48 protein-coding genes (2 of these 48 running past the window's edge) are annotated in these 57671 nt (G+C 60.9%); 23 read left to right on the top strand and 25 right to left on the bottom strand.

Annotated elements, in window-relative coordinates; genetic code table 11:
- The 5 genes from J2Y41_RS01300 to J2Y41_RS01320 form a co-directional block, all read left to right on the top strand.
- Positions 1-1037 carry the 3' portion of a glycosyltransferase gene (locus J2Y41_RS01300; protein ID WP_309925477.1) on the top strand. The gene continues 856 nt to the left of window position 1, outside the view, so the window shows 1037 of its 1893 coding nt (coding positions 857-1893); the start codon falls outside the window, past its left edge; the stop codon is at positions 1035-1037.
- A gap of 15 nt (positions 1038-1052) precedes the next feature.
- Positions 1053-2342 carry a UDP-N-acetyl-D-mannosamine dehydrogenase gene (gene wecC, locus J2Y41_RS01305; RefSeq protein WP_309925479.1) on the top strand — a complete coding sequence of 430 codons (1290 nt, stop codon included), beginning with the start codon at positions 1053-1055 and terminating at the stop codon, positions 2340-2342.
- A 97-nt stretch (positions 2343-2439) separates the two neighbouring features.
- Positions 2440-4059 carry a heparinase II/III family protein gene (locus J2Y41_RS01310; RefSeq protein WP_309925481.1) on the top strand — a complete coding sequence of 540 codons (1620 nt, stop codon included), beginning with the start codon at positions 2440-2442 and terminating at the stop codon, positions 4057-4059.
- Positions 4060-4118: 59 nt separating this feature from the next.
- The gene (locus J2Y41_RS01315; protein WP_309925484.1) at positions 4119-5066 is read left to right on the top strand and encodes an FkbM family methyltransferase; all 948 of its coding nucleotides are present in this window, start codon (positions 4119-4121) and stop codon (positions 5064-5066) included.
- A gap of 18 nt (positions 5067-5084) precedes the next feature.
- Positions 5085-6407, top strand: a complete 1323-nt coding sequence (locus tag J2Y41_RS01320) for a hypothetical protein (protein ID WP_309925486.1) — start codon at positions 5085-5087, stop codon at positions 6405-6407.
- 162 nt (positions 6408-6569) lie between these two features.
- On the opposite strand, the gene J2Y41_RS01325 is transcribed toward J2Y41_RS01320, so the two are convergent.
- The 7 genes from J2Y41_RS01325 to J2Y41_RS01355 form a co-directional block, all read right to left on the bottom strand.
- Entirely contained in the window at positions 6570-8504 is a 1935-nt protein-coding gene (locus J2Y41_RS01325) for a glycosyltransferase (RefSeq protein ID WP_309925489.1), read from the bottom strand.
- Positions 8505-8546: 42 nt separating this feature from the next.
- A complete protein-coding gene (locus tag J2Y41_RS01330) occupies positions 8547-11468 on the bottom strand; it encodes a glycosyltransferase (protein WP_309925491.1) in 2922 nt (973 codons plus the stop codon).
- 68 nt (positions 11469-11536) lie between these two features.
- Positions 11537-12697 (bottom strand): non-hydrolyzing UDP-N-acetylglucosamine 2-epimerase, encoded by a 1161-nt coding sequence (gene wecB, locus J2Y41_RS01335; protein WP_309925494.1) that lies wholly within the window; start codon positions 12695-12697, stop codon positions 11537-11539.
- Between the two features lie 88 nt (positions 12698-12785).
- A complete protein-coding gene (locus J2Y41_RS01340) occupies positions 12786-13070 on the bottom strand; it encodes a hypothetical protein (protein ID WP_309925496.1) in 285 nt (94 codons plus the stop codon).
- A gap of 250 nt (positions 13071-13320) precedes the next feature.
- A complete protein-coding gene (locus tag J2Y41_RS01345) occupies positions 13321-14967 on the bottom strand; it encodes a hypothetical protein (RefSeq protein WP_309925498.1) in 1647 nt (548 codons plus the stop codon).
- Between the two features lie 236 nt (positions 14968-15203).
- Complete coding sequence (locus J2Y41_RS01350) at positions 15204-15773, bottom strand: YdcF family protein (protein ID WP_309925501.1); 570 nt, start codon at positions 15771-15773, stop codon at positions 15204-15206.
- A gap of 59 nt (positions 15774-15832) precedes the next feature.
- Positions 15833-16297, bottom strand: coding sequence for an Lrp/AsnC family transcriptional regulator (locus tag J2Y41_RS01355; protein ID WP_224165120.1), 465 nt, complete (start codon positions 16295-16297; stop codon positions 15833-15835).
- Between the two features lie 171 nt (positions 16298-16468).
- Between J2Y41_RS01355 and pdhA the strand changes: the two genes are divergently transcribed.
- Genes pdhA through J2Y41_RS01370 form a run of 3 tightly spaced genes read left to right on the top strand, consistent with a single transcriptional unit; the run spans position 16469 to position 20225 of the window.
- Positions 16469-17683 carry a pyruvate dehydrogenase (acetyl-transferring) E1 component subunit alpha gene (gene pdhA / locus J2Y41_RS01360; protein WP_309925505.1) on the top strand — a complete coding sequence of 405 codons (1215 nt, stop codon included), beginning with the start codon at positions 16469-16471 and terminating at the stop codon, positions 17681-17683.
- Positions 17680-18780 carry an alpha-ketoacid dehydrogenase subunit beta gene (locus J2Y41_RS01365; RefSeq protein WP_224088528.1) on the top strand — a complete coding sequence of 367 codons (1101 nt, stop codon included), beginning with the start codon at positions 17680-17682 and terminating at the stop codon, positions 18778-18780. The genes pdhA and J2Y41_RS01365 overlap by 4 nt, the downstream gene beginning before the upstream one ends.
- Positions 18781-18782: 2 nt before the next feature.
- Positions 18783-20225, top strand: coding sequence for a dihydrolipoamide acetyltransferase family protein (locus J2Y41_RS01370; RefSeq protein ID WP_309925510.1), 1443 nt, complete (start codon positions 18783-18785; stop codon positions 20223-20225).
- Between the two features lie 48 nt (positions 20226-20273).
- On the opposite strand, the gene J2Y41_RS01375 is transcribed toward J2Y41_RS01370, so the two are convergent.
- A complete protein-coding gene (locus tag J2Y41_RS01375; protein ID WP_309925512.1) occupies positions 20274-20912 on the bottom strand; it encodes a hypothetical protein in 639 nt (212 codons plus the stop codon).
- A gap of 311 nt (positions 20913-21223) precedes the next feature.
- Between J2Y41_RS01375 and J2Y41_RS01380 the strand changes: the two genes are divergently transcribed.
- The 3 genes from J2Y41_RS01380 (at position 21224) to J2Y41_RS01390 (ending at position 25913) form a co-directional block, all read left to right on the top strand.
- A complete protein-coding gene (locus J2Y41_RS01380; RefSeq protein ID WP_309925515.1) occupies positions 21224-23635 on the top strand; it encodes a S8 family serine peptidase in 2412 nt (803 codons plus the stop codon).
- A 107-nt stretch (positions 23636-23742) separates the two neighbouring features.
- Entirely contained in the window at positions 23743-24630 is an 888-nt protein-coding gene (locus J2Y41_RS01385) for an MBL fold metallo-hydrolase (RefSeq protein WP_223946688.1), read from the top strand.
- Between the two features lie 116 nt (positions 24631-24746).
- Complete coding sequence (locus J2Y41_RS01390; RefSeq protein ID WP_309925520.1) at positions 24747-25913, top strand: hypothetical protein; 1167 nt, start codon at positions 24747-24749, stop codon at positions 25911-25913.
- A gap of 82 nt (positions 25914-25995) precedes the next feature.
- On the opposite strand, the gene J2Y41_RS01395 is transcribed toward J2Y41_RS01390, so the two are convergent.
- Together J2Y41_RS01395 and J2Y41_RS01400 are read right to left on the bottom strand one after the other, a co-directional pair.
- The gene (locus J2Y41_RS01395) at positions 25996-26622 is read right to left on the bottom strand and encodes a hypothetical protein (protein WP_309925521.1); all 627 of its coding nucleotides are present in this window, start codon (positions 26620-26622) and stop codon (positions 25996-25998) included.
- 12 nt (positions 26623-26634) lie between these two features.
- The gene (locus tag J2Y41_RS01400) at positions 26635-27267 is read right to left on the bottom strand and encodes a hypothetical protein (protein WP_309925524.1); all 633 of its coding nucleotides are present in this window, start codon (positions 27265-27267) and stop codon (positions 26635-26637) included.
- 166 nt (positions 27268-27433) lie between these two features.
- Here J2Y41_RS01400 and J2Y41_RS01405 point away from each other — a divergent pair, with 166 nt between their 5' ends.
- Together J2Y41_RS01405 and J2Y41_RS01410 are read left to right on the top strand one after the other, a co-directional pair.
- Positions 27434-27835: a hypothetical protein gene (locus J2Y41_RS01405; protein WP_224088518.1), complete on the top strand. Its 402-nt coding sequence runs from the start codon at positions 27434-27436 to the stop codon at positions 27833-27835.
- A gap of 103 nt (positions 27836-27938) precedes the next feature.
- Positions 27939-29156: an MFS transporter gene (locus tag J2Y41_RS01410; protein ID WP_309925529.1), complete on the top strand. Its 1218-nt coding sequence runs from the start codon at positions 27939-27941 to the stop codon at positions 29154-29156.
- A 39-nt stretch (positions 29157-29195) separates the two neighbouring features.
- On the opposite strand, the gene J2Y41_RS01415 is transcribed toward J2Y41_RS01410, so the two are convergent.
- From J2Y41_RS01415 to J2Y41_RS01435, 5 genes are all read right to left on the bottom strand, one after another.
- Positions 29196-30563 (bottom strand): acyltransferase, encoded by a 1368-nt coding sequence (locus J2Y41_RS01415; RefSeq protein ID WP_309925531.1) that lies wholly within the window; start codon positions 30561-30563, stop codon positions 29196-29198.
- Positions 30564-30683: 120 nt separating this feature from the next.
- Positions 30684-31199, bottom strand: coding sequence for a hypothetical protein (locus tag J2Y41_RS01420; protein WP_309925534.1), 516 nt, complete (start codon positions 31197-31199; stop codon positions 30684-30686).
- On the bottom strand, positions 31196-31894 hold the full coding sequence (locus tag J2Y41_RS01425) for a signal peptidase I (RefSeq protein WP_309925536.1): 699 nt from the start codon (positions 31892-31894) through the stop codon (positions 31196-31198). The genes J2Y41_RS01420 and J2Y41_RS01425 overlap by 4 nt, the downstream gene beginning before the upstream one ends.
- A complete protein-coding gene (locus J2Y41_RS01430; RefSeq protein WP_224088514.1) occupies positions 31878-32501 on the bottom strand; it encodes a hypothetical protein in 624 nt (207 codons plus the stop codon). The genes J2Y41_RS01425 and J2Y41_RS01430 overlap by 17 nt, the downstream gene beginning before the upstream one ends.
- A 33-nt stretch (positions 32502-32534) precedes the next feature.
- A complete protein-coding gene (locus J2Y41_RS01435) occupies positions 32535-33065 on the bottom strand; it encodes an alternate-type signal peptide domain-containing protein (RefSeq protein ID WP_309925538.1) in 531 nt (176 codons plus the stop codon).
- 246 nt (positions 33066-33311) lie between these two features.
- Here J2Y41_RS01435 and J2Y41_RS01440 point away from each other — a divergent pair, with 246 nt between their 5' ends.
- Positions 33312-33527, top strand: coding sequence for a hypothetical protein (locus tag J2Y41_RS01440; protein ID WP_224167558.1), 216 nt, complete (start codon positions 33312-33314; stop codon positions 33525-33527).
- 32 nt (positions 33528-33559) lie between these two features.
- On the opposite strand, the gene J2Y41_RS01445 is transcribed toward J2Y41_RS01440, so the two are convergent.
- A complete protein-coding gene (locus tag J2Y41_RS01445) occupies positions 33560-34471 on the bottom strand; it encodes a phosphatase PAP2 family protein (RefSeq protein WP_309925541.1) in 912 nt (303 codons plus the stop codon).
- A 297-nt stretch (positions 34472-34768) separates the two neighbouring features.
- Positions 34769-37537, bottom strand: coding sequence for an AMP-binding protein (locus tag J2Y41_RS01450; RefSeq protein ID WP_309925544.1), 2769 nt, complete (start codon positions 37535-37537; stop codon positions 34769-34771).
- A gap of 187 nt (positions 37538-37724) precedes the next feature.
- On the opposite strand from J2Y41_RS01450, the gene J2Y41_RS01455 reads away from it, so the two are divergent.
- From J2Y41_RS01455 to J2Y41_RS01470, 4 genes are read left to right on the top strand one after another with little or no spacing between them, the layout of a single operon-like run.
- The gene (locus tag J2Y41_RS01455; RefSeq protein ID WP_224088509.1) at positions 37725-39143 is read left to right on the top strand and encodes an extracellular solute-binding protein; all 1419 of its coding nucleotides are present in this window, start codon (positions 37725-37727) and stop codon (positions 39141-39143) included.
- Positions 39140-40105: a sugar ABC transporter permease gene (locus J2Y41_RS01460; protein WP_309925546.1), complete on the top strand. Its 966-nt coding sequence runs from the start codon at positions 39140-39142 to the stop codon at positions 40103-40105. Before J2Y41_RS01455 ends, J2Y41_RS01460 begins: the two co-directional genes overlap by 4 nt.
- 8 nt (positions 40106-40113) lie before the next feature.
- On the top strand, positions 40114-40986 hold the full coding sequence (locus J2Y41_RS01465; RefSeq protein ID WP_224088505.1) for a carbohydrate ABC transporter permease: 873 nt from the start codon (positions 40114-40116) through the stop codon (positions 40984-40986).
- 23 nt (positions 40987-41009) lie between these two features.
- Positions 41010-42440, top strand: a complete 1431-nt coding sequence (locus tag J2Y41_RS01470; protein WP_309925548.1) for a glycoside hydrolase family 32 protein — start codon at positions 41010-41012, stop codon at positions 42438-42440.
- A 151-nt stretch (positions 42441-42591) separates the two neighbouring features.
- Here the strand turns inward: J2Y41_RS01470 and J2Y41_RS01475 are convergent, their stop codons facing one another.
- Positions 42592-43653 (bottom strand): LacI family DNA-binding transcriptional regulator, encoded by a 1062-nt coding sequence (locus J2Y41_RS01475; RefSeq protein ID WP_309925550.1) that lies wholly within the window; start codon positions 43651-43653, stop codon positions 42592-42594.
- A 68-nt stretch (positions 43654-43721) separates the two neighbouring features.
- Complete coding sequence (locus J2Y41_RS01480; RefSeq protein WP_309925552.1) at positions 43722-44342, bottom strand: DUF2510 domain-containing protein; 621 nt, start codon at positions 44340-44342, stop codon at positions 43722-43724.
- Positions 44343-44444: 102 nt separating this feature from the next.
- On the opposite strand from J2Y41_RS01480, the gene J2Y41_RS01485 reads away from it, so the two are divergent.
- The gene (locus tag J2Y41_RS01485; RefSeq protein ID WP_309925555.1) at positions 44445-45053 is read left to right on the top strand and encodes a hypothetical protein; all 609 of its coding nucleotides are present in this window, start codon (positions 44445-44447) and stop codon (positions 45051-45053) included.
- 18 nt (positions 45054-45071) lie between these two features.
- Here J2Y41_RS01485 and J2Y41_RS01490 read toward each other — a convergent pair whose 3' ends face one another.
- The gene (locus tag J2Y41_RS01490; RefSeq protein WP_224088498.1) at positions 45072-45449 is read right to left on the bottom strand and encodes a VOC family protein; all 378 of its coding nucleotides are present in this window, start codon (positions 45447-45449) and stop codon (positions 45072-45074) included.
- Positions 45450-45543: 94 nt separating this feature from the next.
- Between J2Y41_RS01490 and J2Y41_RS01495 the strand changes: the two genes are divergently transcribed.
- From J2Y41_RS01495 to menD, 3 genes are all read left to right on the top strand, one after another.
- Positions 45544-46572, top strand: a complete 1029-nt coding sequence (locus tag J2Y41_RS01495) for an o-succinylbenzoate synthase (RefSeq protein ID WP_309925558.1) — start codon at positions 45544-45546, stop codon at positions 46570-46572.
- Positions 46573-46647: 75 nt separating this feature from the next.
- Positions 46648-48738, top strand: coding sequence for a PhoX family phosphatase (locus tag J2Y41_RS01500; RefSeq protein ID WP_309925560.1), 2091 nt, complete (start codon positions 46648-46650; stop codon positions 48736-48738).
- A 512-nt stretch (positions 48739-49250) separates the two neighbouring features.
- Positions 49251-50960: a 2-succinyl-5-enolpyruvyl-6-hydroxy-3-cyclohexene-1-carboxylic-acid synthase gene (gene menD, locus J2Y41_RS01505; protein WP_309925562.1), complete on the top strand. Its 1710-nt coding sequence runs from the start codon at positions 49251-49253 to the stop codon at positions 50958-50960.
- Positions 50961-51124: 164 nt separating this feature from the next.
- Here menD and J2Y41_RS01510 read toward each other — a convergent pair whose 3' ends face one another.
- The 4 genes from J2Y41_RS01510 to J2Y41_RS01525 all read right to left on the bottom strand — a co-directional run bounded on the left by J2Y41_RS01510 (position 51125) and on the right by J2Y41_RS01525 (position 55895).
- Positions 51125-52162: a 2-keto-3-deoxygluconate permease gene (locus tag J2Y41_RS01510; protein ID WP_224088492.1), complete on the bottom strand. Its 1038-nt coding sequence runs from the start codon at positions 52160-52162 to the stop codon at positions 51125-51127.
- Positions 52163-52233: 71 nt separating this feature from the next.
- Positions 52234-53277 carry an alcohol dehydrogenase catalytic domain-containing protein gene (locus J2Y41_RS01515; protein ID WP_309925564.1) on the bottom strand — a complete coding sequence of 348 codons (1044 nt, stop codon included), beginning with the start codon at positions 53275-53277 and terminating at the stop codon, positions 52234-52236.
- Positions 53278-53329: 52 nt separating this feature from the next.
- Complete coding sequence (locus tag J2Y41_RS01520; protein WP_309925566.1) at positions 53330-54628, bottom strand: four-carbon acid sugar kinase family protein; 1299 nt, start codon at positions 54626-54628, stop codon at positions 53330-53332.
- A gap of 1 nt (position 54629) precedes the next feature.
- Positions 54630-55895, bottom strand: a complete 1266-nt coding sequence (locus J2Y41_RS01525) for a RuBisCO large subunit C-terminal-like domain-containing protein (RefSeq protein ID WP_309925568.1) — start codon at positions 55893-55895, stop codon at positions 54630-54632.
- Between the two features lie 268 nt (positions 55896-56163).
- Between J2Y41_RS01525 and J2Y41_RS01530 the strand changes: the two genes are divergently transcribed.
- Positions 56164-57030 carry a GntR family transcriptional regulator gene (locus J2Y41_RS01530; RefSeq protein WP_309925570.1) on the top strand — a complete coding sequence of 289 codons (867 nt, stop codon included), beginning with the start codon at positions 56164-56166 and terminating at the stop codon, positions 57028-57030.
- A gap of 218 nt (positions 57031-57248) precedes the next feature.
- Here the strand turns inward: J2Y41_RS01530 and J2Y41_RS01535 are convergent, their stop codons facing one another.
- Positions 57249-57671, bottom strand: the 3' portion of a protein-coding gene (locus J2Y41_RS01535; protein ID WP_224165090.1) for an amino acid ABC transporter ATP-binding protein. It continues 372 nt past the right edge of the window; the window shows 423 of its 795 coding nt (coding positions 373-795); its start codon lies off the right edge, out of view; its stop codon occupies positions 57249-57251.

Raw genomic sequence — 57671 nt, forward strand, 5'->3', positions numbered from 1 at the left:
GACGGATGTTGACCGCCTACAGGGCTTACAAGGTCTTCCTGAACGTGAACTCTGTGGTCGATTCGCCCAGCATGTGCGCCCGGCGGATTTTTGAGATCACCGCATCCGGGACGCCGGTAGTGTCTACTCCCAGCGCGGCTATCGGACGCTTCTTCGCTCCGGATGAGGTGTTGGTTGCTGAGACCCGAGTGCAGGGAGCCCACCAGATACGGATGCTCGCACGTAGCCCTGAGCTCAATGATCGTGTAGTTCACAGGGGACAGCGTCGGATTTGGTCCGAAAATACCTATGCGCACAGGGCTGAGGCCATAGTGTCCTCCGCGCTGCCGAACAGCAGCCAAACCGTCGCGCTTCCAACAGTTAGCGCGTTGGTGCCCACGATTCGGCCCCATCAGTTGGAGCAAGTTTTTGCAACGGTGGGTAGCCAGCTCGGCGTGGAAATCGAACTGGTGTTGCTGACTCATGGATTTGAGGTCACGCCCAGTCGAGCGAAGGCACTAGCGAAAAAGTATGGCGTTCGCCAGTACAAAGTGCTGACGCAGACTCGCGATGTTTCGCTGGGACAATGTCTGAATCTGTGCGTTGAGGCTGCCTCAGGAGCAGTCCTGACCAAAATGGACGACGACGACTACTACGGTCCGAATTACATGGCAGATCTGCTGTACGCACTCGACTATTCCAAGGCTGATGTTGTTGGAAAGCATGCGCATCACATGCACTTTGTATCAAGCAAGGCGACGGTGCTGCGTATGCCTCACAAGGAACACAAGTACAGCCGTTTCGTGATGGGACCGACCATCACGGCCCGCCGGGAGGTCTTTGAAGCGCATCCCTTCGAAGCCCTCAACAGGGGCGAGGACACTGCCTTCCTGAAAGCAGTCACTACGGCAGGCGGCTCCATATATGCCGCCGACAGATTCAACTTCTGCCAGATGCGTCAGGCAGAAGGGCACACTTGGGACGTCTCTGCCGAAGAGTTGGCGGCGTCCGGCGAAATCAAGTTCTTTGGAGACCCCAAAGAACACATCACCGTTTAAAAATAGGGGACAAAATTGACAACCATTAACACTGTTGCAGTAATCGGCCTGGGCTACATCGGGTTGCCTACCGCCGCCATCCTGGCCACTAACGGCGTCACGGTCATTGGTGTCGACGTGAACCAGAACACTGTGGACGCCGTAAACCGCGGAGAAGTCCCGTTCGTGGAACCGGATCTTGGTGTTCACGTTGCAGGTGCCGTCAGCCAAGGGAATCTGCGAGCTACAGTAGAGACTCCGGCGGCCCAAGCATACATCGTTGCCGTCCCCACTCCCTTCCGCGAGGACCGATCTGCGGATCTTAGCTATATCGAAGCCGCCGCACGCGGAATCGCCCCCCAGCTGAAGGGAGACGAACTCGTCATCCTCGAGTCGACATCCCCTCCTCGTGCGACGCGCCATCTAGCGGACTACATTCTGGCACTGCGCCCGGACCTCTCCTTGGACGGCGCTGGCGGAGCGCCTGTCATCCATTTCGCTCACTGCCCGGAGCGGGTGCTTCCAGGCCGTGTCATGATCGAACTTGTCACCAATGACCGGATCGTTGGCGGCATCACATCCGAGGCCGCCGACCTGGCCAAGGACCTTTACGCAGTTTTCTGCCAAGGCGAAATTCTGATCACCGATGACATCACTGCAGAGATGGCCAAGCTTGTAGAGAACTCGTACCGCGACGTAAACATTGCCTTCGCCAACGAGCTCTCAGTCATCAGCGACAAGCTAGGAATTGATGTTTGGGAGCTGATTCGGTTGGCCAACCACCACCCGAGGGTCAACATCCTCCAGCCCGGGCCCGGAGTCGGCGGCCACTGCATTGCGGTTGATCCGTGGTTTATCGTGGCCGCTGCGCCGGCTGAGTCGCAACTGATCAGGACGGCCCGCGAAGTGAACGATTCCAAGCCGGAATGGGTAGTTGAACAGGTCCGCAAGGCTGCCGAATCCTTGGGTACGGCACCAAAGATCGCCACGCTCGGTTTGGCCTTCAAGGCCAACATTGACGATCTTCGGGAATCACCGGCTATCGGGATCACGGCGGCCTTGGCCGATGAACTGCCCAGCGCCAAGCTGCTGGTTGCTGAGCCGCATATTGAGAGGCTGCCGAGGGCTCTTGTTGGCCGGAACAACGTTCAGCTCACAAGCACCGACGACGCAATCGCTCAGGCCGACGTTGTAGTAGTCCTGGTAGACCATGACGAATTCAAGACCGTCCCTCCGGCGGCTCTTGCCGACAAAGCGATCATCGATACGCGAGGAATCTGGCGCGACTCAGTCATCGAAGCGCAGAAGCCAGCCGTTCTGAGCTGAACCCATGCGCCGCTGCAGGTAGAGAAACTTCCAAGCACGGACCGGCTCGGGCGGGAAGCCGGGGAAAATACGACCAATAGCTATGAACGGAACACAAATGGAACTGACCACGGTGGGCATGTCCCTAGAGGACTATGCTGCGAGCTACACTGGCCCGTTGTCAGATATATGGTCGATCCAGCCAGATAATGGCGGATACCAAGTGACCTTTCCAAATGGAGCCACAGCTGCAATACGGGGCGCAGACACTGATTGGGCGTTTCAGTTTCCCACTGACCTGGCTACGTCGAGGCTTTGGCTGCACAGCCTTACATACGCTCCCTACTTGTATTGGGACCACGGTGATTGGGCTACTACCGCCGCTATTTTTGCCAGCTACGAGGCGTATTTCACTCGTGAGCAGTCAAGGCCTGACTACGTGCCCATGAATAGCCTCGATCACGCCCATGCCGCGCAGTTGCTCGCTGTCTCTGCGGTCTACGCGTCTCTCGTTGCGCGAGGTGAACTTTATCCAGAGAGACAGGAAGTGCTTGTCCGATTCGTCGAAGTCGTGGGTCGTTCGGCTTTGTCGGAAGGCATGATCAAGTTCAACAATCACGGCATGATGTTGACTCGAGCGCTGGCTCACGTTGCCTTCGTGTTCCAAGGTGTCAGTGACATTGCCTCCGACTGTGGGCGGTCCGGGGTTGAAGAGTTCGACAGAATAATTCAGGCGGCATTCGACGACAACGGCATCGTCAATGAGAACACCCCGGCTTATCAGATTCTCTACATGCGCGTCGTGGACACGATGATCACATTTCTGCGCAGGACGGCTTTGCAGCCGGAGTACGTTCAGATCTGGGAGTCGCTTATGTCACGGGCAAAAGACTCCCTCGCCCTGCAACTCTTTTCCGATGGAAAAGTGCCGCCTATAGGTGACGATGCGGGAGGCGTGTCCCCATACCCGTCGACACTTGGAGAGTTGTATTCTCCCAGCAATGGACTGTTTGTTCGAAAGACGGAAACTTCCTATGTATCCATAATCTCTGGATATCGTGGTGTCGTCCATAAACATCTGGATGACACGTCCGTGCGTCTGCAGCATAAGAATGTTGATCTAGTGATAGACGCCGGGCTCCTGACCTATGACGCATCGGATAAGGTTGGCGTGGCGATAGTCTCACAGCGGGGCCACTCGGGGCTGTACTTCCCTCGCTTTGACCATGTGCGACCTATCGACGCGTTCTTGGTCAAACCGCCCAGGCAATACAGCTGGATAGATAGGCGAGTGGATCTCCTAGGCCATGAAGAAGTCGCTTGTGGTTATGTTGTGGATGGGGCGTACCAGGCAGAACGCCTCTATACATTTCTGAATGATTCAACAATCTTCATCACCGATTCCTTTTCTGCTCCAGATGAAGAACAAGCTATTCAAAGGTTCCTGTTCCCTGGAAATGCGGAAATAGCCCAGCGTAACGGTTCGCTGGAGGTTGTGGTTGGCGACGCAAAACTTGTTCTGTGGACGGAACCAACTAGTACCATCCGTTTCCATTTAGGATCAGGCGGTGACATGCCCAAAGGTTGGCGGGCCGTGAAGTTCTACGAGTCGGAACCGTGCTGGTCGGTCGAGATTTCGGCTGCTGCTGCACGATCCTCCATTAGGAGCGCCATCGCTTTTGGGGATGCAGATCAAGATATCACCCTGCCGGTGGAGGCACGTTCTTATTGGTCGTAGGTTTTCGAGAGTTGGTCGAGTTGGTGCCGGCCGATGCATGACTTAGACTAAGCCGTAAATTGAGCGCCACCCGCAGCAAGGGCAAGCTCCATAGCGAGGGCAATATGAGAAATACCGACGACACCATTGCAGGATCACGCACTTCCATTGAAATACATGGAAAGCGAGTGTGGATTAGTGGTCTTGAGGGCGATCATATCGCGTCAACAATAGCCAATTCCAAGATGTTCTACGAATGGCAACTCCTTGGCGCTCTGAGTGATTATCTCCAGCCTGGCGACTATGTCGTTGATGTTGGCGCAAACATCGGGAACCACACACTGTACTTTGCTGCAATATGCGAAGCAGAGGTGCTTGCGTTTGAGCCACTTGCTTTAGCCGCTGAGGTCCTCCAATTGAATGTGGAGCAGAATTTTCTCGATGATCGCGTTGAGATTAGACGGAAGGCTCTGGGCCAGTTCACTGCTCGCGCAAAACTCTCCCGGTTCGATCCTGAGAATGTGGGGGCGAGTGCGTTTTCGCTGTCGCCCGAAGGAGAATATAGGGTAAGTGCACTTGACCTTGAGCAGATCGAACGAAAAGTCTCTCTGATCAAAGTTGATGCCGAAGGCATGGACGTGGCGGTGCTCAGGGGTGCGGCTGACCTAATCGCGCGAGATCGCCCCATCCTCGTTTGCGAAGCGGCCACGGCTACCGAACAATCTTCTCTTGAGCAGTTTGCTTCTGAAATCGGATATTCATTTGTGGCACAGTTTAATGCCACGCCCACATACATCATGGCTCCTGCGAGGAATCCGCGCGAGCGTGCCGCGATGGAGCGCCGGAATGCGGTCCTCAGGACACGTACAAATCTCGCAACAAGAGACTTGTACTACCGCATTGCGTTGATAAATGACGATCTGAAGGCTCAACAAGGCGACGAGAGTAAGAAGCTTGCTGAAATGAGTCAGCGTGTAGAGCAACTCGAGGCATTAGTCGGAAAGCTCATGGAGCGGTTGAGCGAATGAAAGCATTCTTCACCCTGAATGAGCGTTGTCACTTTCACCGGAAAGAAGTTTGAAATGTCTGTTTTGGCCCCTTCGGACTATCAGCGGTGGGAGTCGACGGTAGTTAACTGGAACGACATTAGTGAATTCCTAGCCGCTGCGGATCTGGCGGACGGTTTGCACGTCATTGCTGATCCGTCTGGTCTCCCCATAGAAATCCTGATTCACGGCGTCCGAGCAGAATCGAAGAGTATCGCTCTCCCTGTATTCTTTACCGGAGCGGTTGACAAACGCTCGGAAAAGGTCGGACCCTTCTTTTCTGGACGCTCTTTAGCACAAACCGCTGGATGTGGCTTCGTGGCCATCTCTGACCCAACCCTTAATATCGACAGGTCATTGGGTCTTGCCTGGTACGCGGGAAGCGGGAATCAGGACGTACAAGGGAAGATAACGACGCTTCTAGTCAAGATTGCCGAGTTCTACAGCAGGGAACTCCTGCTTATAGGTGGATCTGGTGGTGGTTTTGCCGCGCTCTACTTTGGCTACCAGCTAGGGGACAAGTGCTCAGTGCTCGCATGGAACCCTCAAACAGACATCTTCAAGTACAGCCCGTCAGCATCCAAAGCTTACTTCGAATCTGCATTTGGACCCCAAATACTTTCGGCTCTTCAGGCGCCTCGATGGGAGGATCCTACGAAGGAGTTCTTGGATGAATTCCAGATCACCTACGACTTGATGGGTTTGGCTGAGGCTGGATCTCCGCCGAGGAGGATCCTGGTCTTCCAAAATGCGTCTGACTGGCACGTCGGTCATCACTTTGCACCGTTCATCAGTGCGGCAGGGTTCAGGCATGTGGGTCGGGGCGTGCACGAAAAAGACACGCTAAGGCTAGCCATCCTGCGCGACTTTGGGGTCGATCACGCTCCCTTGCCGAGCACAGCTGTCTTGGCTGCCATGGGATCCCTCATGACACTTGAAAACGATGCTCACTCGGTCCTTCGAAAGGTGGATGCAGCCCTGCCGGTAAGTGCACGGCCCTTCTCAACTTTGCCGCGGGATCTGAGTGTGCTAACTCCACGTATCACGGAGGAGCTGACACTCGATGTTTCCCAAACGGCCGGGGTTTGGACAGCACGTGTGGAGCTAGGCGAAATGCCTTGGGGGTACGGAGGGACTACCTACTCGTTCTTCCATAGCACGGGAGCCTCGACGCACCTTTACCCGGCACAATCAGAGCCGAGCTTCGAGTTCGAAGCAGCTCAGGAGTCTTGGGATCGAGTTGGGGTCGTCGTCAAGGATGGCTTCTTGAACGAGATATTGGTCCTTCGTCGTGCACTGTCGGCAGAATCCGCGACAGCATAGGCTGTCGCGGATCATAGGCACGCCGGGCCTGTGTGGCCGCCTCCGCCCGCAGAGAGTTGCAAGCCGAGTCTCTGTGCCTGTCGTCCGCCCACAGGTGGCTGACAGGAGGCTGCAGGGTAAACGGACGGAGGCGGGCCCAGACGCTGGACCAGCGACTGGGTCCTAGACCTCTTCGAGTGCTTCCTGGACGAGTGAGATAAAGGCCTCGAGTGAGTACCGTTGGCGGACAAATTCCTGACCCCGCTCGGCATTCTTGTTGAAGGCGTCAAGCTCCTGGTTCGCAAGAATGTAGTCGCGTATTCCGAAGACGTCCTCGAAAATGTAGTCTTCGGGATAGATGTAATCCACACCGTGCCAAGGGAGGAAAACGCCTTGGTTGCCCGACGCGAAGCCCTCGCCGGGTGCGACGTGGAAGCTCTCCAGGTCACTGAGCGAAAGGACAAAGCCAAAGTCAGCCAATGCTGTTTTGGTGTCGACCCAACCCGAAAAAGTGACCTTCTCCGCGAGGTTGTTGTCCACGATGTACCGCTCGCACGTCTCGTAGTAGTCGCGCTCCACTGGATTCTTGTACACCCACGGGAGATCCTGCGGGCCCTTCCCAAATACTGTGAGTGAATAGTCACCATGTGCATTGAGGTAGTGGAGAAGCTCCAGTGCGCGGTGGTATCCCTTCAATTTTGGCAACATCCCGACCATCGCCAGCCTTCGGGTCTTGGCTGGATCGTCACTGGTCTGGTATGCGTTTACATCTAGATAGTTGGGGATGATACGCACGCGTGTCCGGTCCATGCCAAATGTGCGGATCATGTCCTCGCTTGTGTGGAGCGACACCGAAATGAAGCAGTCAACCTTGGACTGGTCGACCTCATGACCAAATCTGGCGTTGAGTTCAAACCTGTGGAGTCGGACCACAAGGCGTTGGTGGGCAAGCTTGTGATTTGCATACCAAACTGCGTTGCCCAGAAGCCATTCACAGAAAATTACATCGGCCCATTCCAGAAGCTCCCGGCTTTGGTTCTCGTCGTGTGAGTCATGACCCGTCCACTCATCCAGCTTCACCTCGTAATGCTCACGCAGCGACGGAATGGCTGGAGAAATGAACTTCAGATCCATGCCGGCGATGAGAAGACGTTGCTTGATATTCTGCTGGAACTGCTCGTAGTCGCCACTGTTGATAATTTCAAGAGTTTCGCGGATCCGCGACCTGAACGGCCGATCTTTGATGGAGCACCAGTTGTTTTGAACGAGACGCGACAGCTTCGAGAAGAGCCCGGCGTCTATGTCACCCCGATTGAATCTGTAGATCGATTCTAGGGCCATCCTCAACGCCACGTGACCTCTAATCTCCATATAGCTGAGGCCAACCTGAGCCAGCGTCGATTCCGCGCTTTCCCAAACCTCCAGGTGTGATGCAAGTTCACGGGCGCCGTACTGCTGTGTCGTGGACCGAACAAACCCGATGGTCTTGTGGTAGACGATGGCTGGCTCATCAAGGTACGAGATGTTCTGAGCGACCGCCAGAACACTGTTGAGAAAGACCGTGTCTTCTCCCATGTGAAGGTGCTCGGGCCAGATGATGCCGTTGTCGATGAGCAGGCTGCGGCGGATCAGCGACGAATTTGTCGTGCTCTGGTCGCGGACGATTTTCGCAATTTTCTCAGTCCGGGAAGCTGCGTTTTGGAAGTCCAAGACTTTGTTCAACAGTTGGGGCTTCTTGCCACGTTCGACAGTGAACAACGACGCACGGACAATGTCCGAATCTTCTTCTGCGGCTAATTCAAGCTGCCGTCGCAGTGCATCCGGCAGGATCTCGTCGTCGCTATCCAGGAAGAATACGTACTCTCCTGACGCTTTGGACGTGCCAACGTTTCGCGGGCGTGAGGGCGAGCCGCTATTGGCTGCAAGCGCCACGACTCTCCAGTTGGAATGCGCCCGTGCCCTTTCATTGAGCAGAGCCAGTGTTCCGTCGGACGAGCGATCGTCCACGAAAACAACCTCGAAGGAGTCTTCGGGAAGGTCGATCCGTTCCAGGGACTCAAGGCAGAGTCCAATTTTAGTTTCTGCGTTGTAACACGGGACAACGATGCTGAGCTTCATAACCGGAGAATCCTCAAGGATTTGCAATGGCTGATTCAACCCCTAAACGAGGTAGAAGTTATCGGACACGGACTTGCCGTAATTGACGACGGCTTTCTTGAAAAATGCCGGGCCAGCAACGATTCCCTCGACAGCGTGTTCAGTAGTGAACCGGTATGGATCCCCGGACTGCATGACCACCGGTCCCTCGACATATGCGCGATGAAGCGACGCTTCATAGATGGTTTTTGCGCTGACATTCGAATCGGGGGATATGAGGGCAAACATGTCACCGCTCAAGTAGGTGGAGGGGTCCAGCGATTCATCGGCTGCCCACGCACAGGACAGCACCACGACACCAAAGCGGCCATACTTGGCCTGGAGGAACGCTGCGTCGCTCTTTTGGAAAGTTCGTCCGAGGACGATGACCAAACGATCGGCGACGTCAACAAACTCACCTTGGCGCGCGATTGCCTGGTTCAATTCAGCTTCGCTCTCCACAGGAACAACGAGCGTCACCATCCTGTGCGCTTTGGCGTAAGTGAAGCCGATGCTGTCCAGAATCTGTTCAAAGCGTCGCTCGTACGTGTGATTTGCCAGCACGTCGTGGAGAGCAGCATGCCTGGTCAGGTCCGCGGTGGCGGCCTCTAAATCTTGAATGTCCGAATGCCCTTCGCCAGCGAACAGGATTCGTCCGTCGAAGAAGTCTGCGACACCAGGCGAGTAGTTGGAGACGACAAGAGTATTGCAAGACATGAGCTCGAATATGCGACGCGCGAACATCGTAGGGGACGATGTCACGGTGTTGATGTTGAGCCCCAGTGTCGTCGACTTGTAGGCCTCTGCAATTTTTGAATGCGGAACAGCGGGATTCGTCAGGTGTCTGTAGCGCTCAGGGAAATGATGAAGTTCATCATCCGATCCCCAAAATCTATCAAAGATCCGGAGGTCCAGGTCCGCTTCGAGGATCTGGTCAAAAATGACTTCCATTTCTGATGAACGTTCAAGGTGATTTGCGTACCAGCTTCCAGCGAAAGAGACTCCTGCCGCCCGCGGAGATGTTTCGAGGGGGTTGAAGAGTTTCGGCTGGGTTGCAAATGGAAGGCAATGAACACTCGGGTGTCCGTATTCTTCTTCATAACGCGGCACACACGTCACGTCCGTTGTAAATACGTGATCAAACCGAACAGCGGTGTCGATGAAGTTGTGGATCTTATCGTCGAAATGAGTGGGATCTTCCTTGTTCCAGAAGACCGTTGGGACACTTTGGCTATTGCACCACTCGAGAATCTCAAGGAGCTCAGTACGGTTCTCCCGGGTAAAGTTGGAGCTTGCGTAGATGCGGCCCTTCCACGGCCGTTTCTCACTGTCCACGCCAGACCAAGCGGATTCACAGAAGAATATGTCCGGCCGTTCCTCTTCAAAGCGGGCACGCCAGTTTTGAGGTTCGATGATGATCGGGGTGAACTCGTACTTGAAACAGTTATAGGTGAACTCGTCGGCGATCAGCGCGACCTTCAAATCCCTGGCCCGCCGTGGGGTGTTTGCATCGTCGCTTGTTACGGTCTGTTTGAGGGCAGCGACGGCTTGCCCGGTGGCTTTGGCTGCCTGTGGCCCCTTCGGTGCCTCAACCCAAATTTGATTACTGGTCAGCAACTGGTTGGCAGAGGCTTCCCAGAGCATGGTGCCTACGCGAATTTCGGCGGCTCCCTGAGGGACGCTCAGAGAGATTGATACGTCGTTTGGGCGCCGCCCGTCGATGTATTTGTAAGATCCGTGCTCCTTCGACGTTGAGAGCTCGGCGGGCACGATCCTGGTGCCGTCTTCATCAGCGAATTCAATAAGGGTGAGCGCACTCTTCTTGGATAGACCCTCAACTCGGGGAACTACAGCGAATTTGACGTGAAGGCGAGTGCCCTGAATGTGCGCGAGGGGAATGCGCGTCCATCGAGGGCGGGCTGTGACTGCCACGTTGGTTCCGAGTTCGTGCAATCTATCGAAACGCAACGCATTGGGGTCGACTTGAGGGGCGCCATAGCCTGGGCGAAGGCTCTCAGCCGAGTCAGCCGCCAGTTCAGTAATGTCGATGGCGTTCAGAATTTTGAGTTTGGCGGGAGCCGCACGCCAGGCAGCGAAGCCAATCCGCACGCTGGCACAATCTGCCGGGGCATGTACGTCAAACGAGAAGTAGCCTGTCGAGTCCGGCTCGATGTAGAGGTATTCGCCGGCAAGCCCTCTGGGGATGTCAGTTAGACTACCCGCTTCGGACCCATTTTTGTCTTCAAACCTAAACAGAATTATGGCATCCCGACTGGCAATTGGTCCCGAGGTGACCAATTGCCCTTTGACCATAAAGTGCTTGGAATCAAGTGTGGAGACGTTGAGCCAAAGCGGCTCCTTCAGCAGTTCGACTTCTGATGCCGGGATGTGGTCGCGTGATATGGAAATCCGGTGCTGCCGCAAATCGTCGCTGCTGGTTCGCCGTCCCTCCGCGAAGGGTGGCAGGACGCTGTGATCTACGCTGACGCCATTCCCCAAGGACAAACTTCCTGGATATCCCTTCCACAGCGCGAATCCCAAGATTACTTCAGTGCAGTCCGCAGGTATGTACAACGTTGCCTCGGCAAGGCCGAGTGCATCGGGCACGATGTAAATGTAGTTTCCTTGACGACCCCGGCTGATTCGTCCCCTGCTTGCGACCTCATTGCCGCTAATGTCCAGGAACTTGACCCAAATGATCCCAGCTTTGGTGCCGTGCTGATCCGGATTGCTGACTGTTTGAAAGCGGGCCGTTACTTCCGCGCCAGGAACCACTTGCAAACGAATTTCATAGGGCCGCTTGCGCAGCATCACATGGGCGGAAGGGTCACTGCTCGCGTCGAGCAAAGCGAGGCCCCGAGGCTGTGCCGTCTCCTCAGCGGTCCAGATGCTCTGCTGTTGTTGTTCCTGGCGATCAAAGAGTTTGCGTAGCAACGCTGGCTCCAATTTCTGAGTTTGGGGGAGTGACCTTCATTGGTGGCGCCTGGTATCCGGCGGTCGGGACTACCAGGGCTTTAGCGTGCTGGTTCGATCTCGCTATTGAATTCCGCCACTCGAATTCCTACGCCCAGAAGTTCGGCGACAGCTGCTACGGTACGTTCGGCCGCCTTGCCATCGCCGTAAGGGTTGACAGCGTTGGCCATGGCATCGAAAGCGTCCTGCTGATTCAAAAGGCGGTCGACTTCCTTGACGATCTTTTCCTCGTCTGTGCCGATCAGCGTGACCGTGCCAGCGTGCACTGCTTCCGGGCGCTCGGTGTTTTCGCGCATAACCAGAACCGGTTTGCCCAGGCTCGGTGCCTCCTCCTGAACTCCACCGGAGTCCGTGAGCACGATGTGTGCCAGCGATAGCATTCGCGTAAATTCTCCGTAAGCCAAAGGTTCTGTGACCAGCACGTTGGCCTTGTCTTCAATCGCAGGCAGAACTGCTTCGCGCACCACGGGATTCTTGTGGGCCGGCAGCACAATGAGCAGATCCGGTTCGGCGTCGGCAATTCGGGCCAGGGCCCGTCCCACGCCACGCATTGCGTCCCCTTGGTTCTCGCGGCGGTGCGTCGTGACGAGGAGGATCCTGCGGCCGCTGGCGGCCACCTCTTCAAGCCGCGGATCGGAGAAGGGGACGTTCTTATCGACAGTGGTGAGTAGGGCATCGATCACCGTGTTGCCCGTGATGACAATGTCGACTTCAGCGATTCCCTCAGCCAAGAGGTTGGCCTTACTGGTGCTCGTTGGGGCCAAGTGCAGACTAGCAATCTGGCTAGTAATCTTTCGGTTCGCTTCTTCAGGGAACGGAGAAAAGAGATCGCCGCTTCGCAGGCCCGCCTCGACATGGACCACGGGGATTCCGTGATAGAAGGCAGCGATGGCGCCAGCAGTCGATGTCGTGGTGTCTCCCTGGACAATGACGGCATCTGGTTTGTTGGCCGTGAACAGTTTGTCCAGCCCATCAATTGTCCTGGTCATGATCGCAGACAACGACTGACGTTGCTGAAGAATATTCAGATCGTGGTCCGGAACAATCCCGAACAACTCGTTGACTTGGTCCAGCATCTCGCGGTGTTGACCGGTCACAGTCACCACGCAGTCGAAGTCGGCAGACTGCTGAAGAGCTGTGACGATCGGAGCCATCTTGATGGCCTCCGGTCGGGTACCGAAAATAGGCATGACGCTGGGCATGGATTCCCCCGGGAAGACAATGGCTGACCAGCTGATGTTATCGCACAGTCAATCGAGGTGATTAATTGGGTGTGGCGCAGCCAGACAATCAGGCGGCGAACATCAAGGTCAGCACCAGCAACGGAATACTGATGGAGACGAGGATCACAACGGCCAGCGCGATCAGACGTTTCTGGCGGAGGGTTGCTTTGTTGGCACTCTGCTCCTGTTCCTTCGGCGGAGTCGGAGAAGATTCCGCCGGAACAGGGGCGGTTTTAAGTGCCGGTTTGGGTTTGCTCTCTGCTGGGCGCACGTCGAGTGCCGGCTTCTTCAGCGGACCGTGACCCGGCAATTGCGAGGGTGGGACATCCCCCCGAAAACGCCGCTTGCGCATGTGCCGTGGGGAGGGCGAAAGCACCACCGGTTGTCCGACAGTATCCGTCACTACTTCGCTCCTTAGGTGCGTCCAGATGAAACATGGCCACGCCCAATTCTTGCATCACAAGCCTTCCCCGCAACATTTTCCATCGGTGCTGCAGCTTCAACTGGGCAGTTCGAGGGCCCAGATACATCTGACTCGGAGGGCAGGCCACCAGAAAGGGCGGCTCGCACAGACTGTGCAAGCCGCCCACTTCCGAAGGGAACTAGCCTCGGTCAGAATATGGCGCGTCGTTTCTGACACCGGACCCGTTAGTCACGTTGATGTAGACGTACTTTCCGGAGCCAAGACTTGTACTGCCGAGCATGGCCGTTACGGATTCCAAGCGTGGATTCATACCCTGTTGTTTGCCGTAACTCGGGTTGTAACTCGTGGCAGACACGGTCTTATCAAAGGTTCGTCCGTATGTATCGGTCCATTTCACTTGGATGGTGCCACCACTCAAGTTTTGACCTGTGACGAGTACATCGCCATTGCCGTAGAAGATCGAGTCAGTAATGACTGGCGTCATGCTGCCAGCCCTCATCTGATCAATGACTGGCGCCCAAGTGCCCTTGCAGGTGTAAAACGGATCCCACATGTAAGAAATGATCTTGACTGGATAGTTCCCGATCTGCTGAAGCTGACGGTCGTGGCGCGCCTTGTTGCTTTGGCCACGGAATTGGTTGTCACACGGATTTGCGCTTGTACCTGGGGCCATCCCCTCCATGTTTGCCCACAGCTCAGCACCCGTTCCTTCGATACCTTCGGCCATTGCCAGGAAGTAATCACGGTTCGGCGCGGCGTACTTGCTGCCCCAGGTGCCGCTGCCAACGACGGACGCGGCAAATTCGTCCACATTATAGCCACTCTCATGGCCGAAGTAGGCTCCGGTCTTGCCCGTTCCCATCCCGTCCTGAACCGCGATTGCGAGGCGCACCCCATTCGCCGTCCCGGCCATCTTCTGAATCCCCGCGCGTGCGTTGTCCACCGTGACGCGTCCCGTATTGGACATCCGAGTATCAAGATATGGACTAATTAGCGCAGAGCGCGTGGGCTGAAGTTTGGCGATTGCTTGATTTTGGATTGCGTAAACGGTGAGGATTGAATCCCATATGGCCCCCGCCGCGACTGGCATTTCCGTATGGTGGTAATAGCCAACCAACCCGCTGACGTTGTTAACTTTTCCTTGAAACTGAAGGAATCGATTAGTGAATGCCGTCAACGTCGATTGATACGAGAGGTCAGCCAGGTAGGTTACGTCTGTTCTCTTCACAGGAGCGGGCATTCCCGTGTAATACCTCATGCCCAATGTGGTAGCTGCCTTGGCCACAGAAACAGAGATCGAGGCGGTCCCGCTGGTGATGATGACGACGTCATACAAATTATTAGAGGAGTTGCATCCGGTTCCCTGGGTGGGGATAACCATGACCGTGTACACGGTGGATCCACTCGTCACAGTCTTATCGCGGGGACACGCGAGAGAAGACGCGCCCCATGTGTTGCCGTCGGCGTAAGTGAAGTATCGATTCACACTGATTCCAGAGGTGGCCGCAGTCACGCAGTTGACACCTGAAATGGTGCAGCCTGCGGGCGCGGCAGCAGATGTTGCCGGCTTGATCTGAGACCCAAATGTTATGACGGTATCCCCGCCGACGGACTTAATATCCGTCAGTTTCTTCAAGTTGGCGTCATCACTGGTGCTGCCGAAAATGAAGTAGCCGCTTATGGGGTAAACCGGGGAGGGTGCCGCTTGGGCTGTGGCTCCGTGAAGGAAACCCACCACCAAGACGAAGGCGGCCACTATGCTGGCAGTGAGATGTCGGGCATTGCTCGCGCTGAAGGTGTATGTCTCTGCTTTAAACTTTGCCACGGAGGATCCTTGGACTCGTAGGGCTGAGACCTTGGACCTATGGCAAAAGGATGACTTGCTGGCACAGCAAACTCAATGACTTGACTGAATCCTTCAAGCACTGAATGAGACGTGAATGCAATAGAAATTTTGTGACAATTCAGTTGAGTGTCCAGTTGATCCCTAAACGAAGGCAGTCACGCCGAGGCTGATCCTTTTCGCTGGCAGGGCGCTTTTCCAACCGGGCCAAAGTTTCGCTAGCGGGAACTGCACTCCGGCTGCATCCACACGTCGATGAGCCCACCTGTTTCGACGACGAATCGGTCCAGCCATGCTCCGGCTGAAAGGTCGGGTTGTGAGCCGACCATTTGGATCTCAGCAGACGTGCATTGCCGCATTAAAGTACCCGCTCGCATGAGGTGATAGTCGGACGTAACCACGGTGACGGACTTCCATCCGTTCTGGGCGATCAGCTCCGCAAGGCCCTTGGCTTCGCCTCGCGTATTCAGCGGTGAGGGCCGGAAACAAATCAGGTCAGGTGTGTCGTCTTCATGGCACAAAGCGTCACCCTCCACGTTGCCGGACAGGCCGGTCGTGGAGACCACCAAAATGGGGATGTCCAGGCTTTCCTGGAGTTCCTGGGCCACGGGAAGTCGTTCCTTACTTAACCCGCCCAAAACGACGACGGCGTCGGTCCGATGAGGCACTGCTTTCGGAGGGCTGTAAAAGAACTGAAAAGCGGTAATCAGCCACAGCAGCGCGATCGTCACGACCGACACTGAAGCCCACAGCGCGGCGCGCGTAACGAAGGCGGTTTTGAGGGGCACCTGGACAGTCTATGGTCCCCGAATGTGCGTTCCGTACGTGGCACCTGCCACCCGGGCACTTACCGCGTATCAACGTCCTCGAACACCAGGAAAGTCTGGGTATCCAGCACTCCCTCCATGGACTGCAATTGGTCGAAGATCACACGGCGGAGGTGGATGTTGTCTGTGGCGCGGACCAGCAGGATGACGTCAAAGTCGCCGCCCACCAGCGCAATGTGGTGAACCTCGGGGATCGCCCGCAAGAGCTCCTTCAGTTCCCGCCAGGAATGCTGCTGGACCTTGAGGGTGACGTAGGCGGAAGACCGGAGGCCGGCTTTGATCGGGTCCACCAATGCCGTGAACTTGGTCAAGACCCCCTCGCCGGTAAGCCGTGCAATGCGGGAGTAGGCATGTGCCCGGCTGATGTGCACGTTCTCGGCCACTTGCGTAATGGACATCCGGCCGTCAGTTGTGAGCTCACGGATGATGTCCCGGTCAACATCATCCAGGGGCACGGCAGTCTGCTCCGCCTCGGTCTCGCTCACGTGGTCTCCAATTCGTCTACAGGACTGGCTCGTTACCCAGCTCACATTTGCAATTCGTCTTTCAGAATAGCCACTTCCTGCATGCTCTTCCATGATTTGAAGGAAAGCTGGATACGAAACCTCCGTCCGGAACATACTGGAAGCACATAGTGGCTAGAGAAGGACGGACCAATGACGATCCACGCAGACCACACTGCGCCGGAAACGGCAGTAGAGGACACAGCTGCCGACGTCCAGAGAAAATTCGGCATCAGCGTAGAGGACTACATGCTGCCCGCCCGGCACCAGATCCAAATGGTGAATCCGGATGGAACCCTCCGCTCCCACGAAGAGCAGGGCACCGAACCCGGCCACGAGTACCCCACGCCAAGCGATGCTGAACTCATGGCTGCCTACGAGCAGCTCGTCGTCGGACGTCGCGTCAACGATCAGAACTCTGCGCTCGTCCGGCAGGGCCGCATGGCTGTCTATCCGTCGAGCCATGGACAGGAAGCCTGCCAGGTGGCGGCTGCCATGTGCCTCAGTGAAGGCGACTGGCTCTTCCCGACGTATCGCGACGCCGTCGCAGTGATGACCCGTGGTGTGGATCCGGTCGAAGCGATGACGATCTTCCGCGGAGACTGGCACGGTGGTTACGACCCCAAGAAGCACCACGTCGGGATCCAGTGCACACCGCTGACCACACAGCTTCTGCACGCCGTCGGCGTCGCGCATGCCGCCAAACTCCGCGGTGAGGACACCGTGGTGATGGCAATGTGCGGCGATGGTGCCACGAGTGAGGGTGACTTCCACGAGGCCCTGAACTTTGCGGCCGTCTTCCACCTGCCGGTCATCTTCTTCGTGCAGAACAACAAATACGCGATTTCCGTTCCGCTCAGCCACCAGTCGGTGGCACCGTCGCTGGCCCACAAGGCCGTCGGCTATGGAATGGCCGGTGAGCGGGTGGACGGCAACGACCTCGTCGCGCTCCTCGCCGTAATGGACCGGGCAGTGAAGCTGGCCCGCGAAGGCTCCGGACCTCTCCTGATCGAGGCGCACACCTACCGCATGCAGGCGCACACCAACGCCGACGATGCCACGCGCTACCGCCCCGACAGCGAGGTGGCTGAATGGCAAGCGAAGGATCCGCTGAGCCGAATGAAGTCCTATCTCACCCACAAGGGACTTCTGGACGACGCCGCCAATGAGCGCATTGCCGAACATGCAGAAGCCGTGGCAACCCAGTTGCGCGAAGGCCTCGGTGAAGACGTCCCCGTGCAGCCGCTGGACCTCTTTAAGTACGTGTTCTCCAAGCCCACCCCACAGCTGAAAGAACAGTCTGAATTGCTGGCTGACGAACTCGCCCGCGCTGAAAGCGCCGAACACGGAACGGAGAGCGCAAAATGACCGTCACCACCAATGCCACCGGCACAACCACCGCCAACGTCAGCGCCGCCACCGCAAGCGCCGCCGCATCCGCTGCAGCTACCGCTGAAGCGAGCGGCCCTCAGTCCATCACCATGGCCAAGGCGCTCAACACAGCGATGGCCGATGCCATGCGTGCCGACTCCTCCGTGCTGGTCTTCGGCGAGGATGTCGGCATGCTGGGCGGTGTCTTCCGCATCACCGACGGCCTCATGGCCGAGTTCGGCGAGCAGCGCTGCTTCGACACCCCGCTGGCAGAATCCGGCATCGTCGGCATGGCTGTGGGAATGGCCATCAACGGCATGCGGCCCGTCATCGAGATGCAGTTTGATGCGTTCGCCTACCCGGCGTTCGAACAGATCGTCAGCCACGTCGCCAAGATGCACAATCGCACCAAGGGCAAGCTCAAGATGCCCCTGGTCATCCGTGTTCCATACGCCGGCGGCATCGGGGGAGTGGAACACCACTGCGACTCCTCCGAGTCCTACTACGCCCACACCGCCGGCCTGAAGGTGTACACACCAGCCACCGTTGCGGACGGTTACCGCATGCTCCGCGAAGCCATCGACTCGGATGATCCCGTGATGTTCATGGAGCCGAAGAAGCTCTACTGGTCCAAGGACCAGGTGGACCTGGACGCCTTGCGCGCAGAGCACGACGCCGGCACCTCCACCGAGGGCCGCGCGGCTGTCGCTCGTCCCGGCACTGACGCGACCTTGATTGCTTACGGTCCCTCCGTTCCCACGGCGCTCGCAGCAGCGGCCGCTGCCGCCGAAGAGGGCCGTTCGCTCGAGGTCATTGACGTCCGGACTCTCGTACCCTTCGACGACGAAACCGTCTGCGCGTCCGTGCGTAAGACGGGACGCGCCGTCGTAATCGCCGAGGCGCACGGCTTCGCCTCCGTGTCCTCCGAAATCGTGGCCCGCGTCCAGGAACGTGCGTTCCACTACCTCGCTGCACCGATCCGCCGTGTGACGGGCTTCGATGTTCCGTTCCCGTCTCCCAAGTTGGAGCACTACTACCTGCCAAGCGTCGACCGCATCCTCGACGCCGTCGACGACCTTCAATGGGAGGACTGACCATGAGCTCAGATATGCAGGTATTCCGCCTGCCGGACCTGGGGGAGGGCCTTACCGAAGCCGAACTCGTGAACTGGCTCGTCGCAGTCGGGGACGAAATCAAGGTGGATCAGCCGATCGCCGAAGTCGAAACCGCCAAGTCCATGGTGGAAGTGCCCTCGCCTTATGCGGGCACCGTGGCGGAGCTTCACGGGGAGGCCGGCCAAACGCTCGACGTCGGCAAGCCGTTGATCTCGATCGCTCGTTCCGGCGCTGCTCCTGCGCCGGAGACTCCATCCTCTGCCGAAGATGCGGTGTCGACCGGGATCGTGGCCTCGCCCGAGGTTGATGCGGCCGCCGAGGCGTATCGCACTGAGGAGAAAGCCGGTTCCGGCAACGTACTCATCGGATACGGCACTCCTGGTGGCGTGGCTGGAGGCCGGACGCGCCCGCGGAAGACGAGCCTCGCCGTCGTCGATCGCGAAACGGAGGCCCGGGCCGAAGCGCCGGTTGCTTCCGAGCCGGCTGTCGCCGGAACACGCATCCCGGGCAAGCTCAGTGCCGTCATTTCGCCGCTTGTCAGGAAAATGGCCCGGGACCACGGTGTTTCCCTTGAAACTATCCAGGGCTCGGGTGCCAGTGGGCTGATCATGCGCCGGGATGTGGAAGCCGCGATCTCTACACCGGAAGCTCCTGAGGCTCCTGCTGGTCCTGTATCAGTGCCGGTTGCTGAAGGTGATCTGGACTCCCGTACCGGCCTGGCTGTGTCGGCCAGGACCCCGGTCCGTGGAGTCCGCAAGGCAGTTGCCGCAAACATGGCCAAGAGCCGCACGGAGATCCCGGAGGCGACGGTCTGGGTGGACGTGGATGCAACTGCTTTGCTTGAGATGCGGGCTGAACTGAAAAAGCGCGCTCCGCATGACACACCAGGCCTGCTGGCTTTCATCGCCCGATTTGTCACAGCTGGGTTAAAAAGGTACCCGGCGCTGAACACGCGTTTTGAAATCCGCGAGGACGGCTCCCAAGAGATTGTCGGTTTCGACGGAATCAACCTCGGTTTCGCAGCCCAGACGGATCGCGGTCTTGTGGTGCCGTCTGTCCGGAACGCACACCAGTTGAGCGCCCGCGAGTTGGATGCCGAGATCCGGCGCCTGACCTCGGTGGCGAGGGAAGGCAAGGCCACACCAACTGAGCTCGGTTCGGGCACCTTCACGCTGAACAACTACGGCGTGTTCGGAGTGGACGGTTCGGCCGCGATTATCAACTACCCAGAGGTTGCGATGCTCGGCGTAGGTCGCATCATCGATAGGCCGTGGGTGGTAAACGGTGAACTTGCCGTCCGCAAGGTTACCGAGTTGACCCTCGCCTTCGATCACCGGGTGTGCGACGGCGAGACCGCAGCCGGCTTCCTCCGATATGTAGCTGACGCCATCGAGAACCCTGGTGGAGCGCTCGCGGATATGTAGACGGACGGGGTCGGTGCCGATTGGCGCCGACCCCCTCTGGGACTGTCGCTAAGAGCCAAGCCCCTTTGTCAGTGCTGCGAATTGCTGGGCGGCTTCGTTGCGTTTGTAAGGCGGACTTCCGCGGTACAGGCCTCGGCGAAGGTCGCCAATGAATTTCTCCGGCTCAAGTTCATCAACTTTTTCCAGGAGTCGTGCACGTTCCGGTGCCTCGAGCAGGCTCGCAAGATGCCTGCCAAAGAGTTCACTCATCGTTAGTGTCAGATCAAAGTCATTAGAGACGAGTAGATCAAACTCATTGTTGTAAATGTGGTCCTCATCGGATGGGCAATCCGCAAGCCACGTGAGTGCTGTCCCAATGTCCTCCGCATCCTTGGTCTTGTGCGTGCGCCCAGCAAGATCAGCGTGGTTGATTTGCATGCTGCGGAGCTGCGAGCTCAGCACGGGACCAATTTTTGGGGCAAGCACGAAATTCGCGTTGCTCGCTCGGGCGACGGATAGAGCCAAGTTTGGCGGTAGTGGATGCTCAGCGATTTCGACGGCGTTCAGTGTGGCCTCTACGTCCTCAATCACCAAGCGGAGCCTGTAGCTGGGGAGTGGTTTGTTACGGATGGCGCCGATGCGTCTAGCGAACCAACCTTGATCCCGGCATTGGCGGAGAAAGTTTTCGAAGAGAACGTCGGGCTCCATGTTCAATCTTCTAGCCCGTTCAACGCGATTGAACAGCGTACGGCATTGAACGTTTCTTGGAAGCCTCGATTGGCGTTCGAGCGTGCACACCTGGCGACTCACGGTTAGTAGGCCCAAGCCTGACGCGGGGTCCTGCTCTTTGTGGGGCAAATCTTGGACAAATCCTCGCAAAGACTTGGCTAAAAGTGCTGCCGACCCTGCGTACAATTTTCTGTGGGGGTCAGCTGGTGGTCTCCAGTTGCCCGCGAGCAGCCGTACATTGTGCGCTGTCGCCGTCGTAGGATGCCCAAAACATGGTAAAAAATCCCCGCATGCGCTCTCTGAGGACCGTAGGCTTCGCGCTGGCCACGCTCATCATCACGGCGGGACTGGCCGTTCAGCCAGCAGTAGCGGATGACAATGACATCCTCCCGAGCCCAGCGCAATCACTGCGTCCGGCACCTGAAGTGGCCACGGATCAGTTCATTGTCGGGCTGCGGGACAACGTCAAAGCAGCCGCAGCTGCGGCTACTGCGGAGCAGGCTGCAGACCGCGCGGCCACCAAGCTCGGAGTGGCTGCCGAAAGCGCTCACCAGAACGCAGCGGGCGGGCAGGTCATCAAACTTGCCAAGGCAATTTCGGGGACAGCTGCTGACCAATTCCTGAAGAGCCTTCGTGCGGATCCCAACGTTGCCTACGCCGAAGCTGACGACATCATGCAGGTCGCGGCTGATCCGAACGATGCCTACTATTCGACGCAGTGGGATCTCTCGGAGGATTTGGCCGGCATTCGGCCTTCCGGGGCGTGGCAATACAACCATGGTGAAGGCGTAGTCGTCGCAGTGGTCGACTCCGGCATCACGAGCCATCCGGATCTCAACGCCAATGTGTTGCCCGGCTACGACATGATGTCCGATGCCGCCGATGCCCGGGACGGGAACGGCAGGGATGCGGACCCTACAGACCCTGGCGATTGGTCTACGGCAAATCAATGCGAGGTGGGCAGCACGCAGATTAATTCTTCGTGGCACGGAACCCATGTGGCGGGCACGATTGCAGCTATCGGAAACAACACCATCGGTGTAACGGGCGTGGCCCCGAAGGCAAAAATCCTTCCGGTGCGGGCGTTGGGTGCCTGCGGTGGGTATTCATCGGATATTGCAGATGGCATCATTTGGGCGGCAGGCGGCGTTGTTACCGGAGTACCAATCAATCCCAACCCTGCGCGCGTTATCAACCTCAGCCTTGGCGGCATCAGGCCCTGCTCTGCCACCTACCAAAACGCCATCAATTTCGCGCATAACGCTGGCGCGGCGGTCATTGTTGCTGCTGGAAACTCCAATGTTCAGGCGGCCGATTCCAGCCCTGCAAACTGCCAGAATGTCATCACCGTTGCCGCCAGCGACAGGGCAGGAGCAAAGGCGCCGTACTCCAACTACGGGAGCGTCGTGGATGTGACTGCTCCCGGGGGCAACATGAGTTCCTCGGGGCTGAATGGCATCCTGTCCACGTACAACTCAGGGACAACTACGCAAGGCACGCCGGGCTATGCCTTCATGCAGGGAACCTCCATGGCCGCCCCGCACGTTGCAGGCCTTGCGGCTCTCCTCTACTCGGCAGAGGGCAGTGCGCTCACTCCAGCGCTTTTGGAACAGCAGCTGAAGGACTCGTCCCGACCACTTCCTGCTGGTTGCCCGGCCGGATGCGGGGCCGGTTTGGTTGATGCCACAGCCGCCCTCACAACGTTTGGTGGGCATCTTCCGGTAACGCCTGCGCCAGTCGTATTCACAGACCGGGACGGCACCTCGAACGATACGTATACGATTCCGGCCACGGCCGGCGTTGAATACGTGGTAGGCGGAAAGGTTCTCGCCGCTGGCACCTACGCGGGCAGCGGGGCAGTGACCGTTACCGCCAGGGCTCTTGCAGATTATTCGTTGGTCCCATTATCAGTGGCTGAGTGGAAGTTCACCTTCAAGACGTCCTCTCAGAAAATCACTGATTTCGACGGCGACGGCAAGAGCGATGTCCTTGCCAGGGACAGCGGCGGTGTTTTGTGGCTGTACCCGGGCAACGGTTCCGGTGGCTGGCTTGCCGCCCGCAAGGTTGGTGCGGGCTGGAATGGCATGACGTCCATTGAGTCACCCGGTGACTTCAACGGGGACGGCAAGATGGACGTAATTGCGCGGGATGCGAACGGTGTTTTGTGGCTGTACCCGGGCAATGGTTCCGGTGGTTGGCTTGCTGCCCGTCAGATTGGTTCCGGCTGGAATGGGATGGCCGCGATCGAGGCGCCTGGTGACTTCAATGGGGACGGCAAGGCCGACGTGATCGCCCGGGATGCCAATGGTGTTTTGTGGCTTTATCCGGGCAATGGTTCCGGTGGTTGGCTTGCCGCCCGCCAGATTGGTTCCGGCTGGAATGTCATGACCGCCATTGAGGGCCCTGGTGATTTCAATGGGGACGGCAAAGTTGATGTTCTTGCCCGCAACGGGTCGGGTGTTTTGTGGCTCTACCCCGGTGACGGCTCCGGTGGTTGGCTTGCTGCCCGCCAGGTTGGTTCCGGTTGGAACGTCATGACCGCTATTGAAGGCCCGGGCGATTTCAATGGCGACGGCAAGATTGACGTCGTTGCCCGCGACGGATCCGGTGTTTTGTGGCTGTACCCCGGTGACGGTTCCGGTGGTTGGCTTGCTGCCCGCCAGATTGGTTCCGGCTGGAATGTGATGACAGCAATCGTCTAGTCCAGTCCGAGTTCACCTGCCACCGGGTCATTCCGGCTTCTCCCAGCTGCGCATGGGTAGAATCGAGGCCTGAACATCGCCGGATTGCACTGGATACGGAGAACTCATTGTCAGCTTGGCACGAACTTGGCACGGACAACTACGTCTTGGAAACCGAGGGATCCTTACTCAACACCGGGCTCGTGGTGGGCAGTGAGCTCGCCATGGTCATCGACACCGGATGTGGCCCACGCCAAGGCCGGGAGATCCTCGCTGCTGTCCGCGAAAAGACCCAGCTTCCGCTGGTGGTAGTCAACACCCACGCCCACTACGACCACTTCTTCGGTAACGCTGTTTTTGCCGACGACGGCGTGACAGAGTTCTGGGCGCACGCCAACTGTGCGGCAACCATCGAGAGGGACGCCGACAACCAGCGTCGCTTCGTCGCCACAAACGAACCCGAGATGGCCGCGGGGGAGGGTGACGCCGTCGACATCGTTGTTCCGAACGCGATCGTTGGCGACCAGCCTGTTCTGGTGGACCTTGGCGGAATTACCGCAACACTGTTCTACCTGGGCCGCGCCCACACGGACGGTGACCTCCTGGTGGGGACCAACTCGACACTGTTTGTCGGCGACCTCGTTGAGCAGGGCGCACATCCTTCCTTTGAGGACTCGTATCCCGAGGAATGGGCGGACGTCCTCCGGCACATCTCAGCTTTGCGTCACCGCTACGAATTCCTGGTCCCGGGCCATGGCAAGCCCGCGAGCGACGAATTCGTCAAGACCATGGCCGACACCATGAGCACTGCAGTGCGGCAGGCAACCCAGTCCATCCGCGATATGCCCAACGACGCCACCAAGGCCATCCCGGTGCTCCCTTATGGACCGGAGCAGTCGCGCTGGTTCATCAAGCGGCTCCAAGAGACCAATGCCCAGCACGGAAGGGCTGCTGGCGGATCCCTGGCAACGCCCGACGTTGGCCCCGGGAAGACTGGCTTCTATCCTTCTTCATAAATGAAGGTTCCTTATAAATTTGTCATCTTGATTACCGTCTCCCCATGGACTATTGGGTAAGACCAGTCCTAGGATGAAGTCGACCATCGGTTTGCGGCTACCTGGGGGGTGTCGAGATGAAGGCCATTCGCGCTATTCCGCGCGCTACTCAGATTCTCCGCTCCGTCATGATCGCTGGCGCCGGCACCGCAGTTTGGATGGCATTGTCCGCGACGGCCGCCAACGCCGATTCCGGCATCACCGATAACCATTCGCTGGTAGGCGGAGTGACGTCTTCGGTGTCCTCAACTGTTTCGTCAGCCGACATCGTCAGCAAGCAAACCAACAAGACTCTCGATGCTGCAGCGGGTGCGGTCAAGAAGGCGGCCGCGTCCGCTGCTACTTCCGTTGGGCCCAAGCCGTCCGCACCAGCCGTCACCATCCCCGTGCCGAACGTACCCGCGCCGGCCCCCGCCAAAGCCGTTGTCCCGGCGCACCCGATAACCGTGCACGTTCCTGCTGTAACTCCCGTGGTTAACCGGGTGGCGGACTCCACGGACAAGGTCATCGCCACAGTTCCAGTGGTCAACCGGGTAGTACCCAAGGGCGCGGTCGGCAACGTTGTAGACACGGCAGTCAAACCAGCCACCGGAACCATTGACGACGCCGTCGCGGCGGTTGTTCCACCGGTAAACAATGTCCTGGAACCAGTTGGCCTGGACCCCGTGACGGACGTGACCAACCCGGTTGCAGCCCCCATCGTTGAGGTCATCGACACGATCCTCCCCGCTGTCGGCAACGTCTTGCCTCCAATTTCCGGACCCGGAAGCCTGCTTCCCCCGCTCTTGGGCGGCGACGGGGCTATGCTTCCCGCGACGCCGGGCGCTGGAGCTGTGCCGCCTCCCGCCGTAGGGACCTCATCAGCGACTCCGTCGGACGAAGGTTTGGCCACGGAATCCACTGGCCTGCCCCTCGGGACCCCGCCCACGCTCAGTGCCGACGTTTCAGTGGCTTTTGTTCTGGCGCGAGGTTTTGCTCCTGCTTCATCCAGTGCCATAGCCGGCGCCTCTGTCATGGTCGAACCCGAGGCTCCAGCCGAACTGCCCGCAGACCCGGATGTGGCACCCCTTGGTGTCATCGGCGCGGGCTCGGGTACCTCACAAAACGGGCCGCCAAGCCCTGCCGCAGCCTTCCTGCATGGTGCGCTGATCGTTCCTGCAGACACACTTTCTGGTCAAGCAACGGCCAGCAATGAACACCATCCAAAGCCGGTTTCTTTCGATCCCGGCTCATCTCCTGACTAGTTCCCCAACCCAGCCGCGCCTCTAGAAGCGGCCGATGGTTAGCAGGACGATCCGTCATCGGACGTCCTTGGGAACACGACCTTCAGGAGAAGATCACAATGAACTCGACAATTCGCAGGTGCCTGATCGGCACATGCTTTGCCGGAGGCTTGATTGCCCTCGGCGGGACCGCGGCCAACGCGGCAGATACGACCAGCGGAAAGGACGGAACCCTTTCCGGTACGCAGGTGGTGGCACCTGTGACGGCGCCAGTCAACACAGGCTCAACGTCATTGGCCCTCGTGGGAGATTCTTCCTCAACCACAAAGGCGCCGGCCGCCGCTTCGACCACAGGGACGGCACCAGCTGCCAGCACCACCGGTTCCAACGGCGCTGCCTCCGGGACACAAGCAGTCGCGCCTGTAACAGCGCCCATAAACCTGGGCTCGTCTTCAGTGGGTCTGCTGGGGGGCTCCACTGCGACGGGCCCAGCCCAACCTGCCGCGGCAACTGCACCAAGCAGTTCGACGCCGGCGGCTGGCACCAACGGTACTGGCGGCACAGCCTCCGGTACCCAAGTAGTTGCACCGGTGACGGTCCCCGTAACGGTGGGATCGACGTCGACGGGTGTCCTGGGGGACTCATCGGCTACGACAACACCGGCAGCAACATCAGGTTCTGCACCGGCCCAAGCGCCAGCGCAGGCAACAACGTCGGGGGGAGATAGCATCGCATCCGGCGCTCAGGTAGTGGCTCCGATATTGGTCCCTGTTAACATCGGAGCCACTGCCGCGGGTGTGGGTGGAGATTCTTCAGCCACGTCCGGCGCACCCTCGAATACAGGCAGCGCACCTGCTGCTGCTACTCCCGGTGCTACGACCAACGGTTCCGACGGCGTTGCTTCCGGGACCCAGGTGGTTGCTCCGGTTACTGCTCCGGTGACCGTTGGCTCGACCTCGGCCGGTGTGCTGGGTGATTCGTCGGCCACTGGCGCTGGTTCCTCGTCCGGTGCTTCCGGCACGGGTACGACGTCAGGGTCCAGCACGAGCGGTTCCGATGGCGTAGCTTCCGGGACCCAGGTGGTTGCTCCGGTTACCGCTCCGGTAACTGTTGGTTCGACGTCGGTTGGTGTGCTGGGTGATTCTTCGGCCAGCACAGCTGGTACCTCTTCCGGCACTTCCGGCACGGGTATGACGTCAGGGTCCAGCACGAGCGGTTCCGACGGCGTTGCTTCCGGGACCCAGGTGGTTGCTCCGGTTACTGCTCCGGTGACTGTTGGTTCGACGTCGGTTGGTGTGCTGGGTGATTCTTCGGCCAGCACAGCTGGTACCTCCGGTGGGAGTGCTCCTGCGGGAACCGCACCAAGTGGCACCACGACTGGAAGCGACGGGATCCTCTCCGGCACTCAGTTGGTTGCCCCACTCACCGCCCCCGTCACGGTAGGGTCCACATCGCTTGGCATCGGTGGCGCTTCAGTTGGCGCCATCACCCCGCCAGCTGTGAATCCTCCCCTGGTCACGCCTCCGGCTGAGAATCCTCCAGTGGTGAACCCTCCAGTGGTCACCCCACCGGTAGGGAATCCGCCGGTGGTGAACCCTCCAGTGGTCAATCCGCCGGAAGTTAACGAGCCTGCTGGTAGTGGTGGACTTGGGTTGGGCGCTGACGTTGGCACCAACAACCCGGGTACCGAGATCGGGGGCGCCGCGTATGGCGTCGCTGGCATCAACACTTCCGGGATCAACACTGCAGCAACCAGTGGCGCCCAACTGGGTGGCGCCCTGGGTGTGCTGACCGCGGGCGTTGCGACCGGCGTCGGGAGTTCCAACTCCCTGGCCACTACGGGCTTGGACGGCAGCTTCACTCTCTGGGCAGTCGGCCTTCTCCTCACGGGCTTGGCACTCGCGGCAGGTGGGCATCGGAAGGCAGCCGCTAGCCGCAGCTAATCGCCTGGGCTAGGCCTGGTCCCGCGAGCAGTTGTTGCGGTTCCGGATTGCCGGAACTGCGACAACTGCCAGGCGGCTGGGCTGGAGTCCTAGGATGAAAGGGATGACAACCACCCAGGAAGACCAAAACTTCACCCTCCGCAGCATCGCGGTACCGGCCTTCGGGCCTGCGTTGTTGTTCTGTATCGGCGAGGGGGCGGTTCTTCCGGTGATCGCGCTCTCGGCGCGTGATCTTGGAGCATCGGTGGCAGTCTCGGCGTTGATCGTGACGCTGATCGGTTTGGGGTCCTGGCTCTTCAATATCCCGGCATCGCTCATCACCATGAGGTTCGGTGAACGCTGGGCAATTGTTGGGGCAGGTGCTGTAGGCGCCCTCGCCCTCGGGGCGGCAGCGTTCGCTCCACAAATGGAGCACGGGATCTGGTTGCTGGCCGCGGCTATGACGTTGGTGGGTATGTCTGCGAGCGTTTTCAACCTTGCCCGCCAGAAGTACCTCACCGAGGCTGTCCCCGTGATGTTCCGCGCGCGGGCGCTGTCCACCTTGGGCGGCGTCACGAGGATCGGAATCTTTATAGGTCCGTTCATCGGTGCGGGGGTGATGCAGTTCGCCGGAATCAGCGGGGCGTACTGGGTTGGCTTTGTGGGGATGATGGCAGCCGCTGCTTTGTCGCTCACCATTCCGGACTTGGTGGCTCCCGCTACGTCCGACGGCGGTCCGATTCCTCGCGCCTCCACCCTCCGAAACGTAGCCGCTTCGCATGCCGGTGTGTTCCTGTCCGTGGGCTTCGGAATTCTGCTCCTCAGCGCGCTGCGTGCTTCGCGCCAAGTTGTCATCCCGCTGTGGGCCGACCACTTGGGCATGGATGCCACGCAAGCATCGCTGATCTACGGCCTCTCCGGCGCGATCGACATGTTGGTGTTCTATCCGGCCGGGAAGCTGATGGATCGCAAGGGACGGCAATGGGTGGCGGTTCCTTCCACGCTCATCATGGGTGTGGCCTTGATCCTCATTCCGTTTACTGGCGGGTTCGTTCCACTGTTGCTGGTTGCCCTGCTGATTGGCTTTGGCAACGGCATCAGTTCCGGGCTCATCATGACACTGGGTGCCGACTTCTCGCCCGACAACGGAAGGAGCCACTTCCTCGGCATCTGGCGGTTCATTGCCGATTCGGGTGCAACGGGTGGGCCAGTGCTCTTGTCTGCCCTGACGGCCGCCATTTCCCTCGCCGCTGGTGTCTGGGCCACGGGAGTCCTGGGCTTCGCAGCGGCAGCCGTGTTCGCCGTCGCAATCCCGCGCCTGAAGCATCGGCGGAACTACTAGGCTCCAATTCCTGGCTGGCCGGCGGAAGGCGAACGTAGGTCAGGAAGCCGCGCGTTCGTGAGCCGCGCGCTCAAGGGCAACTGGGGTCTTCCACTTACTGTCCGGGCGACGCCCCGTCACGAGTGCCACTGCAACCACCAGCAGCACCAATCCCCATGTTGCGTTGGCGGTATCCAACGCTGTCCGCATCACGACGAACGGCGGAACTATTGCCAGCGCCGTGGCAACTGCGATGCGCCACGTTGCCGGCCTCGCAGCACCGGGCGCCAGCGCAGTGCTCGCGAGTTCCAAGCGGACCAAGGGCGTGGACACCAGCAGAACGAGCATCCAGGCTGCAACGTAAAACAGTGGCCGGCTCAGCCACCACTCCGTACTGGCAGGCTCGGGGAAGGGAAGCCGAAGCACCAAGGCGATCCCGAACATGGCGATGATCAGCGGCAGGTGCCAAAGGTAGATGGTCATCGCCCGGCTACCCACCACGAACATCACTTTCTGAACCCACGCCAACTGAACGGCCCGCTGCAGCAAGGGATAGCCAGCCTTGACGAGCAGGATGTGCGCCAGACCTACAAGGATCAGCGGGAACATCGGCGGGTTCTGGCTGGTCAGCATGTCAACGGGGTAGGGCCCACCATGGGTGAGCGGCACCATGATGGCGTAGCAGCCGATTGCTCCCGCGACGAGCTTCCAGCGGGCAAACCGTTCAAAGAAACCGTCCGCGTAGAAGAAACCGAGCTGCTGGAGCAAGCCCCAGACGAACACCATGTTCACCAGGCCAACGGGGTTCGAATCGAACCCCCACGGGTTGCGTTCCAGCCCGAGTCGCAGAACATCAACGACGACTGCGCCCGCGGCCAGCGCTGCGACGGTCTTGTAAGGAGCTGCTTCGTGAAATTTCGCCATCGTGGGCATCATTGCCTGACAAATCAGGTAAGCGGCAAGGAACCACAACTGCACTCCCGCACCCGCAGCGATTACTGTCAGCAGGCCGCTGGGGACACCTGCCGCCGTCGCGGTCCACAAAGCGATAGTGAGGAACGCATACAGCGCAACTGTGGGGCGGACCAGTCGCAGGACGCGGTTGCGCAGGTAGTCGCCCGCATCCCCGCCCTTACGCCGGAGGCTGCGCCACGAGGTCAGCGAAGCGAATCCACCCACGATGAAGAACAGTGGCATGACCTGGCCGAACCACGTGCCTTGGGCGAACCAGCCCAGTGATGTCAGGGGATTGCCGACGCCGATGCCGGAGCCATCAACGCTGATGCCCATCATGAGCAAATGGACGGCCACTACGGCAAACATGCAGGACACCCGGATCAGATCGACCACGAGGTCGCGGGAAGCCGGAACCCCAGCGAGGGAAGGGGGAGTGCCGCGGCGCTGGCCGGACCTGAAGGTGGAAGACATGGGGCTCCTGGGAAGCTTGGGCTTTATTCCATCGATTAGATTAATCGTAGGTCAAGCGTCCCGTGAAGGCCATGGGTACTTCTACCAGATGTTCGTCGCTGGCCCCGGGGTCCTCCCGGACTACACCGGACAGGTCAGGAATTTTCCGTTGCCGGAGAGCTTCAAACGACGCAGCTCGCCCGTGGCCGTGGTCCCGGTGCTTTGCAAAGCCGTCACTTGAACGTCAACTTCAGGGTTGTGGCCATCGAGGACGCCGGCAAGGAAGATGGGACTGCTGGGCGTCAAATCCAAAGTTGCTGACGGAGGCAGCACCGGGATGGAAACGTAGGCGCTGCTGGTGCTCATCTTGCCGCCGACCGTCATCGCCGTGGGGGAGCTCAAACCTGCGACGCTTATCCGGACAGTGCTCGTGGAGATCTGCGTGCACGTCAACGTTAATCCGACAGGCGTGGTGGGCGTTGGGGTCGGAGTAGGCGTGGGGGTTGGCGTTGAAACTGCGGCTCGAACAGTCATGGTTGCGGTGGAGCTCTGCTCCCACAATCCGAATGCGGACGTTCCGCCGATGCCCACCAATACAGTCAGGCAGAAAAGGCCGACTGCCCAGGCTTTGGCCGAGGGGCCAGTTCCCTGCTTCACGCAGACTGCCTTTCCTTTCGCGAGCTCCGTACTTCCCGGAACATGGTGAACCCACCGTAGCCGATCAAACCCACGGCACCCACGGCCAGCCACAGTGAGCGGTCGCTGTTGCCCAACGCGTTCGCGACGAATCCCACGAACGGCACGGCGTACAGCAACTTACCGCGCACCTGGATCTCGCGAACGGGCTGGGGATCTGCGACGTCGTTGTTATCGCCCTTAGTGGTGAGCGTCTTCTCGCCTGTCTGGAGGAACCCGAAACCAACGATCCTGTGCGTAATCACACCCGGCTTGCCGGATTCGATCTGGTACGTAATAACGTCGCCAAGCTTCAGTTCGTCAAAGTCCGCTGCCTGCGAAACCATGAACGTTCCCGGTGCGTACTTCGGCGCCATGGAGTTGGTCAGTACCGAATACGTTTGGGAGCCGGTCACCTTGGGCAGCATGATCAGCACCCCGACCGCCAGGAGTGCAAGCGAAAGAAGCACGACGCCGAGTCCCCGGCCAATGCGGCCAAGTAGCCGGGCGCTGGAAGAACGTTCCGGGGAATGCTGCCCGGCTTCCTGCAGTTCCCCATGGGTTTCGACGGCGATGGACGCATCGGCGCCAGCTTCATCAAATGCGGCGTCAATCGTTGTTTCAAGCAGTAGCTCATCAAGGCTATTGCGATCTTTCAGGCTACTGGGCGCAACCATTGGGAACCCCACATTTCTGACGAGCGTGCAGCGGAAGAGTGATTGAGACGGAGTTCCCGTCGACGCTGGAAGGTGCGGCAGCGTCCAGGGTTACCTTGAAGCAGAGTGTGGCGGTGGCACCTTTGGCGATTGCCGGCGTCGTAAATCCTGCCCCGGTCAAAGGCTGATAGCCGCTGGCCGATGAGCACGCGGTGCTCGACGCCGCACTGGTGGCACTCACACTGAGGTATCCGGCCAAGGTGCCTCCGGATACGTTGCTGACTGTAGGTGCCGTAGCGGTGACGGTAATGTCAAAGACCCCTCCGGCGTCGCTGGCGTTTCCGATTCCTATGGATGAATAGACGGAGCTGCCGCGGGCCAGGTCCCCAAGAGGCGCTTGTGCCGTGGTCAGTGCCAGGGTGGTCGCTTGGTCATTGACGGTCATGGGCATCGAGGAACCGGAAGGGGTTCCTGTCAGGTTGACCGTAAAACTGGATGCTTTGATCGTGCCCGGCTGGGCGATGGCAGTAGCAGACCAGAGTGCGTACGTACCCTGAACGGCCATGAGCCCCAGGAGCACGGCAGCGACCATAAGGCCAGCCGTCTTGATGCTCCTGGGGATTCCCATTGAGACTCCTGTTGAATTTTTGCGGGGTAAGGGCTACTGCAGGCCGGACTGCTGGACCTGTGTCAGGGTGAACGATACGTTGCCCAGGTTCCTGCTGGCGTTGACGTCCGTGCGGGTTGTGGTGCTGGACTTGAACTCGAAGGTGATGCTGGCGGTGACGTGCTGCGACGTGGTGAGGGGGTTGGCGATGACGTCCCCATCAGCATCGGTCAGCTTGGGCGAGGTGACCGTGACGTTGGCGGGATCGAACCCTGCGCCCGCGCCGGTGTTCGTGGCGACGAGGTTGGCTGCCATCTTGTCGCCCGTGAGGGTGATGTCCAGGTCCTGCGTGTAGGTCAGGAGATCGCCGGGGACCACCAGGTATGTGGCGAGGTTGACAGGGTTGCCTGCGCGGTCTGTCCAAACGCCGGTTGCCGCCTGGACATTCAAGTCGCCGGCCACAATGGTGCCTGCTGCTGCGGAATCCGAAGCATTCCACCAAGCCAGTGTTCCTCCGCCACCCAGGAGCAGTGTTCCACCAAGTGCAAGTGCCGCCGCGCCTTTAAGCATTGTTATGTTTTTCACCGTGAGACCCTCTTTCGCGTTGTTATGGCTTGTGCCTAGCGATTACTTTCGCGGTCCCAGATCAAGGCTCCATACGGCGGTGGCTCAAGGTTGGATCAAGTTTTTCCGGGTTTGAAACCGGAGATGTTGCAGCACGGAAATATTCCGTAAAGGTGTTTGTAATCTCGTAAAAATATGCTTGACGCAGTGAGGGAATCTGCCAGTGTGGGAATGTAGTCGAACATCGAAGGGGCGGCGCTGATTACTATGCACATCAAAGAGTTCTGGGATCAACTTTCACCGGAAACGCAGCAATGGCTTATCGATAATCCGGGAAGCATCATCATCCCGCGCACCCAAACGGCCATCCTCAACAATGAGACGGGTGAGGATAGCCCTGTCGACGGGCATGGGGGCACATTGCTTACGGAAGAGGACCGGGACTTCATCCGCGCCCAGGCCCGGCGCATCGAGCCAAAGTAAGCTGCCGCCGTCGAGCCTTTGTTACTGGCGCCTTAGCGCTTCCTGGCGGCCAGGCCAAACAGCCACGTCCCGCCCAGGGCGGAAAGGTATCCAGCGACCACAATGAATGCAGTCCCGGCCCAGAAGTAGTCCACAGTGCTGTCTGCGCTGAGTCCCGGCATGACCTGGAGCAGCGAGTACCCGGCCACGATAGCTGCCAGAAGCAAGGCAATGGTGGTCAGCCATACCCATAGCCGCGATGCAGCCCAGTGCTCGCCGTACCCCTTCCAAACATTCCAGTCACTACCGCCGCGAAGGATCAGCCAGCCAGCGGGGAGCATGACGGCGCCCACTACAAGGAAGGCTGCAACGACGTCGGAGGGCCGATGCCATTGGTTGATGAGGGTCGAAACCCCGGTGGCCACGGCGAAGGTGCTGCCGAGGAATCCTGCGAGAGGTCGCCAGCGGGGCGAGACCATGAGGAAAACCGCCGCAGCAGCAGAGGCTGCCAATGTTGTGTGGCCTGAGGGGAGTGAGTTCAGTTCGAGTGTCTGGACGCCGCGGTCCGGCCTGTCGGGGATGAAGAACTTGAGTACCTGGGTAGCCAGGTTGGCGGCAATGCAGGCTGCCACGGCAATTCCAGCCGCAGTCCAACGGCGACGCGCAACCGTCACGAAGAGCACCACGATGATAGCGATCGCCAGTGACAGGATGGGCAGCATATCCAGGAATTTCGTGGACGCCCTGCCTGCGGATCCGCTCAGTTCAGTGGCTTCAACCAAAGCAGACTCGTCGATGAATTGGCCCATGGTGGTCCGTACGAAGAAGTAGTACGTCACTACCAGCCCCAAGATGCTGGCGAGGGTAGCCAAGCCGAAAAGCAGCCCTGTACCGAGGCCGGGCTTGCGAGCTTGTGCTGACCGGTCGGGGGACATCGCTATGGGGCGGGACTGCTGGGAACTCATTGAATCAAGACTGCCACAGTTCGCTGGAAGGCTCATGTGAGGATGCCTCTGGCGTGGCGGCCATATCAATAAGGCGCCTTATGGTCAAGGGCGAATCGGCCTATTCTTAATCTATGGAACCTACTACAGGCTTGATGCTGGCGTTGCTGGCTGTGATTTGTCTGGCTGGGGATAACCATTGTGCCGCTGATGCTGCTGGCTCCGTCGCATTCCCGTGAGGAAGATGGCGCCTCCACTAATCGGAAGGGGCGCCGTGAGGGCCGTAGGAGGGTCTTCTCGGGTGCACGACCAGTCTTCTCACACTCGTCCGCGAGTACCCGATCGCTGCGGCATCCTCGCATCCAGCACTGAAACGTCGTCTAGCACTGAAACGTCGCCCGGCAGTAGGCCGGGCCGCGAATCGTCCTCCGGCCGCAGGTCGGAGGAAAGTAAGTGGCGCCGCTTTTGCCGGTTGCGAAGCCACCGCTCAACGCTGCCCATGGCGCGCGTCGCCACAGCCCAGTAGGCCACGCCTGCCAGCAATGATGCCGCGAGGGCCAGCCCCTTATGGGTCTGTTCAAAGAGCGGATACACCAGCCAGTGCGTGACATAGATGTACAGCGATGAGCTGGCCAGAAGGGCCGTGATGCGGTGAAGGCCGCGCGGCACAGGCAAGGTAGGAATCCAGAGAAGGATGAGGAAACCTACCAGGATGGTGGCGCTGCGGTATTCGTTGCTGAAGGACCCTGGAATCGTCAGAAGGGCGAAGGTGGTCATGGCGGCGCGTTGCCACCACTCTCGCGACACAGCAGCAGCCCATCCGAAGGCGAACAGCCACAGGACAGGCCCTTGGCCAGGGTAAGGCAGCTCGATGATGTCGAAGCGCTGCAGGAGGTCGATGCCGGCCAACGCGAGTGGAAACGCCCATGGCCATCTGCGTGCCGCGCGGTCTACCGCGGGTATGGCCAACAGGAGAGCCAACCCGATCAGGATGTGAACCAGCACTTCAACGAACCAGAAGCGGGACATATCCGTCCAACCCTGGGGACCAACGATTGAGTTCAACAAGAACACGTTGTGCCAGCCGTAGTCGTCAGTGACGGCGAACGCGACGCCGATAACCAGGACGCTGGGTACGACGATCCGCGTGACGGCACGCAATTGCCTCCGGAGCCGTTCGCGCCTGGATCCCGTCAGTTGGAAGCGGGCAAAGTTGTAGCCGGCAACCGCCATCAGCACGTGCGCCGTGCCTTCCCAGGAGAAGAACTTGATGTGCGTTGCCACAATGAAAATGATGGCCACCGCGCGCAGCACGATCCCCGTTTCCATGCGTGCTGATAACTTCCCCCGCCAGCTGTGGAGAAAATTCCTGCCAGTGGTGCGCACATCTTCATGGGCTGGGTGGACTGGATGGCCAGGGGCTTCGGGCGCCGGGACAAGCTCGCATATGGGCATCAGGTGCCACCCTTGCGGGATGCGGCCAAGTGCACGCTCAAGCCGTACCGACGCCGCCACGTAGGAAAGTGAATCTCCGCCAAGGGAAACGAAGCTGTCGTTCTCGGTGATGTCTGGCTGTTCCAGGACCTCTGCGAAAATCTTGAGCACAGTCTCTGTCCCCGGGGTGGATTCCGTTTCGGGCTGGCGCTCCGTCTCTGCGGACGACGGTTCCGGTTGTCCGGGCGCGGGCTCCCGTTGCGCAGACACGTGTTCCGGTTGCGCAGACAGCGCAAGGATGGCCGGATAGTCAGGCTTCCCATTGCCGAGCCGTGGAATGTCGGGCACCGGGTGCATTTGAATGGCAGCGCGGGGGACACCCAGATCCTGCGCAAGGCTCTTGGCGACCAAGGCAAGATCGTGGTGTCCCTCCACGGCCACAACCACGACGTCGTCCGAACCTGCGGCCGCGGCGGTCAGGCCAAGATCTGCAAGGAGTCGCTCGACGCGTCCCAGGTCAACGCGGAGCCCAACAATTTTCACAAAGCGGCTGCGCCTGCCGACGATCTCATAGAGTTCATCAGGGCCGAGCCGGGCGAGGTCGCCCGTGTGGAGCTCGGTAATTTCCCGGCCGAGGGCAAGGTCTTCGGGCTTCTCGGCGTATCCCAGCATGACGTTTGGTCCGGTGTAGACGAGTTCCCAGTCATCCAGCCCCGGCACTGGTTCGAGCCGGAATTCTCCTCCGGGAATCGCGACGCCAATGGCATGCGGATGCTCCGCTGCCAGGTCCGGTGGCAAGTAAGCCATGCGCGCGGTGGCTTCCGTCTGCCCGTACATGACGAAAAGGTCCCAGCCGCGCTCCCGGCCCAACTCCGCATAGGATCGGACGCGCTCTGGGGCGAGGCGACCTCCGGCTTGCGTGATGTAGCGCAGGCTCGGAACGTCCATGTGCTCGAATCCAACACGATCCAGCAGCTCGAAAGTGTAGGGGACGGCAGCGAACGAAGTGACGCCCTTGGAGCGGACCAAATCCCAAAAACATGGGTCCACAACGGAGTGGTCCGTCAACGCCAGGGATGCACCCACCAGCAAATGGCTGTTCACTACGCTCATCCCATAGCAGTAGGAGAGGGGGAGGGTTGTGGCGGCAGTATCGCTGGGGCGAAGGTGCAGGTACTGCGCGATGGCTGCCGCGTTCGCCTGGATGGAAGCCCCGGAAAGGCGAACGAGCTTCGGTGATCCTGTGGAGCCTGAAGTGCTCACCAAAAGTGCCAGATCCGGGTGCAATTGGTGTGCTGTCTCATGGCGGCGCACGTCCAGGACAGGCTCCCCGTTGGAGGACCGCGCAATGACGTCCGGATCGTAGGCCGCAATGAGTGTGTCGGCTGCTTTTCCACCGCCGGCGGGCAGGATCAGCAGCGGATGGCCCGATGCCAGGGCTGCGAGATACACAGTCAGGGACGGCAGGGTGTTGTCGGCTTCAAGGGCGATCAGGCGCCGGGCAGGGCCGAGCTGGCGTGCCATGTCCTCTACGCGCGCGGCAAGGTCGCGGTAGCTGAGGGTGCTGTCGCCCGTGATGATGGCGGTGCGCTCGCCGAAAGACGCGAGGTTGGTGGCGAACGAGATTCGAGCCACGTCCGGCTGGGTAGTCACGGGCCAATGTAACAAGGTAAACCTAACCTAACTCAACTGGATAATGCGTTGGCGAAGAATCATGACGCGATTGGCGACTCCCCGGGCACACTGCCGCCGTGAGACTGCCGCAACATTGCTGTGACGCTTGACACGTGTTAGGTGGCGGGTTTAGGCTTCCTAACACGTGTTAGGGAAGGAAATCTACATGCCGGGAACCAATGGGGCTTTGCGACAATTCACACGCAGAACCGCCCTCACAGCCCTCGGTGCTGGGATAGTCGGAGCAACAGCGGCGTCGTGGCCGCGACTGACAGGAACGGACATTCCAGGACGGGGAGACAATAGCCTCAGCATCGCCATCATGGGCACCGCCGCAGACGCCGCAGCCCGCCAGAAGGTCATCGACGCTTTCGCCAAGGTCCACCCCGAGATCAAGGTCAAGGTCCAAGCCATCCAGGCTGTGGACTGGAAGGACTTCTTCACCAAGATCCTCACCATGGTGGCAGCAGGCACGCCACCGGACGTCGTGTACGTGGCAACGGAAGGCGCCCAGCTCTTCGCCGAGAAGCTCGCCCATCCGCTGGACGAGTACCTGCGCCGCGACGCCGAGCACATGAAAGAGTACTTCGAGGACGTCCACCCCAGCCTGGTGGAAGCCTTCATGTACAAAGGCAGCCTGTTCCAGCTCCCCATCGACTGGAACGCCGCCAACATGTACTACAACACTGCGTCACTCCGCCAAGCCGGTTTGGATCGCCCCGCCGACGACTGGACGCACATGGACTTCCGCAGCACCCTCGCTGCGATGAAGAAGGCCAAGCCCCAGGACTTCACGCCGTACTACTGGACCAACCGTCTCTTCGGTGGAGTGGTGCCATGGCTCTACGCAAATGACACCAGCTTCCTCAAGGAAACCAAATCCACCGGCGGCGAATGGCTCTGGGATGGTTTCTACGCCAAAGACCCCTCCCGCAGCCTCCGCTCCGGCGGTTACCAGTGGCTCGAACCCAACGCAGACGACCCCCGCGTCTTCGAATCCTTCGATTACCTCCGCGGCCTGGTCAAGGACGGACTGGGTGTGCGGCCCGAGGAGGGTGGCGGCAGCGCACTGATCGGTCTCTTCGCCTCCAACAGGATAGGTACGACGCCGGCGGGCGGCTATTGGGTACAAGGCCTCCACGAAGCGGGAATGACGGAGGACGGATTCGACGTCCAGTTCTTCCCCAAATGGCGGACCCAACGGCACCAGTTTGGCACAGCCGGGTACGCGATCATGAAGACCGCCAAGGACAAGGACGCCGCCTGGGAATGGGTGAAGTTCAGCTCCAGCCTTGAGGCCATGAGGATCGTGTTCCCTACACCGAACACCACTCCCGCCCGCCGATCCATGGTCAACGAACAGCTCTATGCCGGCACCGGCCCGCGGAACTGGAAGGTCTTCTACGAGACCCTGGACAAGTTCCCCACAACAGGTCCCATCCCGGCACCACCCCAGCAGGCCGCCGTCGAAACGGCCCTCATGAAAAACGTATCCCTGGCTGTCAGCGGGGACGAGCGCCAACTCAAACAGGCCCTCGAATCAATGCAGCGCGATCTTGAACTGGCCCTGAGGAGGCAGCCATGAGCACCGCCACCAGCACCCCCACCGGGACCGGGAAGCAGCCGGGCGGACGTCAGGCCTCCCACAAACACAGCCAGCCCTCCAAGCGTGGCCGCGTCCAACAACGCTGGCTGCCGTGGGCCTTCCTTGCCCCGACGATCGTGGGCATGGGCATCTTCACCCTCCTGCCGATCGCCGCTTCAGTTGCGCTCGCCTTCTTCCGCTGGGACATCATCTCCGCACCGACGTTCGTGGGCTTCGACAACTTCGCCGAAGTCGTCCAGGACCCGACCGTCCGCGTCTCGTTCCTCAACACCATCGTGTTCGTCATCGTGGCCGTGGCCCTCCAGCTGGGACTCGCCCTGGGCCTGGCGATCATGGTGCAGGAGAAGCTCCCCGCCTGGCTGAGGGTGTTCTTCCGCTCCGCCTTCTTCTTCCCACTGATCCTGTCCGCAGCTTCGGTGTCCATCTTCATGCGCTATCTCTTCAACGAACAATTTGGCGTCGTGAACTGGCTGCTCTCGCTCGTAGGCGTCCCAGCGGTACCGTGGCTGACGACGCCAGGTGGTTCGGCCGCCGTCGTAATTCTTGTGTACGTGTGGCAGAACTTCGGGTTCTCGTTCCTGCTGTTTGTTGGCGGGCTGGCTTCGATTCCGGTGGAGACCTATGAGGCCGCCTCGATCGATGGCGCCACCGGCTGGCGCAAACACTTCTACGTCACGCTGCCGCTGCTGAGCCCCACCACGTTGGTTGCCTCGGTCATGGCCATCATCAATGCACTGCAAGTATTCGATCAGCCCTACGTGCTCACACGCGGCGGGCCCGGCGACTCAACGCGCACCGCCGTCATGGTGATCTTCGAGTCTGCGTTCCAACGCCTCGAATTCGGCCAGGCCTCGGCGATCGGCGTGATCCTGACGCTCATCATCATGGCCATCACAGCCGCACAGTTCCGGCTCAGCAAACGATTCGTCTTCTACCAGTAAGGCCCGCCATGACCCTCATTTCAGAACGTGTTGAAACCACGGCGCCTGTGGTTACGCGCAAGAAGCGCGACTGGTCAGTCGTGGGGCGCGTCGCCGCCTTGCTGATCGCGGCCGTCTTTGTCCTGGGCCCCGTCCTCTGGACGCTATCCACCTCGCTGCGTCCGCCGTCGGAATCCTTCAAACTGCCGCCGGCATTCCTGCCCCTGAACCCCGATCCCGCGTCCTACCAGCAGGTGTTCAAGCAGCTCAATATTGTGCAACTGGTCCTGAACAGTGCCCTGGTGACCGGACTGATCGCCGTCGGGCAGATGGTGACCGCAGCACTAGCTGGTTACGCGTTCGCGCACCTTCGTTTTAGGGGACGGGGCGCGTTGTTCTCGATAGTGCTGGCCACCATGATGGTGCCCGCGCAGGTGACGATCGTGCCCGTGTTCATGCTGATCCGCGGCGTCGGGCTCTCGGATACGCTGCTCGCGCTGATCATTCCGGCCATCCCGACGGCGTTCGGCACCTTCCTCATGCGCCAGTACTTCCTGGGATTGCCGGGTGAGCTCGCTGAAGCGGCTGCGATCGACGGCGCCTCGCCATGGCGAACCTTCCGCTCCGTCTATGCGCCACTGGCCATGCCGGGCCTGGCGATCGTGGGCATCCTGGCGTTCAACTTCCACTGGAACGAATTCTTCAGGCCACTCATCATGACCATCTCCGAGCAGAACTTCACGCTGCCCCTGGGCTTGGTCTCCCTCCAAGGCAACCTCGGCACCGGAAGCATCTCCGTGGTGCTGGCCGGCGTCGTTCTCTCCATGATTCCCGCGCTGGTGGTGTTCATGTTCGGCCAGCGCGCACTGCAGGACGGACTCACCGCTGGAACGGGCAAGTAACCTCTCTGATTGAAAGGGTTCCAGTGACGGACCTTGCACTTTTTGATTCCCTGTTGTCTGCTTCGACGCACCCGGATCCGGCCTTCCCGCGCTTCCACCCGCGGCCGGCCCAAGGCTGGATCAACGATCCCAACGGCATCAGCTACATCAACGGCCGGTACCACGTCTTCTTCCAGTACAACCCGGAATCGGCCCGACACTCCCAGATCCAGTGGGGACACGTGAGTTCTTCGGATCTAGTCCATTGGGAAGAGCACCCCGTCGCGCTGTCACCTCAGGCGGGCGGTCCCGATTCCGCGGGCTGCTGGACAGGCGTGGTGACGTCAGATGGTGGTGTGCCGACCGCTTGTTATTCGGGTGTCCAGGACCACGGCGGCCATTCGCAGGTAGTCATTGCGCGCGGTTCTTCCGACATGGTGACCTGGGAGCAGACCGGCCACGTCGCCGCGTCCATGCCCTCCGATCCCCTGGTCACCGCCGTCCGCGATCCCTTCATCTTCCACTTCAACGGTGCTCGATACGCCATCCAAGGAGCGGGCCTATCTGATGGGCGCGCCGCTTTGCTGCTGTACACAGTGGAGTCCCTTGACGACTGGAAGTACCAAGGGATTTGGCTGACCTCTGCCGATCCTGTGGCTGCGGTTCACACGCCGGCGGAGATTTGGGAGTGCCCTCAACTGGTGCAAGTGCCCGACTCTTCGGGTGGCTCAGCCTGGGTGATGATGTTCTCGCTCTGGCTGTCCGGCGACGACCACGAGCACGCCAACGGGGTCGGGCACCTGATCGGCTCCCTTTCCGTGGACCCCGTCTCCGGGCTGCCGGTGTTCGTGCCTTCTTCCGGTGGGAAGTCCGATCTTGGCCGCGACTTTTATGCACCGCAGATCGTCCAACTCTCTTACGGGTCTTCGCCTGCGGCTTTATTGTGGGGTTGGGCCAACGAAGGTCCCGGACGCGACGGTCGCCGTGGCCGCACCCAGGAAGAAATCGACGACGCCGGATGGTCGGGTGTGCTGACACATCCTCGCCTCCTGTCGGTGGTTGATGGGGCACTGGCTGTTTCCCCGGCGCCGGAAGTGTTGGCGTATCGTGGCGCTGCTGTAGCTACGGGTGCTGTGGGCTCGGTGGTGGTTCCCGCATTTGCCGAGGTGCTCGTGACGGGTACGGGTGCGTCCTCTGGTGACGTGACTTCCGGGGACGTGACTTCCCGTGGTGTGGAGCTGGTGCTCGTTTCCGGTTCAGAGGGCGACTCCGCAGACAGGCAAGTGGTCTACTCGGGTGCATTGGCTCCAGGGGAGGAGCTACGGATCTTCATCGATGCTTCCCTGGTGGAGGTCTACCGCTCCGGCTCGGTTGCCACGACGCTCCGCGCCTACCCGGCTCCTGGGGAGGAATGGCAGCTCACCTTGCCCACAGGCGCAACTGCCGACGTATGGGAGTTGACGCTCCCGGAGTAGGCGGCAGGCCGTCGTCGTGCGTTGTGGGGCCTGATGGGCGTGGTTTGTTGGTGCTTTCGGGCTAGGACGTCGGAAGCCCGCTGTTCCGTTGCTGCCCAGCAACGGAATAGCGGCCCCGCAACGGCGTTGCCCAGCAGTTCACGCCCCGAGCTCAGCGCGTTGGCGCGGGGCCGGTTGATTCCCGGATAACAAGACGGCACGGGACCATCGTTTCCACGCTCGTCTCGGCTGCGTCGTCTGTGCCAGCGGATACGCCTTCGATGGTATCCAGAAGCGTCGTCATGGCTGCGCGCCCGATCTCACGCAGCGGCAGGGCCATGGTGGTGAGGGCGGGGACCATGGTGTCGGCGATGCGTGCTTCGTCGTCGTAACCCATCACCGAGAGATCCGTGGGGATATTGAGGCCCAAACGGGCTGCGGCCAAGGCAACGCCGATTGCCAGGCGGTCATTCGCGCACATGATGGCCGTGGGCCGCTCGGCCGGGGACACGCCGTCGAGCAGTTTCATGGCGCCGTGGAAGCCGGCGTCGATGTCCCAACCCGCCATGGTGATCCGGTCCGCGCGGACCGACAGGCCAGCAGCGGCATATGCGTCCCGATAGCCCTCAACCCGCAGCGGAGCGGCCGGAGAGTCCTCAGCGCCGGCGAGCAAGGCGATGTCCCGATGGCCGAACTGCAGCAGGTGTTCGGTAGCTTCCCTGCCGCCGGTGATTTCGTCCGGGATCACGTGGTGAAGTTGAGGCTTGGAGCTGCTGGCGTAGCAATTGGCCAGGACTGACGGGACCCGCAGCATGCCGTGGGGGACGTCCAGCGGCTTCAAGCCCACGGTCACGTACATGAGCCCGTCCACCTGGCGGTCCAGGAGGGTTTCTATAGCGCTCGCATCCCGGGCGGCGTCGCGCTCGGTGTCCATGACCACGGTGACGAAACCGCGGCTACGGGCGACGTCGTCCGCGCCGCCGATGATGTTGCCGTCGAAGGGGCTGACCACAACTTCGTCGGACACGATGCCGATCACCCGGGAGCGCTGGTTCCGCAGGCTGAGCGCGATCGCGTTGGGGGAGTAGTTGAGTTCCTGGGCGGCCAAGCGGATCCGGTCCTGGCTCTCCTTGGCCACGTTGCCGTCGCCGCGGCCATTGAGCACCAGCGAGACCGCGCTCCTGGATACCCCCGCCCTTTTGGCGACGTCCAGTGCAGTGGCCTTGCGGTTCATCGGGAGGTCCTTCCATCCTTCATTTGTCAGCAGTCTACCTAACGCGTGTGAGGACGGCGCCCAGGACATTAGGCGTTTATCGAATAACCGATCTGGCTATACAGCGACTGCATCATCGTCGACATCCAGATGCCTGCCACGATGAATGACAGTACGACCGTCGCAATCATTGCCCAGATGGGGGCCATGCCTCGGCCGGGCGCCACTTTACGGACGATGATCGTTCGGCCAATGATGTACACAGCGGGGCTCAGGAAGCACCATGCCCAGTGGAAGGGACGGACGACGCCGGAACTGGCCAGCCGCCGATAGTCCAAGAAGGCCATCAGGACAGATACGCCATAGGTAAGCAGCCCTGACGCTTGGAGGAGGAAGTAGCCGGGCGTGTAGATCGACATGGGATCCAGCGTGGTCATGCCCTGCCGAGTAGTCATGTATCGGAATTCCGGCTGCCAGGTGAGCATCAGCAGGAGCGGCACCAGCGGCAGCAGCACCACGGCCCAAATGAAGGGGTTGAGCACAGGGGTCTGGTTGCTGATCAGGACGCGCTGGAGCGGCATGAACTGCGCGGTGGCAGGGGCAAGATGAGGTGTCCACTGGACCCCGTCCCACCAGCGCATCTGCTGCGGAAAGGAAGGATCCGGGTACCAACCGGCGGGCGTCGTGGAACCGTTGGGTGCGTGCGTCATATTTCCCCTGAAATGAGTCGTGAATCAGAGGATAGCGCGGTTCCCTTCCTCCGTTCGGATGGAACCCTCCCTTTAGCTTTCGTGGCGGTGTAAGGATGGAGCATGACGTTCTTCGACGATCTTCCAGAGCCACCCCAACGTCCGCGCCAACCCCAGCCACTCCGCCCCGGTTGGTCCGGTCCGCCGTCGGACGAGCTGCCTGGCGTGATGCACATCGGCGAGTTCGTTTACAACAGCCGACAGATGGTGATGGCCCTGAAGCTGGTTGAGGTGTATTCCACGGGATGTACTTTGGACCTCGTCTGGTCGGTTCGCCGAGGCGACGAGTCGGACCGGGAGTGGCGTGACGTCATGGACCAGTCCTTCAACCGTCCCCGTTCAAGTCTTGATACCAGGTCAGGACTGCAGCTCGGGGTCGCTTTCCCCGATGGGCGCAAGGCGGTTGCAGCCGGTCCCGGGCCGTCGATGCACGAAGGGGCTGACGACGTCACGGGTCCAGTGCTGACTACGCTCGGCGGCGGCGGGGGGAGCGGCAATGATGAAATCGTTCAGTCAACGGCCCACTACTGGCTGTGGCCCCTGCCCCTCGAAGGAGACACGCGGGTAGTTGCTCGGTGGGATGCGATCGGAATGCCCGAAAGTTCCCTTACCTTGTCCGGTGAGCAGTTGGGTCAGGGACTCGGGAAGGTCCGCAGGTACTGGTCCGACTAACGTGGTCCGGCTATCTGATCAGGGCTCCAGCCGCTTACGCAGGAGGCAGAACTCATTGCCCTCAGGGTCCGCCAGGACATGCCATTGCTCGTTTCCGGTCTGCCCGACGTCAGCAGGGCGGGCTCCGAGGGCGAGCAAACGTTCCAGCTCGGCGTCCTGGTCCCTGTCGACGGGATTGACGTCAATGTGCAGGGGAAGTCTTCCAGTCCGCGGGTCGCTGCTGGGACTCAGGATGATGGTGGGCTGCAGGCCGCCGAACCCGACGTCCGGAGGGCCGATCTCGATCGCGCCATCTTCCCGGTCGAGTTCGACGTAACCGAGGACGTCGCTCCAAAACCGCGCCAGCACTTCGGGATCGGCACAGTGGAGGACCAGTTCGCTGATACGGCATGACATGGAACCCAGTGTACGGATTGTTGGAATGGACGAGTTATCCACATAGCCTAATTGGCCAGCCTCTGGCGCCAGGAGCCGCCGGTACAGTGGCAATATGCCTGCTCGCCTTCCCGATTTGCCGCCGCTCGAAGAACTCCTCGACAACGCCCACGTTGTTTCACTGCCCATGCGCGTGAAGTTCCGCGGAATTATGGAGCGGGAAACACTCCTCTTGAAAGGGCCGCTCGGGTGGGGCGAATTCTGCCCCTTCCCGGAATACGACGACGACGAATCCTCGCGCTGGCTCGCTGCCGCCCTGGAAGCGGGCTGGACTGGTTTCCCTCCACCGCTCAGGGACAGCATCCCCGTGAACGCCACCGTTCCCGCAGTTCCCGCCGAACGCGTGCCGGAAGTACTTGCTCGTTTCGGCCGGGTGGATGCCGTCAAGATCAAGGTTGCCGAGCGTGGTCAATCCCTTGCCGACGACCTCGCAAGGGTCACCGCCGTGCGCGACGCCCTTCCCGACGCCGCCATCCGCGTAGATGCGAACGGGGGCTGGGATGTTGACCAGGCTGTAGAGGCATTGGGCAAACTCTCAGTTGTCGGACTTGAATATGCAGAGCAACCGGTGCCGGACATTGAGGGCTTGGCTGACGTGCGCCGTCGCCTTGCCGCCGCGGGAGCGCCCGTCCTGATAGCCGCCGATGAGAGCGTCCGGAAGGAGGCCGACCCCCTCCGCGTCGCGAGGGCGGGGGCTGCGGACCTTATCGTCGTCAAAGTCGCGCCGCTCGGGGGAGTGGCACGTGCCCTGGACATTGTCGCCCAAGCCGGCCTTCCCGCCGTCGTCAGTTCCGCCCTCGATACCTCCATTGGGATCCGCGCCGGTCTGGCGCTCGCCGCCGCGCTGCCTTCGCTGCCATACGCCTGCGGGCTCGGCACCGTTTCGCTCTTTGCGTCGGACATCACCCTGGATCCCTTGGTCCCCGACGACGGCGCCATCCGCCTTCGCGAGGCCATCGCCGATCCCGGGCTGCTTGAGCAATACGCGGCTCCGGGGGAACGTCGCGACTGGTGGTTGGAGAGGCTGCGGCGCGTACACTCGACACTCGCTTCCTCCCAAGAAGACCTGTTCACCGAAACTTAACCAGAGAGTCCTCTCGGATTCGGATTGCGCTGAAAGGCTCAGCGGGAACCTCGTACATTCTCTGGAAGGTCCCCCATGTCTGATACCACCGGACGCACGTTCCCGCTGCTGCCAATGTTCGGCCACACCAAAGGCAAACGCAGTGCCGTCACCTGCGCTCTCAAGTGCGACAACGCCTGCGCCGGCGATGTTTGCAACACCAGCTCCAACGGCTACTTCCGCGACATCGCCTCCACGGCGATGACCCGCCGCGCCGCCCTGGGGCTTGGCGCCGCCGGTGCGCTCGCCGTCGTTCTTGGTAGTGCGGTGACTGGTGCCGAACATGCAGTCGCCGATGCCGGTAACGGTTTGTCGGACGCGGCGAAGAAGGGTTTCGAAAAGTCCAAGCTTCAGTTCACGGCAATCAAGCCGGTTGATGCCGCCGTCGACGCCGTCACGGTTCCGGAGGGGTTCGACTGGAAGCCGATCATCCGTTGGGGTGACCCTCTTTTCGCCGACTCGCCGGCCTTCAACCTCAACGCGCAGACCGCTGCCGCCCAGGCCCGCCAATTCGCCTACAACAACGACTACACGGACATCATCCCGGTTCCCGGGTCCAAGGATCGTCGAGCCGTATTGTTCACGAACCACGAATACACCAACGAGAACATCATGCTGCCGGCAGGTTTTGACGCCGCCGAAGCCCGTGCAATTGGCCGGGCCGGTCACGGCCTGACGGTGGTGGAGTTGGAGCGGAAGAACAAGAACAAGCCGTGGAACTACGTTCAGGGAGCACCCCTGAACCGCCGCTTCCTCACGGACACCGTCTACGAACTGACCGGCGCTGCTGCAGGAACCAACCTGGTCAAGACAATCGATGACCCGGAAGGCCGCTGGATCAAGGGAACCTTGGGCAACTGCTCCGGCGGAACCACTCCATGGGGAACTATCCTTTCCGGCGAGGAGAACTTCAACGGCTACTTTGCCGCACCCGGCACCAGTGACGGCGACAAGCGCTACGGCATATCTGCGAAGCCGACCACGCGTCAGTGGGAACTCGACGAGCCGCGCTTCGACACCCGCAATGCCGGCTACGCCAACGAGACCAACCGCTTCGGCTGGATCGTCGAAGTTGACCCCTTCGACCCCACCTCGACTCCGAAGAAGCACTCCGCCATGGGCCGCTTCAAGCATGAGGGCGCCAACGTGATTGTCGCTCCGTCGGGCCAGGTTGTGGCGTACATGGGTGACGACGAACGCTTTGATTACCTCTACAAGTTCGTGTCCAAGGGCAAATACCAGCCCGGCGACTCAGCGGAGGCCCGCAAGAACAACATGGGCCTCCTCTCCGAAGGTGATCTCTACGTTGCCCGTTTCACGGGAGACTCCCCGGCTGCAGAAATTGATGGCACGGGCAAGGTCCCTTCCGACGGCGCCTTTGACGGCACCGGCGAGTGGTTGCCGCTGGTGGTGGGTGGCGTCTCGGCAGTTCCCGGCATGTCCGTTGCTGAAGTCCTCGTCTACACGCGTCTTGCCGCTGACAAGGTTGGCCCCACCAAGATGGACCGCTGCGAAGACGTCCAGCCCAACCTGCTCACCGGCAAGGTTTACGTGGCCTGCACCAACAACTCGGACCGCGGCAAGGCCGGCAAGGAAGGCGCCACCGAGGTCAACCCCCGTGCGCTGAACCGTGACGGCCACATCGTGGAAATCACCGAAGGCCCGGACCAGACGGGCACCAAATTCAACTGGACCCTGCTGTTGGTGGCCGGTGACCCCGCCAAGAACACGTCCACGTACTTCTCCGGATTCCCGGCGGACAAGGTATCCCCGATCTCCTGCCCGGACAACGTGGCCTTCGACTCCGTGGGCAACCTCTGGATCTCCACCGATGGTGCACCGTACACTATTGGCTACGCAGATGGGCTGTTCAAGGTCACCCTCGAAGGGTCCGAACGCGGAAAGGTGGAGCAGTTCCTGGCCGTCCCGCGCGATGCCGAAACCTGTGGTCCGATCATCCACGATGAAGAGCGCACCGTTTTCGTCGCCGTTCAGCACCCGGGCGAGGAAGGCACGTTCGCTGACCAGCACTCGTTCTTCCCGGACTACGTAGACGCTGGAGCCACGCCCACCGCCGGTGCGGTTCGGGCTCCGCGGCCGTCGATCGTCCAGGTGTTCCGCAAGTAGCACTAACCCCGGAACGCTCCCCTGCCTGGGATCTCCAAGCAGGGGAGCGCTCCGCGTCACCGATGCTCTCTCACTTCCTGCGTCGTTTTGACGGTTGTTCTCTCACTTCCTGCGTCGTTTTGACGGTTGTTCTATCACTTCCTGCGTCGTTTTGACGATTGTTCTATCACTTCCTGCGTCGTTTTGACGATTGTTCTCTCACTTCCCGCGGGGTGCTGGGCGATCCTTTTCATGGCACAGAGTGTGAAAGAGCATCGGGTGGGAGCCGGTTGGATGTGAGAGCGCATCGGGTGGACGCCGGTTGGATGTGAGAGCGCATCGGGTGGACGCCGGTTGGATGTGAGAGCGCATCGGGTGGGAGCCGGGTGGATGTGAGAGCGCATCGGGTGGGAGCCGGGTGGATGTGAGAGCGCATCGGGTGGGGGCCGGGTGGATGTGCGAGCGCATCGGGTGGGAGCCGGTTTGATGTGAGAGCGCGATTGGGGTCCCGCCCGCGCCAATAGACTGGAACCGTGACTTCCCAGGACTCTCTGACATCCATCGCCGCCGCCAGAATCGCCGTGACTGCACTGCTCGACGGCGGTGTGCGGCACGTGGTGGTGGCGCCGGGTTCGCGTTCTGCACCCATGGCCTACGCCCTTGCGGAGGCAGAAGCGGCGGGCAAAGTTCTCCTGCATGTCCGGATCGATGAACGGGATGCCGGATTCACGGCGCTTGGACTCGCCCTCGCAACCGAAGCGCCAGCCGCCGTCCTGACAACCTCGGGTACCGCCGTCGGGAATCTGCTGCCCGCCGTGATGGAGGCCAACCACGCGGCCGTGCCGCTCGTGGTCGTCTCGGCAGACAGGCCGGAGGAGCTTCACGGAACCGGGGCGAACCAGACCACAATCCAACTGGACCTTTTCGGCGATCACGTTCGCTTCGCCGTCGACGTCGCCGCTGGGGACAGCCCGCAGAGGGCAGTCGCCACAGCGCTATATGCTGCCACGGGCGCCCTCGAGGACACGCCGCCAGGTCCGGTGCAAGTGAACCTCGCGTTCCGCGACCCGTTGGTTCCAGGCGCGGGCGATGCCCTTCCCGCCGCCGCTGGCCACAGCGTTTTCCATTACGACGCCGGTCCCCAGGCGCTCGATCTTCCGGCGGCTTCGAGCGAGCTGGCCGAGCGACGCACCGTGGTTCTCGCAGGCCACGACGCCGGTCCTGTGGCCGAGGCCTTCGCACGCGCACACGGCCTTCCTCTCCTTGCCGAACCTTCGTCCAACGCGCGATTCGGTCCGAATGCCGTGGGCCCGTACCGGGTGTTGCTGGAGCATTTTGGCCCGGGGTCGGCTACACCGATCGAGCGAGTGGTCCTGTTCGGCCGGGCCACCCTTTCCCGGCCAGTGGCCGCGCTCTTGGCCCGTCCCGGTATCGAATCCGCCATTTACCAGCCGGTCCCTGTGGCTTGGTACGAGGCTGGACGACGCCGCGAAACACCCATTGAAACCCTCCCCGAGTTGGCCGCGTTCGCCGGTCGGGGGTCCGCAGACTGGCTGGATTCCTGGCTCCTGGCCGGGGCCGCCGCCCAACATGCCTTGGATGGAATATTGGCTGGGGAGTCGACTGCCAATGGTCCTTCCGTCGGAGCCGCCGTCTGGGAGCACTCGCGCGGGAAATTGGTTCTCGGCTCCTCCAACGGCATACGCGACGTCGACCTCGCAGGCCAACCGCACCCCGACCCCATCGCCACTGTCTACGCCAACCGCGGCCTCGCCGGCATTGACGGCACCATCGCCACCGCTACGGGAATTGCCCTCGGAAGCGGCCGAGAAACCACGCTTCTCCTTGGCGACGTCACGTTCCTCCACGACGCCGGCGGACTACTCTTGGGCCAGGGCGAGCCCGTCCCCGATCTTCGGATCGTGGTCCTTAACGACTCCGGCGGCGCCATCTTCAGTCTCCTCGAGCACGGCGCGGTGGAGGACTCGGGGGCCTACGGCACCGCCGTCGAACGCCTCTTCAGCACGCCACACTCAGTGGACATCGCGGCACTCGCGGCCGCATACGGCGTCGGACATAAGGCGGTAAGTACGACGGCGGAACTCGCGGAGGCGCTCAAGTCGCCGCTGAAGGGACGCACGATTGTGGAGGTGCGCGTGGACCGCGCAGGCCTGCGGGCACTTCATGCCCGCATCAAGGAAGCAGTCTCCGGTGCCGTGGGCAAGGTGTTGACCGCGGGCTAGAGGGATCACGTCGGCATTTCGCGGAGCTTCGGTTGGGACGCTTCAGCACCTGGCTGCCACCCTTGCCGGCGGTATTCCTTGGCGACGATGGATACGGATACGGATACGGATATGGGGAAGCGGGGCGTGCATTGTGCACGCCCCGCCCGTTTCCTTTAGTACTGCTAGGTCAGTTCCGGGGTACTACCTACATGCTTGGGGGCTGGTACCTCCTGCTCGGGAGAGTTGTCTTCGCTGCCCGCTGGGCCCGCCTTTTTCTGCACCCGCTTGGCCCATGCTGAGGTCACGATCGGGCAGAGCACAGCGGAGACGACGACCGAGGCTGCGACGAGGACGGTGGCGTGTTCTGCTGCTGGGGCGTAGACAGGGTTGGCTGTGGCGATGATTGCCGGAACGAGGGCTGCGTTGCCGGCCGTTGTTGCTGCGGCGAGGCCCGCGACGCCGTCGCCGCCGGTGAGTTTGTCTGCGAGGAGCAGTACCGCTCCTCCGACGAAGACCACGAACAGGCCGAGGGCGATGCCGAGCAGTCCGGCTTCGACGACTGCGTTGAGGTTGATGGTCAGGCCGAGGGCGAGGCCCAGGAACGGCACCATCGCTGGTACCAGCGGAGCCAGCAGGTGTCGCATGTTCTTGTCGAGGTTTCCGAGGAGCATGCCCAGGGCGAGGGGGAGGATGGCACCGACGAGTGCCTGCCAGGGGAAGGCGGCGAGACCTGCGATTCCCAGGGTGACCATTGTCAGGAAGGGCCCTGATTCCAGGGACAGGATGGAGTAGGCTCCGGCGTCGCGTTTGCGGCCGAACTGTCCCATCAGGGAGATGTAGAGCCCTCCGTTGGTGTCGTTCAGGGCTGCGACCAGCGCGAGGGTTGACAGGCCGGCGAGGATTCCGTGTTCGATGGGAGCTTCGCCAAGGAATCGGCCAGCGATGACGCCGATGAGAACTGCGAAGAGAATTTTCGAGCCGAGGAGCACGCCGCCCTTTTTGAGGATGTAGGGCGTGGACTTGACCTCTAGCGTTGCGCCGAGGCAGACGAAGAATACAGCCAGCAGCGGTGCCAGGCCGGTGAAGAAGGCACCTGTGAAGGATCCAAAGAATTTGCCAGCGTCCGGGGCGAGGGTGTGGATGACGGCGCCGATGCCGAGTGGCACCAGCATCATGCCGCCGGGGACCTTTTCCAAGGCTTTCTTGATGGGAATCGACATTGATTTCTCCTGTGAATGGCTGGGGTGTGCTTGGTCCGCGGGTTCCTGGAGGGGGGCGCGGGTGGGGGTGTTTAGCCGAGGCCGGGGATGAGCAGGACTTTGCAGGCGTCTCCCGTGAGGAGCTCTACTGCTTCGTCGATTTCGCTCAGCTTCTTGCGGTGGGTGATGAGCCAGTCGAGTTCGAGCTTGCCGGAGTCCAGCAGCAGCAGGCTCTGTTCCCAGGTTTCCCAGAGCCGGCGGCCGAAGATTCCGCGAAGGGTGATGCCCTTCTTGTTGATGTATGCGGCGATATCGACCTCAGCCGGGCGGCTGGGGTGACCGACGGTGATGACCGTGGCTTCCCGGCGGACGGCTTCGAAAAGAGTGGTCAGGGTGCCGGGCGCGCCGGAGCACTCGAAGGCGACGTCGAATCCGCCACGGCGGCCGGTGAGTTCCCGGCAGCGTTCAATGATGCCGTCGTTGGGGTGCAGGGCGGTCGCTCCGAGTTTTTCGGCCTGAGCGCGGCGGTAGGGGTTGGGGTCGACTGCGATGACGTGGGAGGCGCCCATGAGCAGTGACAGGTTCACGACGACGAGGCCGACCGGACCTGCACCGCTGACGAGCACAGCCCGGCCTGCGACGGAGTAGTTGGCCCGCTGGATCGCGTGGACGGCGACGCCAGCTGCTTCGAGCAGGGCTCCGGACTCAAGGGACAGGCCGGTGGGGAGCTTGACGCAGATGTCCTGGGGGACGGCCGCGTATTCGGCGAAGACGCCGTCGATGTGCATTCCCAGGATGCCGGTGCGTTCGCAGGTGTGTGCGTCGCCGGTTCGGCAGGGGAAGCACTGGCCGCAGGTCAGGTGGCTTTCCAGGGCGACCTGGTCGCCGACCTTCAGTCCGGTGACGCCGGGGCCAACTGCGACGACCGTTCCTGCGCCTTCGTGGCCGAGGATGACGGGGAGGTTGAGGTTGAATGCCTGGGCTGAGGGGGTCCATTCGTAGAGTTCGCGGTCGGTGCCGCACAGGGAGGCTGCGCCGACTTCGATGACGACTGAGCCTTCTGTTGCTTTGGGGTCGCCGGCGTCGGTGACGTAGGTGACGCCTCGCTCGGCTGCGTTCTTGACTACTGCCCGCATGGGGGCCGCCTTTCGTTGGTTCTGGTGATGCGTGGAGGGAATTGCTTGTGGGTCAGCCGGGGAGTTGGCCGGCGAAGCGGCGCAGGATGTCGGTCGGGCCGACCTGTCCGCCTTTGAGCAGGAGCCGGCACCCTGCGACGGCGGAGGCGTCGTCGGCTTTCAGGATTGGGCCTGCTGTGACGAACTGGTCCGACACCCGGAGTTGGCGGACGCCCATGGCGATCAGTGCGTGACTGGAAGTATCGCCACCGCAGACGGCGATGTCCCGGGTGAGCCCTGCTGTGGCCATCCTGGCGGCGATGCCACCTATCAGGGTGCCGACGTATCCGGCGTCCAATGGTCTGCTCGTACCGTAGCGGGGGTCTGCCGCGCCGCGGGTGGTGTGAACGACGACGTTTCGTCCTGACCGTAGGGCGGCTGAAACAATTTCATCGAGGGCCTCGATCCGGGCGGCATCATCGCGTTGGAGCAGTTCGTCAGGAACCGGGACGTCCACCCAGCCGTTTGAGATCGCGTCGTCGATCTGCTCGGCTGTGGTGCTGGAGGCCGAGGCGCTGACCGCCAGTACAGGTCCCGAGGGTTTTTGCGGGCCGGGGGTGCGTGGGGCTTGGTCTGAGATCGACCTTGCCAGGGCTGCCATGATCCCGCCGGATCCGACCACGATCGAGGGACCGTGACCGTGCTCTTCCCGGGTGAGGGCTTCTGCGACGGTGTCCATGTGGTGTTCGTCCACGGCATCGACCACGAAGGCCTGCGCGCCGGGTTCCCGGCGCCGGTCGGCCCAGGAGTCCTTGAAGGTGCCGTCCTGGTAGGCGGGCAGGTGGATCGCTCCGGGTACCTGGGTTCCGCCGAGCTGTTCGGCCAGGACCTGACGGAGGTCCGCTTCGGACATGGGCGTTGAGGGATGACGGGACATGACCGGGTGACGATCCAGACGGTAGATCTTCCCTGCGTAGGTTGCGTAGTGGTTGCTGAATGCGGTGTACCGGCCAAACGCGGGCTGGGCAGGGACGACGGCGATGGGGCCGTGCAGCGGGAACTGTTCGTGGAGCAGCTGGATCCCGCGGCCGATGCTGCCGATGGTGGGCGAGCTGTCGAAAGTGGAGCAAACCTTGTAGAGCAGCACTTCCAAGTTCAGTGCCGCGATGCCTGCAAGGTCACGGGTGACCAGGTTGTCGAACGCAGCGCCGGACAGCGAGCGTGCCGGACCTGCGAACCCGACGACGTCGGTGTCGGTCGGCAGCGGTGCGTCCCCGATGACAAGCGCAGCTTCGAGCCCGTAGCGGTGGGCTTGGGCGAGGACATCGGCGGCTCCGGTGAGGTCATCGGCGACGAAACCGAAAGCGGTCATCTCAGGCACCTTTCCCGAATGTCTGGACTGCGTGCAGGAGAGCGGCGTCCCCGGTGTGTGCGAGTTGATCCGCTGCGTTTTGCAGAGGCACGCCGTCCACGGCTGCCTCCCATGCCTGGCGGAGACTCCGCACTCCGGCTCCGGGTCCGTCCGGGTGCGCTGCGACGCCGCCGCCGGCGAGCATCATCAGGTCTGTCGAACCAACTGCGTCGAATGTCGGGCCAGGGGTGGTGACGTTCTGACCTGAGGACAAAACAGGAAGCGGTGCAATGGTCTGTCCGAGAGGTTCGAGCAGGCAGCGGATGTTGGAGGCGACCTCCTCATCGAGCTCATAGAACTTGCTGCCCAGTCCGCTTGCGTGAAGGTGGTCTGCGCCGGCCAGACGGGCCATCTGCTGCCATACCCGGTAATCCATGCCCAGGGCTTTGGACCTCATGGAAGCTGCCAGGCCGGCCCGGTGGCCGTGGATGGGAACCTCGGTGAAGCTTCGCAACAGCGCCAGTGCAGGCATTCCCATCACTGGAATGTTCAGCATCACGCAGCGGCCGCCGGCTTCAACCACCAGGTCGTGGCGCTTTTGCAGCCCGGCGAGGTCACCGGTGATGTTGAACGCATACATAGTGGCATGGCCTGTGAGCTGCTCGGCAGCGCGGATCTCTTCCGTGGCGACGGCGACCCGGCGTTCCAAAGGAAGGTACGCCGGATCAGTCATGAGCTCATCGTCCTTGATCAGGTCGATGGAGGCCATGGCCAGATCACGGACCACGAGCCGGAATTCATCTTCGGAAAGTCCTACGTTGGGCTTGACGATGGTGCCAACCATGACGCCCTGGACATCGCTGATGAGCTTGCGCGTGCCCTCGATACCGAAGGCCGGCCCGGGGTGGGCGGCAACGAAGTCTTCAGGCAGCCGAATGTCCTGAAGCCTGCATGCGTAAAGATCGCCCAGCTCGAAGAGGTTGCCTGCGATGGCTGTCTGCAAAGTGGCCAGGTCCGTGCCGACATTCTCCATCGGGAAGTCAACGGTAACCACGGCAGCGCGGACCTTTTCCGGGTTGGCCCGGGATGGCAGCGAAGGACGGCAGAAACCAATTTCCTGAACAGCCGAGATCCGCGCTGCGTGTCGCTCCCGGATCCGGGCGGACTCGCCCGGCACCGGGAGGAAGGTGCCGCTGGACTGCTCGCCAGCCATGATGGCAGCGGCCTTCTCCGGGTCAATCTCGGACTCAAGGTAGTAGGTGCAACGCACCGAGCGCGGGTCGCGCATGGACTCTCCAATTCGGGGGATTTGAAACTTACGTATCCGATGTCACCTGCAGGTACTTTCACGTCGCTCTCGCTCCGGTGCGGGCTCAAGCAGGTGACTCGAACTTCGCTTTCACGGCATCTTTGGTGATTCCGTCGGTCGAAGTTGTACGTACCTTTGATACGTACAATAATAGGTGGTGTGGATCACGTCAAGGCCGGTTGTTGTATGGTCCCCATCCCGGACCGAGGCTTCAGGGCTAAGATTGGACAGCGGCAAAGGAGTCAATGTGAGTTTGGAATCGGCAGAAGCAGCGGCGGAGCCGGTGGGACGCATCAGCCCACTGAACCGGGACGGCGGCGGTCCCCTCCACGCTCAAATCCGGGACATCCTTCACCGTCAGATCGTGGACATGGCACTGTCCCCAGGATCTTCATTGCCCACCGAAGAAGAGCTGCAAAGGCAGTTCGGGGTCTCCCGCAGCGTGGTGCGCCAAGCTTTGTCCGGACTTTCTGACCTTGGACTGATCCGGCGTCAACGCGGCCGGGGCAGCGTCGTAGCATCGGCGCCCGTACTCCGACGCCACGTGCAGCGCGCAGGCGGCCTGGACGAACAAGCCGCGGCGCACGGCCAGCGCCTCCGCACCCATGTCATCAGCGTGGAACCGTCCGAACCACCCCAATCTGGCATCGACGCCCTCAACACCACCAATACCTGGAAAATCGAGCGGGTCCGCTACCTCGATGACCTACCCGTAGCATATATGCGCACGTGGGTCCCGCGAGACTTCTTCCCGCACTTCACGGCCGAACTGCTCGAAAACGCGTCGCTGTTGAGCCTGATGCGCGACCACGGATACCACCCCGCCGGCGGGCCCCGCCAAGTACAGGCAGTCTCATCAGATACTGACCTGGCCCGAAGGTTGAACATCAATACACGCGAACCACTTCTCCTGCTCCAGGGAGTTACTCGCGACGCCCTCGGCCACGGCCTCGAATGGTTCAACGTCTGGCACAGCCCCAACACGGTCTTCGACGTCGATGCGCAAGTCACAACCCAGCCTGGACGCGTCTCGCAAGAGCACATCCGGCGCTTGCGGAACCTGACCCAGCAGTTGGAATCAGAATTAGCAGATCTCGAGCGAGGAGCACATTAGAAGGCGGCCATTCCTCGGCTCAGATCCAGTCACGCTCCGAACCCTCGTGTCTCATGCCTGATATGCCTCAAACGCTGATATTTCGAGACGGGCATAGCCGGGGAACCGAGCGGATTTCGCGGTAGCTACGGCGACACAGAAACGGGAGGGCGACACCCACATATAGGTGTCGCCCTCCCGTTTGAGGAACGTCTGCGAATTTGCGCGGCAGCGAAGCGTCAGTCCTCCACGACGTCGATGTGCGTCGGGTCCAGAACGCGGCGCAGGAATTCCTTGGTTCGCGGCTGGGACGGGGCGCTGATGACGTGTTCCGCCGGACCTTCCTCCACTACGACGCCGGCATCCATGAAGACCACGCGGTCAGCCACTTCGCGGGCAAAGCCCATCTCGTGGGTGACCACCAGCATGGTCATGCCTTCCTGGGCCAGTTTGCGCATGACGGCAAGGACGTCACCCACCGTCTCCGGGTCAAGGGCGGACGTTGGCTCGTCGAAGAGCATCAGCTGCGGATCCATGGACAGCGCGCGTGCAATGGCTACGCGCTGCTGCTGGCCACCGGAGAGCTGGTCCGGAAAACGATCGGACAGGTGTCCAAGGCCAACGCGTTCGAGGTTGCGGCGCGCGACGTCGGCGGCCTCGGA

Origin of the sequence: Arthrobacter sp. 1088 (assembly GCF_031455315.1) — a bacterium.
GTDB lineage: Bacteria > Actinomycetota > Actinomycetes > Actinomycetales > Micrococcaceae > Arthrobacter.

Excerpts from the sequence above, each read along its gene's own strand:
- J2Y41_RS01310 (WP_309925481.1), top strand. The coding sequence starts at position 2,440 with ATGGAACTGACCACGGTGGGCATGTCCCTAGAGGACTATGCTGCGAGC.
- J2Y41_RS01320 (WP_309925486.1), top strand. The coding sequence starts at position 5,085 with ATGAGCGTTGTCACTTTCACCGGAAAGAAGTTTGAAATGTCTGTTTTG.
- J2Y41_RS01325 (WP_309925489.1), bottom strand. The coding sequence starts at position 8,504 with ATGAAGCTCAGCATCGTTGTCCCGTGTTACAACGCAGAAACTAAAATT.
- wecB (WP_309925494.1), bottom strand. The coding sequence starts at position 12,697 with ATGCCCAGCGTCATGCCTATTTTCGGTACCCGACCGGAGGCCATCAAG.
- J2Y41_RS01340 (WP_309925496.1), bottom strand. The coding sequence starts at position 13,070 with ATGCGCAAGCGGCGTTTTCGGGGGGATGTCCCACCCTCGCAATTGCCG.
- pdhA (WP_309925505.1), top strand. The coding sequence starts at position 16,469 with ATGACGATCCACGCAGACCACACTGCGCCGGAAACGGCAGTAGAGGAC.
- J2Y41_RS01365 (WP_224088528.1), top strand. The coding sequence starts at position 17,680 with ATGACCGTCACCACCAATGCCACCGGCACAACCACCGCCAACGTCAGC.
- J2Y41_RS01370 (WP_309925510.1), top strand. The coding sequence starts at position 18,783 with ATGAGCTCAGATATGCAGGTATTCCGCCTGCCGGACCTGGGGGAGGGC.
- J2Y41_RS01375 (WP_309925512.1), bottom strand. The coding sequence starts at position 20,912 with ATGGAGCCCGACGTTCTCTTCGAAAACTTTCTCCGCCAATGCCGGGAT.
- J2Y41_RS01380 (WP_309925515.1), top strand. The coding sequence starts at position 21,224 with ATGCGCTCTCTGAGGACCGTAGGCTTCGCGCTGGCCACGCTCATCATC.
- J2Y41_RS01390 (WP_309925520.1), top strand. The coding sequence starts at position 24,747 with ATGAAGGCCATTCGCGCTATTCCGCGCGCTACTCAGATTCTCCGCTCC.
- J2Y41_RS01395 (WP_309925521.1), bottom strand. The coding sequence starts at position 26,622 with ATGCTATCTCCCCCCGACGTTGTTGCCTGCGCTGGCGCTTGGGCCGGT.
- J2Y41_RS01410 (WP_309925529.1), top strand. The coding sequence starts at position 27,939 with ATGACAACCACCCAGGAAGACCAAAACTTCACCCTCCGCAGCATCGCG.
- J2Y41_RS01415 (WP_309925531.1), bottom strand. The coding sequence starts at position 30,563 with ATGTCTTCCACCTTCAGGTCCGGCCAGCGCCGCGGCACTCCCCCTTCC.
- J2Y41_RS01425 (WP_309925536.1), bottom strand. The coding sequence starts at position 31,894 with ATGGTTGCGCCCAGTAGCCTGAAAGATCGCAATAGCCTTGATGAGCTA.
- J2Y41_RS01430 (WP_224088514.1), bottom strand. The coding sequence starts at position 32,501 with ATGGGAATCCCCAGGAGCATCAAGACGGCTGGCCTTATGGTCGCTGCC.
- J2Y41_RS01440 (WP_224167558.1), top strand. The coding sequence starts at position 33,312 with ATGCACATCAAAGAGTTCTGGGATCAACTTTCACCGGAAACGCAGCAA.
- J2Y41_RS01445 (WP_309925541.1), bottom strand. The coding sequence starts at position 34,471 with ATGAGTTCCCAGCAGTCCCGCCCCATAGCGATGTCCCCCGACCGGTCA.
- J2Y41_RS01455 (WP_224088509.1), top strand. The coding sequence starts at position 37,725 with ATGCCGGGAACCAATGGGGCTTTGCGACAATTCACACGCAGAACCGCC.
- J2Y41_RS01460 (WP_309925546.1), top strand. The coding sequence starts at position 39,140 with ATGAGCACCGCCACCAGCACCCCCACCGGGACCGGGAAGCAGCCGGGC.
- J2Y41_RS01465 (WP_224088505.1), top strand. The coding sequence starts at position 40,114 with ATGACCCTCATTTCAGAACGTGTTGAAACCACGGCGCCTGTGGTTACG.
- J2Y41_RS01475 (WP_309925550.1), bottom strand. The coding sequence starts at position 43,653 with ATGAACCGCAAGGCCACTGCACTGGACGTCGCCAAAAGGGCGGGGGTA.
- J2Y41_RS01480 (WP_309925552.1), bottom strand. The coding sequence starts at position 44,342 with ATGACGCACGCACCCAACGGTTCCACGACGCCCGCCGGTTGGTACCCG.
- J2Y41_RS01485 (WP_309925555.1), top strand. The coding sequence starts at position 44,445 with ATGACGTTCTTCGACGATCTTCCAGAGCCACCCCAACGTCCGCGCCAA.
- J2Y41_RS01490 (WP_224088498.1), bottom strand. The coding sequence starts at position 45,449 with ATGTCATGCCGTATCAGCGAACTGGTCCTCCACTGTGCCGATCCCGAA.
- J2Y41_RS01495 (WP_309925558.1), top strand. The coding sequence starts at position 45,544 with ATGCCTGCTCGCCTTCCCGATTTGCCGCCGCTCGAAGAACTCCTCGAC.
- J2Y41_RS01500 (WP_309925560.1), top strand. The coding sequence starts at position 46,648 with ATGTCTGATACCACCGGACGCACGTTCCCGCTGCTGCCAATGTTCGGC.
- J2Y41_RS01510 (WP_224088492.1), bottom strand. The coding sequence starts at position 52,162 with ATGTCGATTCCCATCAAGAAAGCCTTGGAAAAGGTCCCCGGCGGCATG.
- J2Y41_RS01515 (WP_309925564.1), bottom strand. The coding sequence starts at position 53,277 with ATGCGGGCAGTAGTCAAGAACGCAGCCGAGCGAGGCGTCACCTACGTC.
- J2Y41_RS01520 (WP_309925566.1), bottom strand. The coding sequence starts at position 54,628 with ATGACCGCTTTCGGTTTCGTCGCCGATGACCTCACCGGAGCCGCCGAT.
- J2Y41_RS01525 (WP_309925568.1), bottom strand. The coding sequence starts at position 55,895 with ATGCGCGACCCGCGCTCGGTGCGTTGCACCTACTACCTTGAGTCCGAG.